Here is a 56,275-nt window from a genome sequence, read left to right as displayed (position 1 = left end):
ACGCCGACGGATCCGGGCCCCGACGGCACCTACGGGACCTCGGACGACCCGACGCCGCCGACGAGCACGAGTACGAGCCGGCGGCCTTCGGACAGTCCGAGTGGGACGAAGGGGACCTCCAGCGGTCCGTCCAAGTCGCCGTCCAAGTCGACTTCCAAGCCGCCGACGACCAAACCGTCGTCGCCGACCTCGAAGCCGAGCACCCCGGCGTCGCCGACGGATCCCACGACGCCTACGACGACACCGGCGTCGCCGGACCCGTCGCCGACCACCTCGACGACCCCGACCACCTCGAACTCCGCCAGCGGCCCCGCCTCCAGCCTCCCCGCGAGCACCACCGCCGGCGCGCCGCAGAGCAGTGCGGCGAGTGTTCCCGCGAGCAGCAGCGCCGCCGGGTCGCCGAACGGCTCGGTGATCTGAGCACCACGACAGAAGTGAGGGCCGGGTCCGACATCGGACCCGGCCCTCACTTCTGACCGGTGAACTACATGGCCGATTGAGTCAAAGTCGTTCGAATCAGAACAACCGCAGTTTGTCGTCCTCGATGCCCCGCAGCGCGTCGTAGTCCAGGACCGTGCAGCCGATGCCGCGGTCCGTGGCGAGGACGCGGGCCTGCGGCTTGATCTCCTGGGCGGCGAAGACGCCCCGGACCGGCGCGAGGTGCGGGTCGCGGTTGAGCAGCTCCAGGTAGCGGGTGAGCTGCTCCACGCCGTCGATCTCGCCGCGGCGCTTGATCTCGATCGCGACGGTCCGGCCCTCGCCGTCGCGGCACAGGATGTCGACGGGGCCGATGGCCGTCATGTACTCGCGGCGGATGAGCGTGTAGCCCTCGCCGAGCGTTTCGATGCGGTCGGCGAGGAGCTCCTGGAGGTGCGCTTCCACGCCGTCCTTGATCAGGCCGGGGTCCACGCCGAGTTCGTGCGAGGAGTCGTGGAGGACTTCCTCCATCGTGATGATGAGCTTCTCGCCCGCCTTGTTGATGACGGTCCAGACGCCCTCCTCGTCGCCGGAGCCCTCCTTCAGGGTGCAGGGCGGCGACATCCAGTTGAGGGGCTTGTAGGCCCGGTCGTCAGCGTGGATCGAGACGCTGCCGTCCGCCTTCACCAGGATGAGACGGGGGGCCGACGGGAGATGGGCGGTGAGCCGGCCCGCGTAGTCAACGGAGCAGCGGGCAATGACGAGACGCATGGTCCGCAACGCTACTCGACGGGCAGAGGTCCACGCGATTCGCCCTGGAAGACGCCTGTTCGGTCGTGGCTGATTGTGGGCCTACTGGGAGTTCACTATGTGCGCATTCTCCTGGTGCCGTCACCGTACGTTGCTTACCGTATAAACGGGAGGTCGCGATGCGTGTACTCAGAGTGTTCGACATCGCGAATGTCCCTATACCTGTCCGGCAACCCCCGAGGTCTGGGGGTGCGAGAGGAGAACCCATGTCGCTCGACGTCTCACCGGCCCTACTCGAGAAGGCCGAGCGAGGCGAGGTCGACGAAGCAGAATTCGTCGACTGCGTCCGGACCTCCCTGCCCTACGCATGGGAGATGATCAGCTCCCTGGTGGCTCAGCTGAAGGTGGACGGCGGCAACTTCGCCGACAACCAGACGCCTCCGCCGGACGAGCAGGCGCGTGGCCAGCTGCTGCGTGCGCTCGCGAGTGACGCGATACGCGGCGCGCTGCAGCGGCACTTCGGTGTGCGGCTGGCCTTCCAGAACTGCCATCGGGTGGCGGTGTTCCCACTGGACGCCTCAGTGGACGACACGCTGGCACGCTTCACCTCGGTGCGCAGTCAGCTGCTGAATCAGTCGCCGGAGTTCCGAGACTGCTGACGTGACGCCTTGATGCCGCATTGCTTGCCGCTCCGTACGCGGGAGGTGCATCTGTACGGGGCGGCAGGCTCCCCCGGGTCCCCGGGCCGACGGCGGGACGCGGATCGTGGGTGGGTGGGTGTGTGCGTCGGGTCAGGGAGACCGGGTTGTCCGGGCCGCGGGGCGGGACAAGCCGGTTGTGGGGCCCTGGAGACCCTTGGTGGGCCCAGGGCGCCCGCATCCTCTCCCGGGCCCACGCCGTCCGCGGTGACGTGTCTCAGCGGAGGTGGGGGAGTACCTCGGTGCCGAGCCGTTGGACGTTCTCCTCGGTCGCCGCCAGGTCGCCGGAGCCCTCGACAAGGAGGGCGAAGCGGGAGATGCCGGTGCGCTCCGAGGTGGCCGCGAGACGGTCGGCGCACAGGCGCGGCGTGCCCACCGGGTGCAGCCCGCACAGGAGTTCCGTGTACGCCAGCGGGTCCCGCATCGCGCGGGCGCGGCCGTCGACCGTCACATGCGCGTCCAGCCCCTGCTTCAGCCAGCCCGGCATCGCCTTGAGGAGTGTCTCGACGGCGTCCGTGCGACGGTCCGCGATCTGGCAGACGCCGGCCGACACATGGGCCGCGCCGAGGATCTCGTCCGTCGAACGGCCCGCCACACGCGCCAACTGCCGCCACAGGGACACCATTTCGGCCTTCTCCTCGTCACCGACATGCATACCGAGGAGCATCGGCAGCCCCCGCTCGGCGGCGAGCCGCACGCTCGCCGGCGAGGTGCAGGCGACGACGACCTCGGGGCCGGGGGAGCCGCTCAGCGCCTCCGACGGCCTGGGCACGACGGGCACTTCGCGGAACCTGAACCGCTCGCCCCGCCCTTCCACGGACGGCTCGCGCAGCCAGCGCACCAGCAGATCGAGTGATTCCGGGAACCCCTTCTCGTACGCCTCGAGGCCCGCGCCGAAGACCTCCAGGTCCACCCAGGGCCCGCCCCGCCCCACGCCCAGGGTGAAACGGCCGCCGGACGTCACGTGCAGCAGCGCGGCCTGCTCGCCGAGGGCGACGGGGTGGACGGTGGGTAGTACGCTGACCGCCGTACCGACGCGGATGCGGCTGGTGCGGCCCAGCAGCAGGGCGGCCAGGGTGACCGCCGACGGGCACGTCCCGTACGGCACGAAGTGGTGCTCGGCCAGCCACACCGCGTCGAGCCCGGCCTCTTCGGCGACCTCGGCCGTGCGCACCGCGCGGTGCAGGGCCTCCCCCTGGCCCTGGCCCGGGAACTGGGCCGCGAGTACAAAACTTCCAACGTGCATGGTGCGTTCCTGCTTCCTCGGCTCCGACGCGGAGCTCCCCCACCGGCATAACCGCCCGACACGTGCCGAGGACACGGCCTGTCGGAGAGATTTGCGGATTGTCTGCAGAATGCGCCGACGTGAGGGCGATCTGGGGGGGGTTGGTGGAGTACGACTACCCCTGTCCGCGCCGCGTAGGCTGGAGAAGGCCCTGCTCCCTGTATAGCTCCGTGAGGTGTCCTGTGTCCCCGCGTCGCAACCGTCCCAAGGGTTCCGACTCCTCCGGCCGGAGCGCGGAGGACGACCGCTCCGGGCGGTACGGCGGCTGGCAGTCCACGGAGAGCTGGCAGGGCGAGGAGTGGAGCGTGCGTCATGTGGCGGGCGCCAGCGCCGAGGGCAAGACCTATCGCTGCCCGGGCTGCGACCAGATGATCCCCTCCGGCGTCCCGCACGTGGTGGCCTGGCCGGAGCACTCGGGCGTCGACGAGCGCCGCCACTGGCACAAGGCCTGCTGGAACGCGAAGGACCGCCGCACCTCGAGGGTGCAGCGGTCCCGTAACGCGCCCAGGTTCTAGGCGACTTCAGATCGGAGCGGCCTCACACGTCCCGGCGCTCCAGCAGCACGAACGCGCCGGCGATCGCCGCCGCCGTCACCCCGGCGAGCAGGGCGAGCTGCGCGCCGCCGCTCGCGCTCTCGTTGTCCAGCGCGAAGACCCTGGCGAGGGCGTTGGGAGCGGCGTACTCCTGCATCTTCTCGCCGATCGTGCGCATGCTCTGCGACATCATCAGGAACGCGGGCAGGATCGCGGGCACCAGCACGAGGCCGAGCATCGTGGTGATCGCGCCCGCCGAGTGCCGCAGCATCGAGCCCACCGCGAGCGACAGGACGCCGAGCAGCGAGACGTACAGCGCGCCCTTGATGACCGTGCCGCCCCACGAGACGTGCGAGGAACCGCTGTGCAGGGCCGAGGTCATGAGGCCGACCAGGCCGATGGAGAACACCGAGACGGTGAACGCCACCGCGAAGAAGATGATCAGCTTGGCGGTGAGCACCCGGTGGCGCTGCGGCGAGGCCGTGAAGGTCGTGCGGATCATGCCCGTGCCGTACTCGGAGGAGACGACCAGGACGCCCAGCGTGATCAGGCAGATCTGGCCCAGGATCAGCCCGAAGAAGGCCGGGATCGTGTACGGCACGTCGCTGAAGTCGGAGTCCTGGGTCTGCGCGGCGACCAGGAAGCCGATGCCGACCACCAGGAGCAGGAAGATGCCGAGCGTCCAGAGCGTGGAGCGCACCGACTTGATCTTCGTCCACTCGGAGGTGAGCGCGTGGCCGAGGTGGGTGCGGGTGACCGGGATCGGCGAGCTGTACGAAGTGCCGGGCGCCGCCTGCCAGGTGGGGGCAGCGGCGGCCTGCTGCGGCATCGGGGGCGGGGGCGTGCTCATCGGGCGTCCTCGGGCTTGGTCAGGTCGGGGGCGGTGGGCGCGGCGGGCGCCGGCGGTGCGACGGGCGGCTGCGCGGGGGTCTGGGGAGCGGGCTGGGCGTACGGGTTGACGTCCGCGGCACCCGGCGCACCCGGGGTGCCCGGAGCACCGTAGGGCCCCGCCTGCGGGGCGCCCTGGGGCATCGCGAACGGCTGCCCGCCCTGCTGGGGCGGCGGCGGCGCGTACCAGCCCGGCTGGCCCTGGCCCGCGACCGGCAGCTGCGGCGGCGGCATGGCACCCGGCGGCAGCTCCTGCTGGAGCCCGGCCTTCTGGTCGATGGTCGAGCGGTAGTCGACGGCGCCCTGCGTCATCCGCATGTACGCCTCCTCCAGCGAGGCCTGGTGCGGAGAGAGCTCCCACAGGCGTACGTCGGCGGAGTGCGCGAGGTCGCTGATGCGGGGCAGCGGCAGGCCCATCACGCGCAGCGCGCCGTCCTGCTCGGGCAGCACCTGGCCGCCCGCCTCGGTGAGCGCGGCGGTCAGCTTCTCGCGCTGCTGCGGCTCGGTCTCCGGGGTGCGGACCCGGGCGAAGTCGGCCGAGTTGTGCGAGATGAAGTCCTTGATGTTCTGGTCGGCGAGCAGCTGACCGCGGCCGATCACGATGAGGTGGTCGGCGGTCAGTGCCATCTCGCTCATCAGGTGCGAGGAGACGAAGACCGTACGGCCCTCCGCGGCGAGCGCCTTCATCAGGTTGCGGACCCAGAGGATGCCCTCGGGGTCGAGGCCGTTGACCGGCTCGTCGAAGAGCAGCACCTGAGGGTCGCCGAGGAGCGCGGCGGCGATGCCGAGTCGCTGCCCCATGCCGAGCGAGAAGCCCTTGGAGCGTTTCTTGGCCACGTCCTGCAGTCCGACCACGCCGAGCACCTCGTCGACCCGGCGGGCCGGGATGCCCGACAGCTGGGCGAGGCAGAGCAGGTGGTTGCGGGCGTGCCGGCCACCGTGCACGGCCTTGGCGTCGAGGAGCGCGCCGACCTGGCGGGGCGCGTTGGGCAGCTTGCGGTAGGGGAAGCCGCCGATGGTGACCTGCCCCGAGGTGGGGTTGTCGAGGCCGAGGATCATCCGCATCGTCGTCGACTTGCCCGAGCCGTTGGGCCCGAGGAAGCCGGTGACGGCACCCGGCCGCACCTGGAAGGAAAGGTTGTACACGGCCGTCTTGGCGCCGTAGCGCTTCGTCAGGCCGACTGCCTCGATCATGCTCCGCACCCATCGAAAGGTTCAGGACGTCGGGGCGCACGCCCCCGTAAGGGTTAGGAGGATATCGGGGCGCTGACGGTTCCGCTCAAGAGAAAGTAAAAATGTGCAGGTCACGCAGGGGACGGTTGGGGTAAAGGTCTCACCTGGAGCCTCACCCGCACCCTACCTTTGTCAGGTACCCGTCCTGCCTGGTCAGGCCGGACGGCGCGGATCCCAGGCCCTGAGTGTCTGGGCGTCGTGTCTAGGCGTCCCGCCTCTTCAGCAGCAGATAGCCCCCGAGGAGCGCCGCGACCACCCACAGTGCCATGATCGCGAGGCCGCCCCAGGGTCCGTACGGGGTGTCGTCGCCGATGGGGGTCACCACCCGCATGATCTTGCTGCCGGCCTGGTCGGGCAGATAGCGGCCGATCTTCTTGGTCGCGGACACCGCGCCGAGGATGTTGGAGATCAGGAAGAAGAACGGCATGAGGATGCCGAGCGAGAGCATCGGGCTGCGCAACATCGTCGCGACGCCCATCGAGAAGACCGCGATCAGCGTCATGTAGAGGCCGCCGCCGATCACGGCGCGCAGCACTCCGGAGTCGCTGATCGACGCGCTGTGCGAGCCGAGCGCCGCCTGTCCCAGGAAGAAGGCGACGAAGCTGGTGATCATGCCGACGACGAGGGCGAGCCCCGTCGCCACCGCGATCTTGCTGAAGAGGAACGTGCCGCGCTGCGGGACCGCGGCCAGCGAGGTGCGGATCATGCCGGTGCTGTACTCGTTGCCGACCACGAGCACCCCGAACACGATCATCGCGAGCTGACCGAGGGTCATCCCCGCGAAGCTGATGAACGTCGGGTCGAAGGAGAGCCGGTCCTTCTCGCCCATCTTGTCGAACTCGTTGTTCGACAGCAGCGAGATCAGGATGCCCAGCGCGATCGTGACCACCGCGGCGAGACTGAGCGTCCAGACCGTGGACGCGACGGACCGGATCTTGGTCCACTCGGACTTGAGGACCTGGGTCGCCGCCATGCTCAGGTCTCCTTGTTCCAGCCGCCGCCCCACTGCTGGGGCGGGGCGTCGGTGTGCGCGTGGTACTCCACCGACTCCGCGGTCAGCTGCATGAACGCCTCCTCCAGGGAGGCCCGCTGGGGGCTCAGCTCGTGCAGCACGATCTGGTGCTGCGTGGCCAGTTCGCCGATCTGCTCGGACTTCGCGCCGTCCACCTCCAGCGCCCCGCTGCCGCTCTCGACGACCGTGATCCCCGCCCCGTGCAGGACGTCGAGCAGCCGCTCGCGCTGGGGGGAGCGGATACGCACGTACGACCGCGAGTTCTGCGCGATGAAGTCGGCCATGGAGGTGTCCGCGAGGAGGCGGCCCTGGCCGATGACGACGAGGTGCTCCGCGGTCAGCGCCATCTCGCTCATGAGGTGACTCGACACGAAGACCGTACGGCCCTGGCCGGCCAGCGACTTCATCAGGTTGCGGATCCAGTGGATGCCCTCGGGGTCGAGGCCGTTGACCGGCTCGTCGAACATCAGGATCCGCGGGTCGCCGAGCAGCGCGCCCGCGATGCCGAGTCGTTGGCCCATGCCGAGCGAGAAGCCCTTGGCCTTCTTCCTGGCCACCGAGGTGAGGCCCACGGTGTCCAGGACCTCGTCCACCCGTGCCTTGGGGATGCCGTTGCTCTGGGCGAGACAGAGAAGGTGGTTGAAGGCGCTGCGGCCGCCGTGCATGGCCTTGGCGTCCAGCAGGGCGCCGATGTACTTCAGCGGGTCCCTGAGGTGGTCGTAGTGCTTCCCGTCGATGCGTACGTCGCCCGCGGTGGGGCGGTCGAGGCCGAGCATCATCCGCATCGTCGTGGACTTGCCCGCGCCGTTCGGACCGAGGAACCCCGTGACGATACCGGGTCTGACGGTGAAGGTCAGATGGTTGACCGCCACCTTCTCGCCGTACCGCTTGGTCAGCCCCTCTAGCTCGATCATGCGGACACGGTAGGACGCGGTCCGGGGCTGTGCCACTTGTGCGGGAGTGTGTTCGCCGCCTGTTCACCGTCTCCGACCGCCGCGCCCTCGTGGCTTGTCGCGCCCACGCGGCGGAGCCGCGGAATGCCACAGTCCCGCGCCCCTTTCGGGGCACGGCTACGGCCCGCATCCCGAGGAGGGGTGCGGGCCGTAGCCGATACCAGGAACTGGGCCGGAACTACCGGGTCTGCTGGGCCGGAACCCCGCGGGAGATCGGCTCGTCCTCGGCCGGCGTGCTCGCGGCGGCCACCGCGGCGCCCGTGAGCGTCGCGAGCATCTCGCGGACGTTGGTGAGCTGAGCGTTGATCGAGTCGCGACGGTTCGTCAGCGCCGCCAGCTCGCGCTCGGATTCCGAGCGGATGCGGTCGGCCTTGGCGTTCGCGTCGGCCACGATGTCCTCGGCCTGGCGCTGAGCCGTCTCCACCGTCTGGCGGGCGCGGCGCTCGGCGTCCGTGCGCAGCTTCTCGGCCTCCAGGCGGAGCTGCTCCGCGCGGTGCTCGATCTCCGCGAGGCGCTTCTCGGCCTTGGCCTGACGCGACGCCAGGTCACGCTCGGACTGCTCGCGACGCTTGGCGAGGTTCGTCTCGAAGTCGGCGGCGGCCTGCGCGGCCTTGGCGCGGGTCTCCTCGAAGAGGGCGTCCGCCTCCTCGCGCTTGGACTGCGCGTCCTTCTGCGCCTCCTGGCGCAGCTGGGAGGCGTCGCTCTTGGCCTTCTCGACGATCCGGACGCCCTCGTCCTCGGCCTTGCTCTTGCGGTCCGCAGCGAACGATTCTGCGTCGTTGCGGACCTGCTGGGCGGCCGACTCGGCGAGCTCACGGTGCTGCTCGGACGCGCGACGGGCCTCCTCGCGCAGATCCTTCGCCTCCTCCTCGGCGAGGCGGAGGATCTTCTCGACGCGCGCGCCGAGACCCGCGTACGACGGCTCGGCGTCGGTGACCTGGGCCTGGGCGTTCTGCGTTTCGAGGTGGAGCTCCTCGATGCGCTTTTCGAGAGCAGTGATACGGGCCAGAGCGCTGTCACGGTCGGAGACGAGCTTCGAAATGCGTTCGTCCACCTGAGCGCGGTCGTACCCACGCCGCACAAGCTCGAAGCCGTAGGGGGAAGTGTCGCTCATGGGGTTCCTGTCGAATGAGACCGGTGAGGTGATAGGGGGAATCCTAGGGGCCAAAGCGGTGTGTCATCGAGCGGATGCGTGTTTGATCTGGAGAATGAGACTCCTTTTGGGTGGCTAACTGTCAGACGGCTTGCCAGAACCTGTGACAAAGGTCCGCGCAAAGCACGGATTGGGTGGTTATGGCTAGCCTTCTGACGACTTGCCACTCGATCGAGTCGCGCCGGCGGCAGCGCCCGCTTTGACCCCACCGTCCTTGCCCGCGGACGGGGCCTCAAAGGACTCCAACGCCTCCAGGACATCCTGGACACGGGAGATCTCGGCGTTGATGTCCTCGCGCCGGCGGACCAGCACCTCCAGCTCGCGCTTGCCCTCCTCGACCGCGGCCCGCGCCTCGCGGATGGCCTCGGCCTTGATCTCCGTCGCCTCCGCGATGAGCGAGCTCTTCTTCTGCTCGGCCTCCTTGAGGAGCCCCTCGGCCTTCTTGACCGCGGCGATACGGACCTTGCTCGCCTCGGAGTTGGCCTCCGACACCAGGTCCTTCGCCTTCGCCTCGGCCTCGGCGAGCTGGCCCTCGGCGGCTCGCACCAGCGCGTCGCAGCGCTCGCCGGCCGTCTTCATCGTCTCGGCCGACTCGCGCCTGGCCCGCTCGTGCAGTTCCTCGATCTCGGTGGTGATGCGGTCGCGCAGCTCCTCCGCCCGCTCCCTTATGGCGGTCGCGTCCCGGCGCGCGCCGACCAGCAGCTCGTCCGCGTCCGCACGGGACCGCTCCACCAGGGTGTTGCCCTCGACGGTCGCCTCGGAGACCAGCCGCTCGGCCTCGTTGCGTGCCGCGCCCACCATCGTGTCGGCCTGCGACTCGGCGTCCGCCGTGGTCTTCTGCGCGCTCTGCTGCGCCTCGGCGAGCAGCTTGTCCGCCTCGGACGCCGTCTCCGAGATGAGGGTGTCGACCTGCTCGGCCGCCTCGGAGCGCCGCTTGTTGGCCTCCCGGCGCGCCGCGTCCAGCGTCCGGTCGGCCTCCTCGCGGGCGCCGGACGTGAGCCGCTCGGCCTCGGCCGCCGCCTCGGCCATGACCCGCTCGGACTCGCTGCGGATCCGCTCGGCGTGCTGCTGCGCGGAACCGACCGTCTCGGCGGCCTCGGCGCGCAGCCGCTCCGCGTCCCCGGTCGCGTCCGAGACCAGCCGCTCGGCCTTGGCCACGGACTCCGCGCGTACGCGCTCGGCCTCGGCGTTCGTCTCGTTCGTCAGCCGCTCCGCCTCGGAGCGTGCCTCGTTGATGAGTGTGTCGACCTGCGTGGCCGCGTCCGAACGGATCCGGTTCGCGTCCTCCCGGGCCTCGGCACGGCTGCGCGAAGCGTCCTGCTCGGCGTTCGCGATGGTGTCGGAGGCCTCGGCGCGCACCCGCTGGGCGTGCTCGGCGGCTTCCGACCGCAGCCGCTCGGACTCGGCGATCGCCTCCGAAACCGTGCGCTCCGCCAGAGACTTGGCGGCGTCCGTCTCCTCGGCCGCCTCGCGCCGGATTCGGCTCGCGTCCTCGGAGGCCCGCTCCCGCTCCGCGTACGCGTCGGCGCGGACCCGGTCCGCCTCCTCCTGCGCCTCGGTCCTGGTCCGGTCCGCCGCGTGCTCGGCGGCACTGCGCAGGCCGGTGATCTCCTCCTGGGCCTGCTCGTGCAGCCCCGCCACGGCATCGCGGACCTGCTGCGCGGTCTGTTCGGCGCTGGAGACCATCTCGCTCGCGCGCCGGTCGGCCTCCTCGACCAGCCGTACGGCCTCGGCCTGGGCCTCGTCGACACGGTTGCGCGCGGAGGCGAGGAGCTCCTCGCTCTGCTCGCGGGCCCGCTCACGCTCCTGGTCGGCCTCCTGGCGCGCGGAACCGAGAAGCTCCTCGGCCTCGCGGCGGCGCCGGGCGGCCTCCTCCTGGGCGGCGGCCAGCGTCTCCGCGCCCTCGGTGGCCAGCCGCTCGGCCGCGGCCTGGGCCTCCGTGCGTACCCGGTCGGCGCTGTCCTGGGCCTCCGACTTCAGCCGCTCGGCTTCCGCCGCGGCCTCCGACCGCAGTCGTACGGCGATGTTCTCGCCCTCGGCGCGCGACGCGGAGGCGTCCGCGGCGGCCTCGTTGCGCAGCCGGTCCGCCTCCGCCTCGGCCTGCGCCTGGAGCGTACGGATCCGCTCGGCGGCCTCCGAACGCAGCCGGTCGCTCTCCTCGGCGGCCTCGCGGCGGATCCGCTCGGCGTCCGCCCGTGCGTCGCTCAGCGCCTGCTCGGCCGAGGCGAGGCGCTGCTCGGCCTCGGTGTGCAGCCGGGTCAGCTCCTCGGCGGCCTCCGTCCGACGGGCCGCTATGGCGCGCTCGGTCTCCTCGCGCAGCGTCTCGGCGGCCCGCTCGGCCTCCGCCTTGATCGTGTCGGAGAGCTCGACGGCCTCCTCGCGGTTGCGCTCGGCCTCCTTGCGCGTGCGCTCCAGGGTCTCCTCGGCCTGGCGGCGCAGCGTCGTGGCGCGCTCGATGGCCTCGGTGCGCACCCGCTCGCTGTCGCTGGTGGCCGTGTTCCGCAGCTCGTCCGCGTCCGCCTTGGCCTTCGCGAGCAGCTCTTCGGCGGTCTTGGCCGCCTCCTCGATCTGCTGGACGGCCTCGCGCCGGGCCTCGGAGCGGATCCGCTCGCCCTCGGCGTTGGCGTCGGAGCGCAGCTGCTCGGCCTCGCCGCGCAGCCGGCGCGCCTCCTCCTGCAGCTCGACCGTCTTGGCGCGGTACTCCTTGGTGTCGTCCTTCGCCGTGCCCTTGAGCTGCTCGGCGATGTCGTGCGCCTCGGCACGCAGCCGGTCCGCCTCGGACTCCGCCTCGGTGCGGATCCGCTCGGCCTCCTCGGCCGCCGCCTTCCTGGTCGCCTTGGCGTCCTCGGACGCCTTGTTCAGGACGTCCTCGGCGGTACGGGCCGCCTTGGAGAGCTGGGAGGCGGTCTCCTCGGCGGTGAGGCTGCGCGCGGTCTCCTCGGCCTCCGCGACGATCTTCTCGGCCTTGGCCTTGGCATCCGCGACCGCCTGCTCGGCGTCGGACTTGGTGGTCTCGGCCTCCTTGGTGGCCTCGCTGACCAGCCGGGCGACCTGTTCCTTCGCCGTCCGCGTGCGCTGCTCGTTCGCCGACTCGGCGCTCGCCAGGGCCTTGGCCGCGGCCTCCTTCGCCTCGGCGACGACCTTGTCCGCCTCGGTCCGCGCCTCGCGCAGCGCCGCCTCGGCCTCCGACATGCGCTGCTCGGCGGCCCGGCTCAGCTCGGTGGCCTGGCGACGGGCGGTGTCCGACTCGTTCGCCGTGGAGCTGCGCAGCTGCTCGGCGTGGTCGGTGGCCTCCTGGGCCTGCGTCGACGCGGCGTTCAGCAGCCGCTCGGCGTCGGTACGGGCCCGGCGCAGCAGCGCCTCGGCCTCCGCGCGGGCCGACTCGGCGTCGTTCGTCAGCCGCTGGCGGGCCTCGGCGGCGATCCGCTCGGCCTCCGCGCGGGCGGCACTCAGCGCTTGGTCCGCCTCCGCGCGCGACTCGTCCAGGAGCCGGCGGGCCTGCTGCTCGCTGCGGGCGCGCAGCTGCTCGGCCCACGCCACGTTCTCGTTGACGTGCGACTCGACGGTCTGACGGCGCTCGGCCAGCTCCTGATCGAGCTGCTGGCGGCGCGCGACCGCCTCCTGGTGCAGCTCCGCCTGCAACCGGGCGGCCTGCTCGGCGTGCTCCTGGAGGATGCGCTGCGTCTGAGCCCGGGCCTGGCTCATCTCGCGCTCGGCGTCGGCGCGCAGCTGATCGGCCTGGATCTGGGCATTACGGAGCAACTGCTCGGCCTGATAGCCGAGGTCGCCGCCGCTGTCGTAGGCAGGCCGGGTCGCCAGACTGCGGCGCGCCTCGTGCAGCTTGGCGCGCAGCACCTCGACCTGATAGCCGAGGTCCTCGGCGTGCTGGACGGCCTTCTCCCGCTCGGTCTTCAGCCGTTCCATCTCGGCCTCGAACCGAGAGAGGTGGTCGACGTCAGCCGCCGGCTCTCGCTCCTGGCGTTCGTAGCCCCGCACTGCGCGGTCCCATCCGTCCCCTGGTCGCAAGTCTCTCCAAACGAACCCCGTCCATCCGCCGAACGGGGCCCCCGGGGAATGGTGTCAGATCAACAGCGGAGCACGGGCTGTCGCCCCGACGCTCGTCCCCCGAAACCTGGACCCCGGCCCTTGACCACGCCGTCCTCAGAACGGCATGACCTCAGGGCCCGTCGCCGGACAGGCCCTGGGCCGCCCCGAAATGGCAGCGGCCGCCCCCAACCCTACCGGCCCAGATATACGGAGGTCAGTGCTCAGGTGACTCAACAGCCGCCGAAGTGACCAGTTCTGTCAGGACACCATGGCAATCCTTTGGGTGAAGGAACGTGATTCGTGACCCCATGGAGCCGCGTCGAGGCTCCTCGTAGAGGACTCGTACGCCTTTGTCCCGGATATCGGCGGCATCGGCGTCGACGTCCGCCGTGCCGAACGCGATGTGATGGACACCTTCGCCGTTCTTCGCCAACCACTTCCCGACGGCCGAGTCCTCGCGGGTCGGCTCCAGGAGCTGGAGGTAGGAGGCGCCGCCGTCGGACGTCTCATTGATCTTGAGCATGGCTTCGCGTACGCCCTGCTCCTCGTTGACCTCGGAGTGGAAGACCTCGAAGCCGTACGTCGCCCGGTAGAACTCGACAGTCGCGTCGAGGTCGAAGCAGGCGATACCGATGTGGTCGATTCGCGTCAGCATGGAGTCAGTGCAGCGCTCATACGGCGGTTACGCAACGTGCGCGCGATCACACTGACTGCCGGATGACGGGTGGCCTACCGCTCAGTACATTCAAGTAAACCCTCGTTCACTCCTCGGCTGTGCAGCCGGTAAGGGGATCGCACCTCATGTCTGGAACGAACAGCAGTACCTCGGTGATCGTCGCGGGCGCCCGAACGCCCATGGGACGGTTGCTGGGCTCGCTGAAGTCCTTCTCCGGGGCCGACCTCGGCGGCTTCGCGATCAAGGCCGCCCTCGACCGTGCGGGGATCGGCGGCGACCAGGTGCAGTACGTGATCATGGGCCAGGTGCTGCAGGCCGGGGCGGGGCAGATCCCGGCACGCCAGGCCGCGGTCAAGGCGGGCATCCCGATGAGCGTCCCGGCGCTCACGATCAACAAGGTGTGTCTGTCCGGTCTCGACGCCATCGCGCTCGCGGACCAGCTGATCCGCGCGGGTGAATTCGACATCGTGGTCGCGGGCGGCCAGGAGTCCATGACGAACGCGCCCCACCTGCTCCCCAAGTCCCGTGAGGGCTTCAAGTACGGCGCGATCGAGATGCTCGACGCGATGGCGTACGACGGTCTCACCGACGCCTTCGAGAACATCGCCATGGGCGAGTCGACGGAGAAGCACAACACACGCCTGGGCATCGCCCGCCCGGAGCAGGACGAGATCGCGGCCCTCTCGCACCAGCGCGCGGCCACCGCCCAGAAGAACGGCATCTTCGAGGCGGAGATCACGCCCGTGGAGATTCCGCAGCGCAAGGGCGAGCCCGTCGTCTTCAGCAAGGACGAGGGCATCCGCGCCGAGACCACGGTGGAGTCGCTGGCCAAGCTGCGCCCCGCCTTCACCCGGGACGGCACGATCACGGCGGGCACCTCCTCGCAGATCTCCGACGGCGCCGCGGCCGTGGTCGTGATGAGCAAGACCAAGGCGCAGGAGCTCGGCCTCCAGTGGATCGCCGAGATCGGGGCGCACGGGAACGTCGCGGGTCCGGACAACTCGCTCCAGTCCCAGCCCTCGAACGCGATCCTGCACGCCCTGAAGAAGGAGGGCCTCGACGTCTCCGACCTCGACCTGATCGAGATCAACGAGGCGTTCGCCGCGGTCGCGGTGCAGTCAATGAAGGACCTCGGCGTGTCCACGGAAAAGGTGAACGTCAACGGTGGTGCCATCGCCCTCGGTCACCCGATCGGGATGTCCGGCGCCCGCCTCGTGCTGCACCTCGCCCTGGAGCTCAAGCGGCGCGGCGGCGGGGTCGGCGCGGCGGCGCTCTGCGGTGGCGGTGGACAGGGTGACGCGCTGATCGTGCGGGTACCCAAGGCCTGAAGCCGTTGTCTCTTTCCGTACGACCCTGGTGTGCACGACTCTGAACGACCTCGGTGCGTACGACTCTGAACGGATCTGAACGGAGCTGTGATGCAGGACGTCTCCTCGCTGGTGGCCCAGGCCAGGGAAGGCAGGCCGCGGGCCGTGGCCCGGCTGATCTCCCTGGTGGAGGGGGCGTCCCCGCAGTTGCGCGAGGTCATGGCGGCGCTGGCCCCGCTGACCGGCAACGCGTACGTCGTCGGGCTCACCGGCTCTCCGGGCGTGGGCAAGTCGACCTCGACCTCGGCGCTGGTGACGGCGTACCGGCGGCAGGGCAAGCGGGTCGGTGTCCTGGCCGTCGACCCGTCCTCGCCGTTCTCCGGAGGCGCCCTGCTCGGCGACCGTGTCCGCATGTCCGAGCATGCCTCCGACCCCGGCGTCTACATCCGCTCGATGGCCACGCGAGGCCATCTGGGTGGTCTCGCCTGGGCGGCCCCCCAGGCCATCCGCGTCCTGGACGCGGCGGGCTGTGACGTGATCCTGGTGGAGACGGTCGGTGTGGGTCAGTCGGAGGTGGAGATCGCCTCCCAGGCGGACACCTCGGTGGTCCTGCTCGCCCCCGGCATGGGCGACGGCATCCAGGCGGCGAAGGCCGGAATCCTGGAGATCGGCGACGTGTACGTCGTGAACAAGGCCGACCGGGACGGCGCCGACGCGACCGCGCGCGAGCTGAACCACATGCTCGGGCTTGGCGAGTCCCGAAGTGCCGGGGACTGGCGGCCGCCGATCGTCAAGACGGTCGCGGCGCGGGGCGAGGGCATCGACGAGGTCGTCGAGGCCCTGGAGAAGCACCACGCCTGGATGGAGGAGCACGGTGTCCTCGCCGAGCGGCGCCTCGCGCGGGCGTCGCAGGAGGTCGAGACGATCGCCGTCACGGCGCTGCGCCAGCGCATCGGTGACCTTCATGGTGACCGGCGTCTCAGTGCGCTCGCGGAGCGGATCGTGGCGGGGGAGCTGGATCCCTACCGGGCGGCGGACTCGTTGGTGGAGGGCCTGACAGAGGCCTGAGCCGGGGGTTGCTCGCCCCCTCCGCCCCTACCCGTCCCATCCCTGGAGGCTCCGCCCCCAGCCCCCCGGGCGGGTTCCCCGCCTGCGGCCCGGCGGGAGCTGCTCGCGCAGTTCCCCGCGCCCCTTGAACGGGGCTTCGCCCCGAATCCCGCCTGCCCGTTTTCGTTTGGCTGCGGGCGGGTGGGGCTGGTCGCGCAGTTCCTCGCGCCCCCAGGGGTGGGGCTTCGCCCCGAATCCCGCCTGCCCGTTTTCGTTTGGCTGCGGGCCGGTGGGGGCTGGTCGCGCAGTTCCTCGCGCCCCCAGGGGTGGGGCTGCGCCCCGCATCCCTCGCCCACCCGAAGTTGTTCTGCTGCGGGCCGGTGGGGGTTGGTCGCGCAGTTCCCCGCGCCCCTTGAACGGGGCTTCGCCCCGAATCCCGCCTGCCCGTTTTCGTTTGGCTGCGGGCCGTTCCCCGCGCCCCTTCAGCCTGTCCGGCGTTTGAGGACGAGCCCCTTGGGCGATGTGGGGGTCCGGGGGCGGAGCCCCTGGGGATGGGACGGGTAGGGGCGGCGGGGGCGAGGACACGCGTACCTGTCAACTCCCGGCGCCTGCTGTTACGTTAAGGCGCATGTTCCTCCTCTTGGCATAGGGCCCGCCCAGGCCCGCGACGGCCCCCGGTGGCTGCACCGTCGCGGCACTCAGGCGACCCCTGCCCGCCTCCCAGTCGAGGAACCCCAACATGTCTGCGCCCGCGCCGCGGCCCTCGTACGCCGCGTTCTTCCGCATCCCCCACACCCGCCACACCTTCACCGCCGCCCTCATCGGCAGACTCTCGTACGGCATGGTCTCGCTGGCCATGATGCTCAGCGTGACCGAGGCCACCGGCTCGTACGCCGCCGCCGGCACGGCCATGGCACTGTTCGGCACGACGAGCGTGCTCCTGTCGCCCGCGAGGGCGGCCCTGATCGACCGCCACGGCCCCCGCCGCGCCCTCATCCCGATGGCCTCGCTCTACGCCACCCTGCTCGCGACCCTCGCGACAGCGGCCTGGCGGCCCGGAACACCCGCACCCGCCCTCGGCGCCCTCGCCGTCACCGCGGGCGCCTGCACGCCACCCCTCGGCCCCACGGTGCGCGCCCTGTGGGGCGAGGTCATCGAGGACAAACGGGTCCTGCAGCGGGCGTACAGCCTGGACGGCATCGCCGAGGAGATCCTCTTCGTCTCGGGTCCGCTGCTGGTCGGCGCGGTCGTCCAGTTCGCACCCCCGGCCGCCGCGCTCGCGCTCTGCGCCCTGCTGGTGTGGACCGGAACCCTCGCCCTCGTCCTGTCGCCGGCCGTGGCGGGCGTACGTCCGGCCGTCACAGAGCCCGCCGCACGCTCAGGGCACCGTTTCCGCGACGGGCGCGCGCTCCTGCAGCCCGTCGTCGTCGCGGCGGGTGTCGGCCTGTCCGTGGGAGCCGTCGACCTTCTGGTGATGGCCTACGCCACACGGCACCAGCACGGGAACGACGTGGTGGCCTGGGTGCTTGCCGCACTCTCGCTGGGCAGCGCCCTGGGCGGCATCTTGAACGGCGCCGTCGACTGGCGTACGCCCGCCCGGGTGCGGCTGCCGCTGCTGGCGGGCGGCCTGGGCCTCGCCCTGGCGGCCGCCGGCCTCGCTCCCGGCCTCGGCACCCTGACCGTCGCCGTGGCCTGCGCCGGTTTCTTCGTCGCCCCGGCCCTCACGACGTCGTACCTGATCGCCGACGAGGCGGCCCCGCCGGGCCGCCGTACCCAGGCCGGAGCCTGGGTCAACACCGCGGTGAACGCCGGAAGCGCGGCCGGCACCGCGGGAGCGGGCCTCCTGGTGGGCCACCTGCCCCTGGGCCTGTGCTTCGCCCTGTCGGGGACGGTGGCGGTGGCGGCGGGACTTCTCTTCGTGCGCCAGGCGGACCCGCGCCCCAGAGGGGCGCGGGGAACGGCGCGACCAGCCACGGACTACCCGCAGTGACAGGCAATCCGCGGCTACGGCCGGCCCGCACTCACCGAGCCGCTACGGCTTACCCCGCTGCCCCCGCAAATGCTCCGCGATCGGCCGCAGCGACTTGTGCAACTCCTCCAGGGCCTCCGGGGACAGCAGATCCATGAAGTGCTTGCGCACGGACGCCACGTGGTGCGGGGCGACCTTCTTCATCGTCTCCATGCCGTGTTCGGTGAGGACGGCGAACAGTCCCCGGCGGTCGGACTCGCAGTTCTCGCGCCGTACCAGGTCCGCGTTCTCCATGCGGGTGATCTGGTGCGAGAGCCGGCTCTTGGACTGGAGGGTGGCGGCCGCGAGGTCGCTCATCCGCAGCCGGAAGCCCTCCGACTCGGAGAGGTTCACCAGGATCTCGTAGTCGTTCATCGTCAGCCCGAATGGCTGCAGATCCCTTTCGAGCTGGTACGTCAACAGCCTGTTGACCTCCAGGTGGGTGCGCCAGGCGCACTGCTCCGCATCGGTCAGCCAGCGCGTGGCCGTCTCGGTCTCCATGAATCAAGTCTACCTAAAATGTTGAAAGGCGAACTAGTGAGGGTGGTGTGACTACGCGCACGCGTTCGACGTCACACTCCGCAGACTACCGCTCACAGACCGAAGCGACGCTGGAGGTCTCCGAGCTGTCCGGGAAGACGCGGTGTGCCGGCTTGCTGACCGTGCTGTCCCTGGTGACCGGGTACCCCGCCGCCGCCGGGTACGCCCGGCTCATGCGGAACGGCCCCCGTGGCCTGCTCGGCCATGAGGACCTCCGTGGACTGCAGCAGGACCGTGCCGGCCCCTACGAACTCGAACTGATGCTCCTCTCCGGAGGCCCCGCCGAGGCCTGTCAGTGCACGTAGACCGCCCATCAGGCCTGTCATGTACCCGTGGTCGTAGTGATGGCACGGGGACGGGCAGTCGGCCCAGCCGACAAGCGCTTGCGGATCCACCCGGATGGGAGGCTCCATGAACACCACCGGACCGTTAGAGGCCGCTACGAACTTGCCGGTTCCGATCAACGTCAAAAAGCCCGGCACGATCGATTGCTTGAGCGCGAGACTTGGCTGAAAAGCGAGCAGGTTGCCAGAGCGAATGGTCAGGTTGCCGTCGTCCAAGTCATACGAATTCACGTCGAAGGCCCGGTCGGCGAGGAGCATCTTGCCCGAGCCCTCCGCCACCACCCAGTCGCTTGCGTGCAGAGGCGAATGGAAAGATGTGCGCACGAGACGGTCCAGTCGGCCGTGCCCGATGCCGTTGAAATCCATCGACCCGTAGTAGGCGATCATCTTGCCCTTCTGCAGGAACCACTGGCTCCCCTTGAGCTCCACGCAGAAGGTGTACTTGTTCACGTTGTCGTCGACCGGCAGGGTCATCGGGTCGTAGATCACCGGGCCGCCCGGAGTTCCGTACGCGCTCACAGCTTCTCCTCCGAGGCCTGGACGTACACCGCACCACTGCCGCTCAGCTCCAGCTGGAACGCCTCGCCCGAGCCGCGGCCCACCATGTCGCGCCAGCCGAGCGCCGTGGACAGCTTGTTGCGTACGTCACCGTGGTGCGCCACGTACGCCTGGGGGTCGACATGGACGGGGCGCGGGGGCGAGATGGGGACCTCGATCACGCCCCCGTGGGCCATCACGGCCACCGCGCCGTGCCCCTTGAGGGTGGTCGTGAAGAGTCCCTGGCCCGTCACCTGGCCGCGGACCATGCCCATGACCCCGCCCTGCGAGCCGAGGAACATCGTGCCCTGCTGGAGGGTGCCGTCGAAGGCCAGCAGCCGGTCCGCCTCGACGTACAGGGTGTCGCCCGAGAGGTTGATCACCTGGATGTGATGGCCGCCGTGCCCGAAGAAGACCGTGCCGCTGCCCTCGACGGTCATCAGCGGGGTGGCCTCGTTGGCGACCCGGCGGCCGATCATCGACATGATCCCGCCCTGGCCGCCCTGGACGTTGGGCGTGAAGGAGACCTCGCCCTTGTAGGCGAGCATCGCGCCGCGCTGACTGAACAGGCGCTGGCCGGGCAGGACCGTCGCCTCGATCATCTTGGAGTTCACTTCGCGGAACGGCATGTCACAGGTCCCCCGCGATCGTGTTGCGCTCACTGGGCTGTACGTAGACCAGTCCGTCGCCCTCGAAGCGGATCTGGAAGGCCTCACCGCCGCCCTCGCCCATGAGCGTGCGGAATGTCACGCCGGCCTGGAAGGACTGCCGGACATTGCCCTGGTGCGCGATGTACGCCCCCGGGTCGACCGTCAGCGGGTACTGGGAGCTGACCCGCAGCACCACCGCCGGGCCGTCGGACGTGATGGCCGCCTGGCCGTGGCCCTCGACGGTGGTCGTGAACAGCCCGTTGCCCTGGGAGGCGCCTCTGAGGCCCGTGAAGGACGTGCCCGTCCGCAGGCCCGCGTCGGTCGCGAGCAGGTTGCTCGACTCGACGTACAGCTTGTCCCCCTGGAGGTTCACCAGGTTGATCTCGGAGGCCCGGTCCGCGAACCAGCAGGTCCCTTGCCCCTTCACCTCCATCACCGTCATCTGCTCACCGGTGATGCGCCGGGTCACCATCCCGCGGATCCCCTCCCCACCCCCGCTCAGCTTCTTGAACGCCATCTGACCGTCGTACGCGACCATCGAGCCGTTCTTCGCCTTCACGGCGTCCCCGGTCATGTCGACGGCCAGCACCTTGCTGCCTTGAAGTCGGAACATCGCCACGTGGTGAAGGTAGCGGCAGGTTGGGGAACGCGGACAGGGCCCACGGGTGGATCTCATCCCTGAGCGGACCCTTAGGGGCCAAGCGGACATCCCCGCCCCGCACCCCGGGGCGGTGGTGCCCCGGCTCGGGTGCCACAATGGTGGACGCTTGTGCTTACGTTCACAAAGCGGCTCCCCGCCGAAAGCGAATCTCCCACCGAAGGTGACCCGTGGACATAAAGACCGCCACCGCCCTCCGCCGCCTCCGCCTGGTCTCGGCCCCCGAGGCCGTCTCCTTCCTGCTGCTGCTTCTCTGCTCGGTGCTGAAGCGGACCACGGACTTCAACGGGGTGCCCGTCATGGGTTCCATCCACGGTGTCCTCTTCGTCCTGTACGTGATCTTCTGGGCGGACGCCTGGAGCCGCACCAAGTGGGGGAAGAAGACGGCGGCCCTCTACTTCGTCCTCTCCGTGCTGCCCACCGGCGGCTTCTTCGCCGAGCGCAAGCTCCGGCGCGAGACCGAGGACGCGGTCATCGCCTCCCGTGCCCGCCGCGAGGGAGTCGTGAAGTCCTCATGATCGTCGCCTTCTCCGTGACGCCCCTGGGTGTCGGCGAGGACGTGGGGGAGTACGTCGCCGACGCCGTCCGGGTCGTCCGTGAATCGGGGCTGCCGAACCGCACCGACGCCATGTTCACCTCCATCGAAGGGGAGTGGGACGAGGTGATGGACGTGGTCAAGCGCGCCGTCGCCGTCGTCGAGGCACGGGCGCCGCGCGTCTCCGTCGTCCTGAAGGCGGACATCCGTCCTGGGGTGACGGACGGCCTGACCTCCAAGGTGGAGACCGTGGAGCGGCACCTGTCCGCGTAGGCCTTCGGCGAGAAGACCCGAAACCCCGGTCCTGTGGGCCGGGGTTTTTCGCGCCCGACTGTTTGAGCGATCGCTCAAACCCCGGTAATCTCAGGCGTGTTCGATTGAGCGATCGCTCAAAAGTGGTCACTGATCTGGGGGTTCGGTAAATGGGGCTCTACGTAGAGACACATGTACGAGGCGATCTCGACGACTTGTGGGCACGGACGCAGGACCCCGCGCAGCACCAGCGCTGGGACCTGAGGTTCACCTCCATCGACTACCTCCCGCGCGTCGAGGGCGAGCCGCAGCGCTTCCGGTACGCCGCCCGGGTGCTGCCCTTCCTGACCGTCGCCGGGACGGGCAACTGCGCCGGGGAGAAGGAGCGCCCCGACGGCACCCGCACCTCCGCCCTGCGCTTCGCCTCCCCGCACCCGCTCTCCCTCCTCGCCGAGGGCAGCGGCTACTGGCGCTACGTCCCCGACGCCGACGGCGTCCGCTTCCTCACCGGGTACGACTACCGCCCGCGCTGGGGCCGCTTCGGGGCCGCGGCCGACCGGCTCCTCTTCCGCCCCCTCATCGGCTGGGCCACGGCCTGGTCCTTCGACCGGCTGCGGATCTGGCTGGAGCGGGGCATCGCGCCGGAGAGGGCACTGCGCCACTGGCTCGCCGAGTGCGCCGTGCGCGGCTTCGTCCTGCTGGCCGCCTGCTCGGGCACGGTGTACGGCGCACTCGTGGACGCGGCGGGCCCGCTGGCGCCGCTCGCCCTCTACTCGACCCCCGTACTGGCCGTCGTCGCCGCCCTCCTGGCCCTCTTCGCACCCCCGCTGCCCGGCACCCCGGCCGCCCGCCGCTGCCTGCGCACCCCGATCGCGCGGGTCAGCGCCCCGCGCGTCCTCGCCACCCTGGAGCAGCGGTGACACCTTCCATCTTCCGCACCGCGATGGGCGCCGACTTCGACCGCCTCCACCCCGAGCTGCGGCGGCGCTTCTCCGTGGGCCTGGCCGGCGGCGAGGCGTGCACCGGCCACGGCGCCATGGACCGCGTCTGGCACGGGAGGGGCTTCGTGAAGCCGTTCCTGGCCTTCGGCGGCACCCGCAACATCCTCGTCCCGCGTGCGGGCCGGAACGTCCCCTTCATGATCGAGAATGTGCCCTACGCCGACACCTTCGGCCGTGAGACGGTGAGTTTCGTGCGCACCTTCGACCTGCCCGGCCGTTCCCGCCGCTTCGACGCCCAGATGGTGCTGAGCCCCAAGGGCGACCGCGTCCTCGACTACCTCGGCACGCATCAGCACCTCGCCAGCGACCTGCACTTCCGTGCCGAGCCCGACGGTTCCCTGCTGATCCGCTCCGGCGAACACCGCTTCCGGGAGGGCCCGGTGGACGTCCGCGTCCCCGAACTCATCGGCGCCGACGCCGAGGTACGCGAGTCCTTCGACGACTCCACGGGCCGCTTCCACATCCGGGTCCGTGTCGTGAACCGCCGCTTCGGTCCGCTCTTCGGTTACGAGGGCAGCTTCCGGGCGACGTACACCGACGTCCGTACCCGCGGGGTCCGGCCCGGGCTGCGGCCCGTCCGCGAGGAGGCGCGCGCGTGAGCGAGGCGACCCGGGCGAAACTGCTGGAGGGCGCCCTGCGGACGCTCACCGAGCAGGGGATCGCGAAGACCTCGGCCCGTACGATCGCGGCGACCGCCGGGGTCAACCAGGCCCTCGTCTTCTACCACTTCGGATCCGTGGACGAGTTGCTGTCGGCCGCGGTCCGGTACGGGGCGAAGCAGCGGGTCGCGAACTACCGGGAACGGCTGGCCGAGGTCGGATCGCTGGCGGAACTCCTCGCGTTCGGGCGGGAGATGCACGAGGTGGAGCGGGCCGAAGGGCATGTCGCCGTCCTGGGGCAGCTCCTCGCCGGGGCGCAGACGGACGCGCGTCTCGCCCCCGCGACCTCGGCGGGGCTGGAACTGTGGATCACCGAGATCGAGCGGGTCCTGGTCCGGGTCCTCGCGCCGACCCCGCTCGGCGAGTTCGCCGATCCGGCCGGGCTGGCGCGTGCCGTCGCCGCGTCCTTCGTCGGCATCGAGCTGTACGAGGGGGTCGACCCGGAGGGTTCCCGGGCCGCCCTCGACGCCCTGGAACAACTGGCCGCCCTGGTCACCGCCCTCGACACCCTCGGCCCGGTCGCCCAACGAGCCATCCGCCACCACCTGCGCCGCACCACGCGCGGCTGACCGGGGCGACGCGGAGCGGCCTATGTCTCCGCACCCGACGCCAGCGCCGTCCCCAGGGGAGTGCGTTCGTACAGGACCTGGTGGCCGTACCGGCGTGAGGTGAGCAGGCCTCCGGCGCGCAGGACCGTGAGGTGGGCGGAGACGGACGACGGGGCGAGGCGGAGGCGGTGGGCGAGGGCTGTTGTGGTGGCGGGTTCGTCCAGGGCCGTGAGGACGGTGGCCCTGCCCCGTCCGAGGAGTCGCACGAGGGCGTCGGGCGGGCGCGGGGGCGCTCGGCACCGTCTGCTGCGTACTGCTGGCGGTGGAGGCGCGGCGTACGGAAGGGGCCGCGACCCCCGTCGCAGAGGGGGCCGGGACCGAAAGGCGAGACGGGGCTGACCAGCATATGACCGGCGGGTAAGGTCTTATGCCGTGCCGAAGCCGCTCAGCCTTGCCTTCGATCCCATCGCCCGCGCCGACGAACTCTGGAAGCAGCGCTGGGGATCCGTGCCGTCCATGGCCGCGATCACCTCGATCATGCGCGCGCACCAGATCCTGCTCGCCGAGGTCGACGCGGTCGTCAAGCCGTACGGACTCACCTTCGCGCGCTACGAGGCACTGGTCCTGCTCACCTTCTCCAAGGCCGGCGAGCTCCCGATGTCCAAGATCGGCGAGCGCCTCATGGTGCACCCGACCTCCGTCACGAACACCGTGGACCGGCTGGTGAAGTCCGGGCTCGTCGACAAGCGGCCCAACCCCAACGACGGGCGCGGCACGCTCGCCTCCATCACCGAGAAGGGCCGTGAGGTCTGCGACGCGGCGACCCGCGACCTGATGGCGATGGACTTCGGGCTCGGGGCCTACGACTCGGAGGAGTGCGCGGAGATCTTCGCGATGCTGCGGCCCCTGCGCATCGCCGCGAGCGACTTCGACGAGGAGTAGAGGAGGGGCAGGGGAACGGGGGAGCAGCAGAGGCGCGCCGGGGTGGGGGTGCTCGTAGATCGCGCAAATGGGGTCGTTACGCTCATCCCCATGAAGAAGAGCGTGCTGACCCGCTACCGCGTGATGGCCTACGTCACCGGTGTGCTGCTGGTCCTGCTGACCCTCGGTGTGATCGCCAAGTACGTGCTCGACATGAACGGTGCCGTGGACTTCACCCGCGTCGTCGCCATCGCGCACGGCTGGCTGTACGTCGTCTACCTGGTCTTCGCCTTCGACCTGGGCTCCAAGGCGAAGTGGCCGGTCGGCAAGCAGCTGTGGGTGCTGCTCGCGGGGACCATTCCGACGGCCGCGTTCTTCGTGGAGCGGAAGATCACCCAGGAGCTGGAGTCGAAGGTCGCGGAGGACTCTCCCGCGGTCGTCAAGGCGTAGCCCTTACCGTCACACTCTTACCGCCACGGGAGTGGTCCGTGGCGGTTTGCCATCGACATTTACTAGGACGTCCTAGTAAATTCGAAGCATGGACGCTGACGCCATCGAAGAGGGCCGCCAACGCTGGCAGGCCCGGTACGACACCTCGCGCAAGCGTGAGGCCGACTTCACCACGCTCTCCGGCGATCCCGTGGAGCCGGTGTACGGGCCACGGCCGGGGGACAGGTACGACGGCTTCGAGCGGATCGGCTGGCCCGGCGAGTACCCCTTCACCCGCGGGCTCTACCCGACCGGCTACCGAGGGCGTACGTGGACGATCCGCCAGTTCGCCGGGTTCGGGAACGCGGAGCAGACGAACGAGCGCTACAAGATGATCCTCGCCGCGGGCGGCGGCGGACTGTCGGTCGCCTTCGACATGCCGACGCTCATGGGGCGCGACTCCGACGACCCGCGCTCCCTCGGCGAGGTCGGGCACTGCGGGGTCGCGATCGACTCGGCGGCCGACATGGAGGTCCTGTTCAAGGACATCCCGCTGGGTGACGTCACGACGTCGATGACGATCAGCGGACCGGCCGTACCCGTTTTCTGCATGTACCTGGTCGCGGCGGAACGGCAGGGCATCGACCCGTCCGTCCTGAACGGCACCCTCCAGACCGACATCTTCAAGGAGTACATCGCCCAGAAGGAGTGGCTCTTCCAGCCCGAGCCGCACCTGCGCCTCATCGGCGACCTGATGGAGCACTGCGCCGCGAAGATCCCCGCGTACAAGCCGCTGTCCGTCTCCGGCTACCACATCCGGGAGGCCGGCTCCACGGCCGCGCAGGAGCTGGCGTACACGCTGGCGGACGGGTTCGGCTACGTCGAGCTGGGGCTCTCGCGCGGCCTGGACGTGGACGTCTTCGCCCCCGGTCTCTCCTTCTTCTTCGACGCGCACCTCGACTTCTTCGAGGAGATCGCCAAGTTCCGGGCGGCGCGGCGGATCTGGGCGCGGTGGATGCGGGACGTGTACGGGGCGAAGTCCGACAAGGCGCAGTGGCTGCGCTTCCACACGCAGACCGCGGGTGTCTCGCTGACGGCGCAGCAGCCGTACAACAACGTCGTCCGTACGGCTGTGGAGGCGCTCGCGGCCGTTCTCGGCGGTACGAACTCCCTCCACACCAACGCGCTGGACGAGACGCTCGCGCTGCCGTCCGAGCAGGCCGCGGAGATCGCCCTGCGGACGCAGCAGGTGCTGATGGAGGAGACCGGCGTCGCCAACGTCGCCGACCCGCTGGGCGGTTCCTGGTACGTCGAGCAGCTCACCGACCGGATCGAGGCCGACGCGGAGAAGATCTTCGAGCAGATCAGGGAACGGGGGCTGCGGGCGCATCCCGACGGGCAGCACCCGATCGGTCCCATCACCTCCGGCATCCTTCGGGGTATCGAGGACGGCTGGTTCACCGGGGAGATCGCCGAGTCGGCGTTCCAGTACCAGCGGGCCTTGGAGAAGGGTGACAAGCGGGTGGTGGGGGTCAATGTCCACCATGGGTCGGTCACCGGGGATCTGGAGATCCTGCGTGTCAGTCACGAGGTGGAGCGGGAGCAGGTACGGGAGTTGGGGGTGCGGCGGGACGGGCGCGACGACGCGCGCGTACGGGCCTCGCTGGACGCGATGCTTGCCGCTGCGCGGGACGGGTCGAACATGATCGTGCCCATGCTGGATGCGGTGCGGGCCGAGGCTACGCTCGGCGAGATCTGTGACGTGCTTCGGGACGAGTGGGGCGTGTACACGGAACCGGCGGGCTTCTGACCCCTCGGGGCTGCGCCCCGGATCCCCCGTCCGGTGGTGCTTTGGCTGCGGGTCGCCGGGGGCTGGTCGCGCAGTTCCCCGCGCCCCTTGGGTCGGGGCTGCGCCCCGGATCCCCCGTTCGGTGGTGCTTTGGCTGCGGGCTGGTGGGGGCTGGTCGCGCAGTTCCCCGCGTCCCTGAGGGGGCGGGGCTGTGCCCCGGATTTCCGTCTGGGTGGAGTCCTTTGGCTGCGGGGCGGGTCAGGGCGTGGGGGGCATGCCTGTCAGGCCCAGGAGGAGGACCTGGGTGAACGCGCGGACCCACTCCTCGTCCGCCGGCTCCGCGCTGACGAGAGTGCGATGCACCACCGCCCCCGCGACCACGTCGAAGATGAGGTCCGCCGTACGCGCGGCGACCTCGGGGTCGGACTCCGGAGGGAGCTCGCCGCGCGCGGTGGCCCGGGCCCGCCCCTCCACGACCAGCCGCTTCTGGCGGTCGACGATGGACGTGCGGATACGTTCGCGCAGCGGCTCGTCACGGGTCGACTCGGCCACGACCGCCATCAGGGCCGTCGCGGTCTCGGGACGGTTCAGGAGCGCCGCGAACTGAAGCACCACGCCCTCGATGTCGGCGGCGAGGCTCCCGCGGTCGGGGAGTTCCAGTTCGTCGAAGAGGACGGCCACCGCGTCGACCACGAGCTCGTTCTTGCCCGCCCAGCGACGATAGAGGGTCGTCTTGGCGACCCCGGCCCGGGTCGCCACGTCCCCCAACGTCAGCTTGGACCAGCCCAGTTCGACCAGCGCCGCCCGCGTAGCCGTCAGGATCGCGGCGTCCGCGGCAGCGCTGCGCGGGCGTCCCGTGCGGGAGGTGGTGGTGCGACTCTGCATGTCAGGACCATATCCGCCGTCCCGGGCGGTCAAATCAGGCGGTTGTGTGAAGTCGTGAGGGAGATCACCGGGGTATGGCGGACAGGGGAGCCGCGGGACAGTTACGCTACGAGCCGTAGCGAAAGCTCGTACACGGTGACTCGTGGACGGGTGACAACCACTGGCGCCGGGTGGGGACCCGGTGCCCGACAGCACGGATCGAGTCGGGTCGCGTCGTAAAGCGGCCCGGCTTTCACAACGCTTTTCACACGTGCGCGAGGAAGGGGGAGGATGTACTCATGCAGCCACGGAACATGTCCATGAGCGGAGTCGTCGACCTCGCCGCGGTGAAGGCGGCCCAGGAGGCCAAGGCGAAGGCGGAGCAGGCGCGCGCCGAAGCGGCCAGGCAGGGCGGCGGAGGCGGGGCCGTGTCTCCCGCCGGCCTCGTCATCGATGTCGACGAGGCGGGATTCGAGCGCGATGTCCTTCAGCGGTCCACCGAGGTCCCGGTCGTCATCGACTTCTGGGCCGAGTGGTGCGAGCCCTGCAAGCAACTGAGCCCGGTGCTCGAACGGCTGGCCGTCGAGTACAACGGGCGGTTCGTCCTTGCCAAGGTCGACGTCGACGCCAACCAGATGTTGATGCAGCAGTTCGGGATCCAGGGGATCCCGGCCGTGTTCGCCGTCGTGGCGGGGCAGGCGCTGCCGCTCTTCCAGGGTGCGGCCCCAGAGGCGCAGATCCGGGGGACCCTCGACCAGCTCGTCGAGGTCGCCGAGCAGCGCTTCGGCCTGACCGGCCTGACCGTCGACCCCGACGCCGAGCCCGACAGCGCCCCGGTGGCGCACGAGGTGCCGGCGGGGCCCTACGACGCGCTCCTGGAGGCCGCCGTGCAGGCCCTGGACGCGGGTGACTTCGGCGGTGCCGTACAGGCGTACAAGAACGTGCTGAGCGACGACCCGGGCAACACGGAGGCCAGGCTCGGCCTCGCGCAGGCCGAGTTGCTGCAGCGCGTGCAGGGCGCCGACCCGCTCCAGGTGCGCAAGGACGCCGCCGAGAAGCCCAAGGACGTACCGGCGCAGATCGCGGCCGCGGACCTCGACCTGGTGGGCGGGCACGTGGAAGACGCGTTCGGGCGGCTCATCGACACGGTGCGGCGCACGGCGGGCGACGACCGGGATGCCGTACGGCTGAGGCTGTTGGAGCTCTTCGAGGTCGTGGGTGGCGACGATCCGCGGGTGATCGCGGCGCGCCGTGCGCTGGCGAGGGCCCTGTTCTGATCGGCTCCCGGACCGGGTTCCTCCCGGTGTGCTGACCTGTTCCTAAACGCCGGGGCATGTGATGCCCAGGTGAAAGATTTGCCGAGAGAGCGGCAGGTGGCCGCGCTTTACCAAAACTTGGTAAACGCGGCCGCTGTTACTGGGAGTAAGTCGGGGGCGTTGATCTGTCGGATTCTGTCCATGGATCAACTGTTTTGACGTCCCCCTTGACGCCACCCAGAGTTGTCGACCGATACCGCCGGGTCGTTGTTCGGTTATCCGGCCGTTACTAGCCAGTAACGAACCCCCTTGTGCGGGCGGCGAGAATGCACCACGATCGGCGACGCTCGGTCCATTCCCCCTACCCCGACAACCAATCGGGTCAAGGGTTTTTCTGGGTCCCCACCGAGTAGGGGCGGCGGCAGTGGCGCCGGCCCTTGGACAGGGGGGTCTCTGCCGTTCGGCGGAGCCTGTCCAGCAGGTTGTGCGTGATGTGTGTCAGGCGCGACCAGTGGTTGTCGCTCGGGGGTGATCGCCGGTGATGTCGAGCGCACGTTCGACGAGTACGGGCGCTCTCCTTCCCGAGGACGTAGCACTTCTCCCATCCCTGCCCGGCTGAGCCGCCGACATGGGGCAGTCAGGGCCAGGAGATGTACGTCCGAGAAGGAGGAAATATGGAGTCCCAGGTGCGTGGCGGGACCAGATGGAAGCGGTTCGCGGTCGTGATGGTGCCCAGCGTGGCCGCCACGGCAGCTATAGGTGTCGCCCTCGCGCAGGGCGCTCTCGCCGCGTCGTTCAGTGTGTCGGGTCAGTCGTTCAAGGTGACGGCGGACGCGCTCCACGGAGAAGGCTTCTCGCAGTACGGAGCCATCGACTCGGGGTACACCCTCGACGGTCAGAAGACGGCTCACCCCGTCGCGGTCTCGGCGTTCAAGTCCGCGTCGATCACCAACATGTGCCAGTCCGTGGTCACCCCGAACATCCCGCTGCTCGGATCGGTCAGTCTGGTCCTGAAGGCGGGCGGCGGTGGCACGCCGGTCCAGGCCGAGAACCTGTACATCGACGTCGAGGACCTGCAGGCTGACGCGACGTTCCACAACATCGACATCGGTGTTGCGGCCAAGGACGCCAGCAAGGGTCCGGGCATCAGCAAGGGCGACCAGACGAACCCGTACGGATTCGCCCAGCAGGCCGACTCGGCCGACTTGACCGATGTGAAGCAGACGGCGTGGGCGACCACCGCCGGTACGTTCAAGCTCAGCGGCCTGAAGATGTCGCTGTCCAAGGGCGTCAAGGAGTGCTACTAGGCACTCCAGGGGCGGGCGGGGGAGCCGGCAGCTGCCCCGCCCGCCCCACCCTTTCCCGCAGTACGTGAACTTCTCAAGCGCGTACGTCTCACAGTAAAGCCGTTCCAGGGAGCCGTTTCCATGAGCGCCGAGTCACCCGGGCAGAGCGAGCACTATCTCCAAGTCTTCCGGCGGAACTTCCGTACCTGGAGGGGCGATCGCCCGTTCTGGGCCGGCTTGTTCATCCTGCTCGGCGGCTTCCCCATCGCCTACTTCCCGTACGCGAACCTCCAGATCGGCCATCTGACGCTGGCGATGTCCACCACCGCCGGCGCCGGCTCCCTGATCATCGGCGTGCTGCTCTGGGTCCTGGGCATCAGTCTCTGGTTCCAGAAGCACGTACGGACCTTCGCCGGGGTCGCGGCGATCCTGCTCGCGCTGGTCTCCATCCCGGTGTCCAACCTCGGTGGCTTTCTCATCGGCTTCCTCTTCGCCATGACCGGCGGCGCGATGGCGGTCTCCTGGGTTCCTGGTGAGCCCGGCGAGGAACAGGGTGTGCCGGCGCACAAGAGTGAGGGCGGCGCCCCGGACGCCCCCGACACCACCCCGAACACCCCGCACCTGCCGCAGAGCCCGGAGGCCCCGGGCATCCAGCACGGTGCCGACAGCGCGGGCCCCGCGGTCGCCGACGAGTCGGGCGAGCCGAGGGACCTGTCAGGAATGAGCTCCGCCTACGGGGCGAACGGGAGGCACAGTGCCGGCTGACGAGGTGATCCGCGGGACCGAGGTGGACGAGTCCCGGGTGAGAACCGGGCCGCGCCACGCGGCCCCGAGGAAGCCGCTGTTCACCAGGTTCCACGTGCCCGCGGGCAAGGCCGTCGCCATCGCGGCGATGCCGACCGCGGTCCTCATGGGGATGGGGTTCACGCCGACACTCGCGCAGGCCGACGACCACTCGCCCGCCAAGAGCCTGACGGCCGACGAGTACCAGAAGTGCGTCGAGGCCGTGGACGGCAAGGACACGTCGGCCGGCCCGACCCCCTCCGCCTCGGCGTCCTCCTCTTCCTCGGCGAGCGCCTCCGCGTCCGCCGACAAGCCGGAGTCGACCCCCTCGGCCAGCGCGTCCTCGTCGCCGGACAAGACCTCTTCGTCGGATTCAGGTTCCGACGACAAGGCCGGGTCCACGCCGGCGCCGTCCGCGAGCAAGTCGGCGCAGAGCAGCGGCGCCGGCAGCACGTCGACGGCGAGCCCGTCGGCGTCCGCGAGCAGCGGGGGCGACCTGCTGGGCACCATCGGCGACGCGGTCACCGGCATCCTCACCGGCGGCAGCGACTCCAAGTCGAGTGCCACCGCGAGCCCCACGCCGTCGGCCTCCGCGTCCGCCTCGGCGAGCGCGACCAAGGACACCGGCGACAAGACCACGTCCGACACGGTCAAGGACACCACCGGCAAGGTCGCCGACACGGTCAAGAACACCGTGAAGGACACGACCGACACCGCGACCAAGGCGGCCGAGGACACCACCAAGGCGCTCAAGGACGCGACCGACGCGGTCACCTCGTCCCCCAGCCCGTCCGCGAGCTCCACCACCAGCGCGGCGGACTGCCCGGTCGCCACCGACGCCGAGGGCGGCGTCGACAACCCGGTGACCCTGCCCGACGACCCCTGGTACCTGAACGCCAGTTCGCTGCTCCTCAAGGGCGCGGACTACCAGGGCATCGTGAAGGTGAAGACCGCCAACGGCACGGTCAAGAAGGTCCTGAAGTACGTCATCTCCGACGGCACCGACATCGGCGACCTGCACCAGACGGTGAACGACAAGCAGTCCGGCAAGACGTACCACGTGCAGGCGGGCAGCGGTACGACGTCCACCATCCGTGACGGCAAGACGGTGATGTACACCGAAAGCATCTCCGGCAACCTGCTCGGCCTGATCCCGATCACGTTCAGTCCGGACAACCCGCCGCCGCTGAACATACCGCTGATCTACTTCACCAAGGTGAAGGTCGTACAGGCCGGCCAGTTCGGCGGCACGCTGACCATACCCGGGCTGCACCAGTACGTGACCGGCTGACGGCCGGTCACGACCAAGACCCGTCCGGGAGCCGCACACAGGACTGTGGCCCGGTTCCTCCGCTCACGCGGAGAGCCGGGCCACAGTTCTGAACGGAGCGGAGCGGAACAGCCCGGCGGGGAAGCGTTCGCGGCGGCGGGGGAGATGTTCTGATGAGTGGCCTCTTCGACGACCTGGACCGGCTCGACCTGGACGCGCACGTGCGTCGTTGGTCGGCGGCGGGCACGGACGACGCCCAGGGGGACGTGAGCCAGTGGATGGCCGCGGCCCAGCAGTTCGCCGCCCGCATCCAGGCGGACCCGGCCGGGGTGACCGACGAGCAGTGGCGGGCGATCGCCGAGGCCTGGCCGGCCCTGTCGGCGGCCGCCGAGCGCGCGACCGGCACACAGCACAACGAATGGCTGTTGCGCGACCTGTGGCTCAGGTCCTGGCTGCTGGAGAAGGTGGGGCCGCGTGAGGACATCCCCTTGTTCGATCCCGGACCCGTGCTCGAACGAGCCCTGGACGCCATGCCGATGAGCCCGGAGGAGGCAGCCGCGCTCGCCCCGCGGTGGCGTGAGCTGGAGCGCTCGCAGATGCGGTCGCTCCGGATGATCCGGCAGCTGCTCGCGCCCCCGCGCGCCCTGGCCGCGCTCCTTGCGGATCACCCGCGGTGGAGCGAGTTCGAGGCGTATCTGCAGATGGCCGGCGAGCTGCCCTGACCGCCGCCGCCCGAATCGTCAGACACCGAGGGCGCCCCCTGTCGCAGGAGGCGCCCTCGGTGGCGTAGGGGCACGGGGGCCGCGGGTCAGGCGGTACGGCCGCTCTCGCCCAGGTGGTGCACCCGGACCATGTTGGTGGTGCCGGGGACGCCGGGGGGCGAGCCGGCGGTCATCACGACGATGTCGCCGTCGTTGAACCGCTTGAGCTTCTGGAGCTCGTGGTCGACGAGGTCGACCATCTCGTCGGTGCTCTTCACGAACGGCACGACGTGCGACTCGACGCCCCAGCTCAGCGCGAGCTGGTTGCGGGTGCCCTCGTCGGTGGTGAAGGCCAGGATCGGCTGGGCCGCGCGGTAGCGGGAGAGCCGGCGGGCGGTGTCACCGGACTTGGTGAAGGCGACCAGGCCCTTGCCGCCGAGGAAGTCGGCGATCTCGCAGGCGGCACGGGCGACCGAACCACCCTGCGTGCGCGGCTTCTTGCCGGGGACCAGAGGCTGCAGACCCTTGGAGAGGAGCTCTTCCTCCGCCGCCACGACGATCTTCGACATCGTCTTGACCGTCTCGATCGGGTACGCGCCCACGCTCGACTCGGCCGAGAGCATGACCGCGTCGGCGCCGTCGAGGATCGCGTTGGCGACGTCGGAGGCCTCGGCGCGGGTCGGGCGGGAGTTGGTGATCATCGACTCCATCATCTGGGTCGCGACGATCACCGGCTTGGCGTTGCGGCGGCACAGTTCCACGAGGCGCTTCTGCACCATCGGGACCTTCTCGAGCGGGTACTCGACGGCCAGGTCGCCACGGGCCACCATGACGGCGTCGAACGCCGCGACGACGGCCTCCATGTTCTCGACCGCCTGCGGCTTCTCGACCTTGGCGATGACGGGGACCCGGCGGCCCTCCTCGTCCATCACCTTGTGCACGTCGTTCACGTCGCCCGCGTCACGCACGAAGGACAGGGCGACCATGTCGCAGCCCATCCGCAGCGCGAAGCGCAGGTCCTCGACGTCCTTCTCGGACAGCGCCGGCACGTTCACGGCCGTGCCGGGCAGGTTGATGCCCTTGTGGTCCGAGATCACACCGCCCTCGATGACGACCGTCTTGACCCGGGTACCGTCGACCTCGACGACCTTCAGCTCGACGTTGCCGTCGTTGATGAGGATCGGGTCGCCCTTGGAGACGTCACCGGGCAGGCCCTTGTAGGTCGTGCCGCAGATGTGCTTGTCGCCGGGCACGTCCTCGGTGGTGATGGTGAACTCGTCACCGCGCACCAGCTCGACGGGTCCCTCGGCGAAGGTCTCCAGACGGATCTTCGGGCCCTGCAGGTCGGCGAGGACACCGATGGCCTTGCCGGTCTCGGCCGCGGCGGCCCGGACCCGGTCGTAGCGGCTCTGGTGCTCGGCCTGCGTGCCGTGGCTGAAGTTGAAGCGGGCCACGTTCATGCCGGCCTCGATCAGCGCGACGAGCTGCTCGTGGGAGTCGACCGCGGGGCCGAGAGTACAGACGATTTTCGAACGGCGCATAGGGCGATCCTATCGGTTTGTTTCGCTACGGAATATTCCGTCTGGCGGAAGATACAAAGGGGCGCGCTGCCGCTCAGGTGAGGTGGCGTGATGCCGCTCAGATGAGGTCGTGGGACGCGCCCACGAGTGCGTAGGTCTGCGTGGCGATCTCCAGTTCCTCGTCGGTCGGTACCACGGCGACCGCGACCCGTGCGCCCTCGGGGGAGACGAGTCTGGGCCCGTCCCCTCGAGCCGCGTTCAGGTCGGCGTCGACCGCCAGGCCGAGTTCCTCCAGGCCGGCCACCGCGGCCTCGCGCACCGGAGCGGCGTTCTCGCCCACGCCGGCGGTGAAGGCGATCGCGTCCACCCGGCCCAGTACCGCGTAGTAGGCGCCGATGTACTTCTTCAGGCGGTGGATGTAGATGTCGAAGGCGAGCCGTGCCTGCTCGTCACCCTCGTCGACACGGCGACGGATCTCCCGCATGTCGTTGTCGCCACACAGACCGATCAGGCCGCTCTTCTTGTTCAGCAAAGTGTCGATCTCGTCCGTGGACATCCCGCCAACACGCGTCAAATGGAAGATGACCGCGGGATCCACGTCGCCCGACCGCGTGCCCATGACCAGTCCCTCCAGCGGCGTGAGCCCCATGGAGGTGTCCACGCATCGGCCGCCCCGTACGGCGGAGGCGGACGCGCCGTTGCCGAGGTGCAGCACGATGACGTTCACGTCCTCGGGGGCCTTGCCCAGGAGCTCGGCCGTCGCCCGGGACACATACGCGTGCGAGGTGCCGTGGAAGCCGTAGCGCCGGATGCGGTACTCGTCGGCGGTCTTCACGTCGATCGCGTAGCGCGCCGCCGACTCCGGCATCGTCGTGTGGAAGGCGGTGTCGAAGACGGCGACCTGGGGCAGGTCGGGGCGCAACGCCTGGGCCGTACGGATACCGCTCAGGTTCGCCGGGTTGTGCAGCGGGGCGACCGGGATCAGCCGCTCGATCTCGGCGAGCACGGCCTCGTCTATGACCGTGGGCTCGGTGAAGTACTTCCCGCCGTGCACCACCCGGTGGCCGATCGCGGCCAGCTCGGGGGAGTCCAGGCCGAGGCCGTCCTTGGCCAGCTCCTCGGCGACGGCCTTGAGCGCGGCGGCGTGGTCGGCGATGGGGCCGGTCGTCTCGCGGCTCCCGCCCGTGGTGAGCGCCGTGTGCTTCAGCCGGGAGGTGCCCTCGCCGATCCGCTCGGCGAGACCCATGGCGAGACGGCTGCTGTCGCGCATGTCGAGCAGCTGGTACTTCACCGAGGAGGAGCCGGAGTTGAGGACGAGGACGCGGGTGGCGGTCACTGCGGGGGTGCCTTCTGGGTCGAGGATGGTGGTGGTCATGCCCTGCTCGAAGTCTGGGCCTGGATCGCCGTGATCACGACCGTGTTGACGATGTCCTGTACCAGCGCCCCGCGGGACAGGTCGTTGACGGGCTTGCGCAGGCCCTGCAGGACCGGGCCCACGGCGATCGCGCCGGCCGAGCGCTGTACGGCCTTGTAGGTGTTGTTGCCGGTGTTCAGATCGGGGAAGATCAGCACGGACGCCTGCCCGGCGACCTCCGAGTCCGGCAGCTTGGTCGCCGCGACGGTCGGCTCGACCGCGGCGTCGTACTGGATCGGCCCCTCGATCTTCAGGTCGTCGCGGCGCAGCCGCACCAGGTCGGTGGCCTCGCGCACCTTGTCGACGTCGGCGCCCGACCCGGACGTGCCCGTCGAGTACGACAGCATCGCGATCCGGGGCTCGACGCCGAACTGTTCGGCCGTGACGGCGGACTGGATGGCGATGTCGCAGAGCTGCTCGGCGTTCGGGTCGGGGTTCACGGCGCAGTCGCCGTAGACGAGGACCTTGTCGGCGAGGCACATGAAGAAGACGGACGAGACGATCTTGGTGTCCGGCTTGGTCTTGATGATCTCGAAGGCGGGCCGGATGGTCGCGGCGGTGGAGTGCACGGAGCCGGAGACCATGCCGTCGGCGAGCCCCTCCTGCACCATCAGCGTCCCGAAGTAGTTCACGTCGGCGACGACGTCGTAGGCCAGCTCGACACTGACGCCCTTGTGGGCGCGCAGAGCGGCGTACTTCTCGGCGAAGCGCTCGCGCAGCTCGGAGGTGACCGGGTCGATCAGCTGGCTGCCGCCCAGGTCGATGCCGAGGTCGGCGGCCTTCTTGCGGATCTGGTCGACCGGCCCGAGCAGCGTCAGGTCGCACACGCCCCGGCGCAGCAGCACCTCCGCGGCGTGCAGGACCCGGGCCTCGGTGCCCTCCGGGAGCACGACGCGGCGCTTGTCGGAGCGGGCCTGTTCGAGGAGCTTGTGCTCGAACATCATCGGGGTGAGGCGGTCACTGCTCGGCGCGGAGACGCGCCTGAGGAGGTCGCTGGTGTCGACGTACCGCTCGAAGAGGCCGAGGGCGGTCTCGGCCTTGCGGGGGGTGGCGGCGTTCAACTTCCCCTCCAGGGAGAAGAGTTCGGCCGCGGTGGGGAAGGAGTTCCCGGCCACCGAGATCACCGGGGTGCCGGGGGCGAGGCGGGCGGCGAGGGTGAGGACCTCGTCGCTGGGCCGCTCGTTCAGGGTGAGGAGCACGCCGGCTATGGGCGGGGTGCCGGCGCTGTGCGCGGCGAGCGAGCCGATGACCAGGTCGGCGCGGTCGCCCGGGGTGACGACGAGGCATCCCGGGGTCAGGGCGTTCAGGAAGTTCGGCAGCATGGCGCCGCCGAAGACGAAGTCGAGCGCGTCCCGGGCGAGGCCCGCGTCGTCGCCGAGGAGCACCTTGCCGTTGAGGGCGTGGGTGATCTGCGCGACGGTGGGCGCGGAGAGGGCGGGCTCGTCGGGCAGCACGTAACAGGGGATGGGCAGCCGGTGGTCGATCCGCTCGCTGATTTCGGCGCGGTCGGCCGGCGCCACCCGGTTCACGACCATGGCGAGGACGTCGCAGCCCAGACCGTCGTACGCGCGGTAGGCGTTGCGCGTCTCGGCGCGCACGGACTCGGCGGTCTGCCCGCGTCCGCCGACCACGGGGATCACGGAGGCGCCGAACTCGTTCGCGAGCCGCGCGTTCAGCGCCAGCTCGTCCGGGAACTGGGTGTCGGCGAAGTCGGTGCCCAGGACGAGGACGACGTCGTAGTCGCGGGCGACGAGGTGGAACCGGTCGACGAGGCTGGAGACCAGCTCGTCCGCGCCCTGCTCGGCCTGGAGCGTGGACGCCTCGTGGTAGTCCATGCCGTACACGCTCGCCGGGTCCTGGGTCAGCCGGTAGCGGGCGCGCAGCAGCTCGAAGAGCCGGTCCGGGCCGTCGTGGACGAGCGGACGGAAGACGCCCACCCGGTCGACCTGGCGAGTCAGGAGCTCCATGACCCCCAGCTCGACGACCTGGCGGCCGTCGCCGCGGTCGATCCCGGTCACGTAGACGCTGCGGGTCACGCGTGCTCTCCATCCGTTACGGCGCTGGGTGGTTTCGGGGCTCGGAAAAATGGCCCACTGGGGTGAGCGGAACCCTCTTGACAATACCTCTGAGGGTAGCTAAGGCGCCCGCCAGGACAAACGTCCTGGTGGGGAGGACGGAATCGTCGGTGCCCTTCGTCTCATGAAACAATCGGACCGGCTCACACGTACCAGCAGCGAGCAGGAGACACAGCACGATGCGTATCGGAGTTCTCACCGCAGGCGGCGACTGCCCGGGCCTGAACGCCGTGATCCGGTCGGTCGTGCACCGAGCGGTCACCAATTTCGGGGACGAGGTCATCGGCTTCGAGGACGGCTACGCGGGCTTGCTCGACGGCCGCTACCGCACCCTCGACCTCAACGCGGTCAGCGGCATCCTGGCCCGTGGCGGCACGATTCTCGGCTCCTCGCGACTTCAGCGCGACCGGCTCCGCGAGGCCTGCGAGAACGCGCAGGACATGGCTCGCGAGTTCGGCATCGACGTGCTGATCCCGATCGGCGGCGAGGGCACGCTGACGGCCGCCCGGATGCTGTCGGACGCGGGGCTTCCGGTGGTCGGTGTCCCGAAGACGATCGACAACGACATCTCGTCGACGGACCGGACCTTCGGATTCGACACCGCGGTGGGTGTGGCCACGGAGGCCATGGACCGCCTCAAGACCACCGCCGAGTCCCACCAGCGCGTGATGGTCGTCGAGGTCATGGGCCGGCACGCGGGCTGGATCGCCCTGGAGTCCGGCATGGCGGCCGGCGCCCACGGCATCTGCCTGCCCGAGCGCCCCTTCGACCCGTCCGACGTGATGGCGATGGTCGAGGAGCGCTTCGCCCGCGGCAAGAAGTTCGCGGTCATCTGCGTCGCCGAGGGCGCCCACCCCGTCGAGGGCACCATGGACTACGGCCACGGCGCCATCGACCAGTTCGGCCACGAGCGCTTCCAGGGCATCGGTACGGCGCTGGCGTACGAGCTGGAGCGGCGCCTCGGCAAGGAGGCCAAGCCGGTCATCCTCGGCCATGTACAGCGGGGCGGCACCCCGACCGCGTACGACCGGGTGCTCGCCACGCGGTTCGGGTGGCACGCGGTGGAGGCGGCGCACCGGGGTGACTTCGGGCGGATGACGGCACTGCGGGGGACGGATGTGCTGATGGTGCCGCTGGCGGAGGCGGTCACGGAGCTGAAGACGGTGCCGAAGGACCGGATGGACGAGGCGGAGTCGGTGTTCTAGGTCGTACGGGTTCGCGTCGTACGGCCTCGCTCGTACGGGCTCGCGTCGTACGGGCCTGGGTCCTGCGAGCCCGCGTCGAGCGGGCTCAGTACGTATTTCTCTGGACCATCGCCCAGAAGTGATCGACGATCCGGTCGAGGAAGTCGCGGCCGGAGTCGTCGGCGTCGGCGGCGGCCGCTCCGCCGTTCCAGCTGAGCGTGACGACCATCTGCCCCTGGTACTCCGTGTGCATCTTCTGGAGGGCATCCTCCAGGAGGCGCCGGTCCAGCGGGATCATCTTCCCGACCGGACGGACGTACGCCTGCCATCGCGTCGTCACCGCGCTGCGCAGCAGCTCGGCCAGCTTGCCGTCGCGACCCGTGACGGTGATGAAGTCCCGCAGCGACAGTTCGAGGGTGTCGGCGAGGGCGACCGACTGCCGGTCGGTGCCGCGCCACTCGTCGGCCTCCTCCATCCGCTGGTAGGCGAGGAGTTCGAGGCCGACGGTGCGGGCGATGTCCTCCTGGGCCAGTCCGCGTGACACGCGGTGCTCGCGCAACGTCCGTGGCGCGCCGATGAGTTCACCCGGCGAGCACCACAACACGCCCGCGAGCGCGGTGAGTTCGGGCCCACTGGGGGTGGTCGTCCCTCTCTCCCAGGCCGCGACGAGATCGGGGGTGACGTACGGCAGCCCGTACGAGGCTCGCATTCCGTACGCGACGTGCTCGGGGCCCATGCCGAGAGCAGCCCGCAGTCTGCGGGCTGCCGGAGCGTTGAAGGGCGGGGTGGGCTGATGGGCCTGCGGTCGCTGCACGCGCACAAAATATGGGGCCGGGGCGGTGGTGACTACGGTCTGTTCGGCCACAATCACGGATCGTACGAACATACGGTTATGCCCCCGCCGCCTCTTCCCGTCCGATCCTCCCAGGGCTCCGGGGCGGGACTTTTGGTCCATGGGTGGACGACAACGGGAACGTCGCCATCGGCAGTGGACGGCAGGGGCCATGCCCCGATGATGAGAAAGCATGGCCCGACAGGCTCTGACCGCGTGACGGCTCTTATCCCTTGACCGCGCCGCCCAACGCGAACCCCCCGCCCAGCCGCCTTGCCACCAGTACGTACAGCAGGATCACCGGCGTCGAGTAGATGACCGAGAACGCGGCCAGCTGCCCGTAGACCACCGTCCCCCGATTCCCGAAGAAGTCGTTGATGCTCACGGACGCCGGCATCTGGTCCGGTGTCAGCAGGAGCATGAACGGGACGAAGAAGTTCCCCCACATCATCACGAACGAGAAGACCGTCACCACCGCCACCCCCGGCCCCATCAGCGGCAGCACGATCCGTACCAGGGACTGGAGCGACGACGCACCGTCCGTCCACGCCGCCTCCTCCAGTTCCTTCGGTACGCCGTCCATGAAGTTCTTCATCAGCCAGATGGCGAAGGGGAGTTGCGACGCGGCGAAGAAGAAGATGGTGCCCTGCACGGTGTCGATGAGGTTCACCCGTACGAACAACGCGTACACCGGGACCATGATCGCCGTGATCGGCAGGCACGTCGCGAAGAGGATCGTCAGGAGGAAGGGGCGGTTCAGGCGCGAGCGGAACCGCGACAGCGGATACGCGGCCAGCGCCGCGCACACCACCGTGAGCAGCGTCCCGCCCCCGCACAGGATCAGGCTGTTGAGCAGCGGTGTGTAGGTGATGTCCGGTTTCAGGACCGCGTCGAAGTTGTCCAGCGTGAGACCGTCCGGGACCCGCACCCTGAGGCCCGCGTGCGGGTCGAGGGCGGACAGGACCACCCAGGCGAGCGGGAGGACGAAGGCGGCGGCCACCACCAGCAGGCCCGCGTCGGCGGCCAGCCGGCGGCCGGTGCGGCGGGACCTCAGTGTCGTACGGACCGGCATGTCACACCTCCGTCCGCAGCAGCCGCATGTACAGCAGCGAGAACAGCGAGCCGACCACCAGCAGGAGCAGCGCCACCGCGGTGCCGTATCCGATCATGCTCTTCTGGAAGGCCTGCTCGTACATGAAGAGCGGCAGTGTCTGGCTCCTGTTCCCCGGGCCGCCCCTCGTCATCACCCAGATCAGCCCGAACACCGACAGCGTCTGAAGGGTGTTGAGCATCAGGTTCGTGCCGATCGAGCGGCGGATCATCGGCAGCGTGATGTGCCACATACGGCGCCAGCCACCCGCCCCGTCCACCTCCGCCGCCTCGGTGATCTCCTTCGGTATCTCGTTCAGGGCCGCCGAGTACACCAGCATGGAGAAGGCCGTCCCCCGCCAGACGTTCGCGAACGACACCGCCAGGATCGGCAGCGTGAACAGCCAGTTCTGGGTGGGGAGGTGGAGCCAGTCCAGGATCGCGTTCAGCGTGCCTTCCCGTCGGAAGAACGCGTACAGCAGGAACCCCGCCACCACCTCCGGCAGCACCCACGCCGTGATCACGATCCCGCCCACGACCGTCCGCACCGGCTTCGACGCCCGCTGCATCAGCGAAGCCAGCGCCAGGCCCAGCGTGTTCTGGCCGACCAGTGACGACAGGACCGTGAACACCAGCGTCAGCCAGACCGCGTTCAGGAACGCGTCGTCCTTGAACGCCGCCCGGAAGTTGTCGAAGCCGACGAAGGACGAGTGCGCCTGGCCGGTGAGCTGGAGGTCGGTGAAGGCGATGTACGCGCAGTACGCGATCGGGCCCGCCAGGAAGAGGAGCAGGAGGGCGACGGCGGGGGTGACGGGCAGGGCGCGGGTCAGGGTACGGCGCAGCCTCACTTCCTGATCACCTGGTTGTCGGTGGCCGTCTTCAGCTCCTCGTCGTACCCGCTCGCCGCCTTGTCGACCGAGCTGTCACCCGTCGTCACGCCCTCCATGGCCTCCTGGATGGCCGTCGAGACCTTGGGATAGGCCGGGTACGCGGGGCGGTAGTGCGTGCTCGCGACCAGGTCCGTGAAGAACTTGATGCCGGGCTGCGCCTTCACGTATCCGGGGTCGGAGGCCACGTCCTTGCGCACCGCGATGCCGGAGTTGGCGATGTACCACTTCCGCGCGTTCGCCTTGGTCTGCATCGTCTCGATGAACTTGAAGGCGAGGTCCGGGTTGGAGGCCTTGGCGGGGATCGACCAGGTCCAGCCGCCGGACATGCTCACCTTGCCGGGGGCCTGGCCGGTCTGCGTCGGCATGTACGCGAGGCCGAGTTTCCGTGACCACTCGGGCCACTCGTGCCCCGCGCCCTTCAGCCAGTCCTGCGGGAGCCAGCTGCCGTCCAGGTTGATGCCGAGCTTGCCCTTGGGCATGAGTTCGCCGCGGACGTTCGTGGGGAAGTTCGGGTCCAGGGCGTCCGAGACATCGGGGCCCAGCTTCTCCTTGTAGACCGTGTGCACGAAGCTGAGCGCGTCCTTGAAGGCCCGACTGCCCGCGATCCACTTCTTCGACGCCGTGTCGTACAGGGGGTCCGACGTTCCGTCACCCGTCCCGTACAGCAGCATCTCGAAGCCCTGCATGGTGGCCGCCTCGCCCGCCGGCTTGCCCGTGTAGACGTTGAGCGGGGTGACGCCGGGGACCTTCGCCTTGATGGTGCGTGCGGCGGCCAGCACCTCGTCCCACGTCTTCGGCTGCCAGTCGGCGGGCAGGCCCGCCTTCTTGAAGATGCCCTTGTCGAACCAGAGGCCCCGGGTGTCCGTGCCGTCCGGGACGCCGTACGTCTTCCCGTCCTGCGCCTTCGCGGCCGACTGCGCCGTGTCGATGAACTGGTTCCAGTCCGGCCACTTGTCGAGGTAGGGGTCGAGGGGCTTCAAGTACCCGCTCGTGATGTCCGAGTTGATGAGGAAGGTGTCCTCGTAGACCAGGTCGGGGGCCGTCTTGGGGGATCTCAGCATCTGCTGGAGCTTGGTGTAGTACTCGGAGTCCGGGGCCTTGATCGGGACGAGTTCGACCTTCTTGCCGGGGTTGGCCTTCTCGAACTCCTTCTTCATCTCTCCCAGGTAGGTGTCCATGACGCGGATCGAGTTGTCCGTGGACTGCTTGAAGGAGACCTTCACGGTGTCCGGGTCGCTTCCGGAGCCCGATCCGCACGCGCTGAGCGCGGTCGCGGTGAGCAGAGTGGCGAGGAGAAGAGGAGCGGCGGTGGGGCGCACGGGCACGACCTCCTACTGGCCGACGTCATTGGTGGCCGAGTTGTCTGCCCGGTGAACGTAAGAGCGTGGACTAGTCCACGTCAATGACCTTGCAGCGGCTCGTGACCTTGCGGCCGCTCACGGAGACGGGGCCGCGTGTGATGTCCCGGTGGGACATAAGTCTCACCGGGTCTCATGTCCCACCGGGGCATCGGCCCTGTTCGTCGACGACGCCCGGCACCCCGGGTGAACGGCCGCGCCGTGATCCTGCCGGACGGCTGACGCCCCGCGCGATCAGCCCTTGACCCACCGGTACTGCAACTCCGGCCGCCCCACCTGCCCGTACTGCGGAGCCCGCGCCGCCCGTCCCGCGTCCACCAGGTGCTCCAGATAGCGCCGGGCCGTGATCCGGGAGATGCCGACCGACTCCGCGACCCCGGCCGCCGTCAGGCCCTCGGCGCTGTCCCGCAGCACCCGGGTGACCCGCTCCAGCGTCGGCGCGCTGAGGCCCTTGGGGAGTGCGGCCGGGCCCGGGGCGCGCAGGGTGGCCAGGGCGCGGTCCACCTCGTCCTGGCCGCTCGCCTCGCCCACCGCCGCGTGGAACTCGGCGTACCGGACGAGGCGGTCGCGCAGGGTGGCGAAGGTGAAGGGCTTCAGGACGTACTGGACGACCCCGAGAGAGACCCCTTCCCTTACGACCGCGAGGTCCCGCGCGGACGTCACCGCGATCACGTCCGCGTGATAGCCGGCGGCGCGCAGGGAGCGGGCGAGCTGCAGTCCGTGCACGTCCGGCAGGTGCAGGTCGAGCAGCAGCAGGTCCACCGGCGTACGGTCCAGCGCACGCCGCGCCTCCGCGCCCGTGTGCGCCTTGCCGACCGCCGTGAAGCCGGGCACCCGGCCCACGTACATGACGTGCGCGTCGGCGGCGACCGGGTCGTCCTCGACGACGAGTACGCGGATGGGGTCGGCGGTCATACGTCGCCTCCAGGCAGGGCGTGCTGGGCGGACTCGGGCTCGGCGGCGGCCCCTTCGGTGGTGGCCCCTTCGGCGGTGGCCGGGGCCGGTTCCTCGGCGGCTCCCGGCACGGGTCCGGCAGGGGCGCACGGGGCAACCGTAGGCAACGGCAGCCGCGCCTCGAACTCCGCCCCGCCCCCGCGCGCCTGCGCCACCGTCAGCGTGCCGTCGTGACGGCTCACGGCCTGGCGTACGAGGGCCAGCCCGAGGCCCCGGCCGCCGGGCCCCGCCGGTTTGGTGGACCAGCCGCGCTGGAAGACCGCCTCCGCGTGGGCGGGGTCGACTCCCGCGCCCGTGTCGGCGACCCGCAGGACCAGGCCGGAGTCGTCCGTGAAGGCCGTGACGGTCACCCGTGCCCCCACCGTCCCCTGCGCCGCGTCCATCGCGTTGTCGATCAGATTGCCCAGCACGGTGACCAGGTCACGGGCCGGCAGGCCGGTCTGGAGCAGCCCGTCGTCGATACCGCTCTCCTCCGACACCACCAGCTCCACGCCCCGCTCGTTCGCCTGGGCCGCCTTGCCCAGCAGCAGGGCGGCGAGGACCGGCTCGCTGACCGCCGAGATCACCTCGTCGGTGAGCGTCTGGGCGAGTTCGAGCTCGGCGGTGGCGAACTCGACGGCCTCCTCGGCGCGCCCCAGCTCGATCAGCGAGACCACCGTGTGCAGCCGGTTCGCGGCCTCGTGCGCCTGTGAGCGCAGCGCCTGGGTGAAGCCGCGCTCGGAGTCCAACTCGCCCATCAGGGACTGGAGTTCGGTCACATCGCGCAGGGTGACCACCGTGCCGCGCCGCTCGCCGCCGGACACCGGGGAGGTGTTCACGACCAGCACGCGGGACGCTGTCAGATGCACCTCGTCCACCCGCGGCTCCGCCGACAGCAGGGCGCCGGTGAGCGGTGCGGGCAGCCCGAGCTCGGCCACGGAGTGTCCGACGACCTCGTCCGTCACCCCCAGCAGCTCCCGCCCGCCGTCGTTCATCAGCGCCACCCTGTACTGCCCGTCCAGCATCAGCAGCCCCTCGCGCACGGCGTGCAGCGCGGCCTGGTGGTAGTCGTGCATCCGGCTCAGCTCGGCCGCGTTCATGCCGTGCGTGGAGAGGCGCAGCCGGGCGTTGATGACGTACGTGCCGATGCCGCCGAGCGCGAGCGCGCTGCCCGCGGCGCCGACGAGGGCGGTCACCTGGTCCTGCACGCGCTGGGTGATCGCCTCGACCTTGATGCCCGCGCTGACCAGGCCGACGATGTGGCCGTTGTCCAGGACCGGGGTGACGGCGCGGACGGACGCCCCGAGGCTGCCCGTGTACGTCTCCGTGAAGGACTTGCCGTGCAGGGCGGGCCCGATGTGCCCGAGGAAGTGCTTGCCTATCAGCGTCTCGTCGGGGTGGGTCCAGCGGATGCCCCGCGGGTTCATGATCGTCACGAAGTCCACGCCGGTGTCCCGCTGTACCTGAAGCGCGTACGGCTGGAGATCCCGGGTGGGGTTCGTGGTGCGGATGGCATCGCGGACGGAGGGCGCGTCGGCGATCGAACGGGCCACGGCCATGGCCTGGCGGCCCGCCGCGTCCTCGGCCTGGCTGCGGTCGCTGACGTAACTGAACAGCGCGTAACCGGCGACGAGCACCGCGATGAGCACGGCCTGCATGGCGAAGAGCTGGCCGGCCAGGCTGCGGGGTCGCGGGACGTGGGGGAAGCGCATGTCGTTCAGTCTGCCTCTCCTTATAAATATGAACTAAATGAACGGAAGGGTGACCGCCCTCACAGGGCGGGAGATAGTCACCGCATCCCCCGGAGTGAGCCGCACCCCGGGATCCCCCCGAGTGAGCCGCACCCCGGGACCCCCCGGAGCGGGCCGCACACCGGGTTCCGCCGGACGTGAGCCGCACGCCGGATGATGCCGATGACGTCGTCAAGGAGGGCAGCCGTGGCCAGCACCCAAACGGCACCTGCCGCACCCGCCGCCAAGCGGGACCGCACCCACTATCTGTACATCGCGGTGATCATCGCGGTTGTGCTCGGCATCGCCGTCGGGTTCGCCGCACCGGACTTCGCCAAGGAGCTCAAGCCGATCGGCACGGGCTTCGTGAACCTGATCAAGATGATGATCTCCCCGATCATCTTCTGCACGATCGTGCTCGGCGTCGGCTCGGTACGCAAGGCCGCCAAGGTCGGCAAGGTCGGCGGTCTCGCGCTCGGCTACTTCATCTGTATGTCCTTCGTGGCGCTGGCCATCGGCCTGGTCGTCGGCAACATCATCCACCCGGGCAGCGGGATGCACCTGACCGAGGCCGTGAAGGGCGTCGGGCACACGCAGGCCCAGGCCGCCGCCGAGGGCCCCGTCGACTTCATCCTCGGGATCATCCCGACCACCTTCGTCTCGGCCTTCACCGAGGGCCAGGTGCTCCAGACCCTGCTGATCGCCCTCCTCGTGGGCTTCGCGCTGCAGGCCATGGGCCGTGCCGGGCAGCCGGTGCTCAAGGGTGTCGAGCACATCCAGAAGCTGGTCTTCCGCATCCTCGGGATGATCATGTGGGCCGCGCCCGTCGGTGCCTTCGGCGCCATGGCGGCCGTCATCGGTGAGACCGGCATGGACGCGCTGAAGGCGCTGGGCACGATCATGCTCGGCTTCTACATCACCTGTGCGCTCTTCATCGTCATCGTGCTCGGCACGCTGACGAAGCTCGTCGCCAAGGTCAGCCTCTTCCAGCTGCTGAAGTACCTCGGCCGGGAGTTCCTGCTGATCGTCTCCACCTCGTCGTCCGAGTCCGCGCTGCCGCGGCTCATCGCCAAGATGGAGCACCTGGGCGTCAGCCGCCCGGTTGTCGGCATCACCGTGCCGACCGGCTACTCCTTCAACCTCGACGGCACGATGATCTACCTGACCATGGCCTCGCTGTTCATCGCCGACGCGATGGACCAGCCGATGAGCGTCGGCCAGCAGATCGGCCTGCTGCTCTTCATGATGGTCGCCTCGAAGGGCGCGGCGGGTGTCTCCGGCTCCGGTATCGCCGTCCTGGCCAGTGGTCTGCAGTCGCACAAGCCCGCGCTGGTGGACGGTGTCGGTCTGATCATCGGTATCGACCGGTTCATGAGCGAGGCGCGTGCGGTCACCAACTTCGCGGGGAACGCCGTCGCCACGCTGCTCATCGGTACGTGGACCGGTGAGGTCGACAAGGAGCGGGTGAACCGGGTTCTCGCCGGGGAGCTGCCGTTCGACGAGAAGACTCTGCTGGACAACGACGAGGACGACGCCTCGGACGTCGCCGCGGAGGTGCCCGAACGGGGCGGCGAGAAGGAGCTGGCGAAGGCGTGAACGCTCCGCTGGAAGAGGGGCTGCGGGTCGTTCGCAGGCCGCGCGTGGATCGTGGCTTGTCGCGCCCACGCGGCGGAGTCGCAAGATGACACCGCCTCGCGCCCCTGACGGGGCGCCCCGCTTACGGGGCTCATAAGCCCCCCCAAGCCGCCGGGCGGCCAGGTTCTCCCCCCGTAGACCTGGCCGCTCGGTGTTCTGCGAAGAAGTTCTTTTGCCGAAGAAGATCGAAGAAGAACCCCGACAGCTCAATCGCTCAGCTTGGTCACCAGTTCGGTGGCTCTGGAGGCGGGTACGCCCGCCGTGGTCAGCATGGTGATCGCGGCGGAGCGGCCCGCCTCTTCCGGTGCCAGCAGGCCGTCGTTCACCGCCTCCATGAGGGCGAACAGCATCTGCTCGTGTACGTACGCCAGTGCGGGCGCCGGTAGCGCGGACTCGAACACGCCCTGGTCGAGGCCGCGCCGCAGGAGCTCCGCGCAGGCCTCGCGCACCGGGGTGAGCCGCTCGCGGATGCCCTGCACCGTGATGCTGCGCTGGGCGAGCGCGACCAGCAGCCGGTAGCGGTCGGCGACCTCCCAGATCGCGAGCGTCGAGCGGATCAGTGATTCCGCGGGATCCTGGCCGCTCTCCCGGCCCGCCGCGTGCGCCGCGGCCACCGCCTCCACCGCGCCGTCGGTCAACGTGCTGATCAGCACCTCGCGGCTCGGGAAGTGCCCGTACACCGTGCGCCGTACGACGCCCGCGGCCCGTGCGATCTGGTCCATGGACGCGTCGGGGTCGCGCAGCAGCTCGGCGAGCGCGACGTCGAGGATGCGGCGGCGGTTCGCATCCGCGCGGCTGGCACTACCCGTGGTCATGGCTGCCATTGTGCACGCCCCCGGATCCGCGCGAGGTGATCACTCGCGCCCTCCACAAGGGCTCCACCTCCCCTATTTGCACAGCGCTGTGCATCGACGTACATTGCACATGGTTGAGCAATTGCGCATCAGTGTGCAAGAGGATCGAGAGAGAGGGCGACCGTAGTCATGCGTCTCGTCATGAACGAACCGGTCGAGGGGATGGACCGGCCCTACGCCCGGCGCTGGTGGGCGCTGCTGGTGCTCTGCCTGAGCCTGCTGATCATCGTGATGGCGAACACCGCCCTCACGGTCGCCGCCCCCGACATGACCCAGGACCTGGGCCTGTCCAGCGCGGACCTGCAGTGGGTCATCGACGGCTACACCGTCCCGTACGCCGCGCTGATGCTGCTGCTCGGCGCGATCGGCGACAAGTACAGCCGGCGCGGCGCGCTCATCCTGGGGCTCGTCGTCTTCGGCGGGGGCGCGGTCGCGGGCTCACTCGTCGACAGCTCCACCGGGGTCATCGCGGCCCGTGCCGTGATGGGCGTCGGCGCCGCCCTGATCATGCCCGCGACGCTCTCCCTGCTCGCCGCGACCTTCCCGCGCGAGGAGCGGGCGAAGGCGATCACCCTGTGGACCGCCACCGCCGGACTCGCCATCGCGGCCGGGCCGCTGGTCGCCGGTGCCCTGCTGGAGCACCACGGCTGGTCGTCCACGTTCCTGATCAACGTGCCCGTCGCCGCGCTCGCGATCGTCGGCGCCCTCGTCCTCGTACCGCCGTCCAGGGCCGCGCACCACCACCGCATCGACCACGTCGGCGGTCTGCTGTCCGTGGTCTGGATCGGCTCGCTGGTCTACATGATCATCGAGGGGCCGCACTTCGGATGGGGCGTCAAGGCCGTGACCGCCGCGGTCGTCGCGGGTGCCGGCCTCGTGGCCTTCGTGGTGTGGGAACTGCGCCACCCGCGCCCGGTCGTCGACGTACGCCGCTTCGCCCACCGCCGGTTCGCCGGCTCCAACCTCGCCGTCGCCCTCTTCTTCCTGGCCGTCTTCGGCGCCTTCTACTACCTCACCCAGCACCTCCAGTTCGTCCTCGGCTACGACGCGCTGGACACCGGGGTGCGGATGCTGCCGCTCGCCGGGGCCGTGTTCGTCGGCTCGGCGCTCACCGGCTACCTCACCCCGCGCATCGGCATGAAGATCACGGTGACCGCGGGCATGGTCGGCGGCACCGCGGCACTCGCGCTGCTCACCCGGGTCGACGCGGCATCCTCGTACGGCGATCTCGTGCTGCCCCTCACCATCCTGGGCCTCGCGATCGGGCTCGCGCTCTCGCCCTGCACGGACGCCATCATGGGCGCGTTCCCCGAGGCCGAACTCGGTGTCGGCGGCGCCGTCAACGACACCTCGCTGGAGCTCGGCGGCTCGCTCGGCATCGCGATCCTCGGTTCCGTGCTGGCGAGTTCGTACTCCTCGCACCTCTCGGACGCCACCGCGGGCAGCAAGCTCCCGGCGGGCACCCTGTCCACGGCACAGGACTCGGTCGGCGCGGGCTACGCGGTCGCCCAGGGCATCGGTGACAAGGCCCGGCAGCTCGGTGAGCAGGCCGCGCGGGCGGGGCACGCCGGGAACACCGAGAAGGCCGCGCAGCTGAAGACGCAGGCCGACCAACTCGCCCACGGGGCACAGCGGATGGCGGACGCCGTCGGTTCGTCCTTCTCGGACGCGGTGGCGCACACCAGCCTGATCGGCGCGGTGATCCTGGGAGTGGGGACCGTGCTGGTCGCCGTCCTGCTGCCCCGGAGGGGCGGCGCGCACCCGGGGGAGGCCCCGGAGCGGGTGGCGGAGGGACAACCGGAGCTCACCGGCGCGACGACGCGCTGAGCGTACCCTCACCCGCCTCGGAACCGTGACCCTCGGGCCGCCGTCTCGTAGAACATGCACTACCGTGCCGTGCCGGACTGACCAGCACGGCGCGGCATGTTCTGCGGAGGACACGGAGTATGAAGATCGACTGGGACCGGCGGACGTGCGCGCGCAAAGGCCATGTGACGTACGCGCCCGACGAGCCGGAACTGCGCCGGCGGCTGCGCGCCGAGACGAGCCTCGGCGAGGCCTGGCGCTGTCTGCGCTGCGGCGACTTCGTGCTGGCCGAACCACATGGCTCGGGCCCCGCGCAGGAAGCTCCCCTGGTGCCGCGCGGCAAGGTGCTGCGCGATCTGTTCATCCTGCGCTTCCTGGCGATCGAACGGGCCGTGCGCGGGGTGTTCATCGTGCTGGTCGCGGCCGCGGTGTGGAAGTTCAGCAACAGCCAGGACTCGGTGCGCCGGCTCTTCGACGAGAACCTCGACGTCTTCCGGCCGGTCTTCAGGCACTTCCACTACGACCTCGACCACTCGCCGGTCGTCGGCACCATCCAGAAGTCCTTCGGCTACAAGCACTCCACGCTGGCCCTGGTGGCCGCGCTGCTGCTGGCGTACGCGCTGATCGAACTCGTCGAGGCGGGCGGCCTCTGGTACGCCAAGCGCTGGGCGGAGTATCTGACGGTGGTCGCCACCGCCGCCTTCCTGCCCCTGGAGATCTACGAACTCACCGAACACGTCAGCTACTTGAAGATCGCCACCCTGGTCCTCAACATCCTCGCCGTCCTCTACATCGCCCTCGCCAAACGCCTCTTCGGGCTGCGCGGCGGGCGCAAGGCGTTCGAGGAGGAGCGGCACAGCGCGTCGCTGCTGGAGGTCGAGGAGTCGGCGGGCGTGTCCGCGCACGCCTGACACCCCCGCACCACACGGCGCCGGCGAGGATCGCCTACAGGCGGTCGCAGCCCAGGGTCTCGGACACCGCGCGTGGCAGCCACGCCCGTGCGTCGCCGAAGGCGAACCCGAGCCGGCCGGCCCGGGAGTTGTCCATGCCGTAGGAACGGCTGAAGGAGAAGGGGGAGACCTCGCCCACCTCGACGGGCCGCAGGAGGGTCTTGCCGTCCGGGAGGCGCGCGGCGATCGCCTCGCACAGCTCCTCGGTGGTCAGCGGCCCGTGGGAGGCCGCGTTGACCGGGCCCGCGAAGTCCTCGCCCGCCGCCCAGAACAGGAAGTCGGCGATCTCCTCGACGTGGATGTACGTCGCCGGGCGGTTCACGGGCGGTACGGCGATCGGCTCGCCCGTGCGGATGCGCTCCGCGTAGTGCTGGAGGCGGCCGGTGAAGTCGTCGTCCCCGCCCAGGACGTGAGCCACCCGGACGGCCGTGTACGGGAACGCGGGGTCGGCCGCGAACACCGCCTCGGCCTGGCGCTTGCCCTCCCCGTAGTGGCCCTCGAGGAACTCCGACTCGCCCCAGGGGAGTTCGAGGTCGATGGAGACCGTACGGGGATCCACGGCGTCCTCCCTGACGAGATCCGCCGAGTCCTCGTACTCGTACACCTCGACGGTGGAGGTCATGACGTACCGCCGGGTGCGTCCCGCGAAGACCCGTCGGGCGATCTCCGCCTGCCGCGGTGTGTAGCAGACCTGGTCGACCACGGCATCGAAGGTGCGTGAACCCAGCGCCTTCTCCAGGGAATTCCCGTCATTGCGGTCCGCGACGAGATGGACCGCCCCGGCGGGCGGTGCGGAGGAACCGCGATTGATGACGGTGACATGGTCTCCGGCGTCCAGCAACCGGGCGATCAGCCGCTTTCCGAAATAGCGGTTTCCGCCAATGACACCTATCTCGCGCACGGCGTTCCTCCCCCTCGCACTTCCCACACCCACCGGGCTTCTGTGGTCATAATTCTCCCGGCGTACGCGCCACGTCTGAAGGGGGAGACATGGGAGATCCGGCCGCCGCACCGAAGGAACCACGGCAACCGCGCGCCGCCGCCAGGGAAACGTCGGTGGCCTTCGACGAGGTGGACCGGCAGATCCTGGAACTGCTGCAGAGCGACGGCCGGATCAGGCTCAGCGAGCTGGGCCGGCGCGTCCGGCTGAGCCCGGCGGCGGTCGCCGAACGCGTGCGCCGGCTGGAGTCCACGGGAGCCGTCACCGGCTACGGCGCCCAGGTCTCACCGCCCCTCCTCGGCTACGGCATCCAGGCCTTCGTCCGCGTCAACCCGCACGGCGGGTACACCCTGCGCCACCCCAGGACCCTGGAGCTGATCTCCCGCCCGGAGATCACCGAGGTCCACCACGTCGTCGGCGAGGACTGCTGGATCCTCAAGGTCGCCGTGGCGGACACACTCCACCTGGAGGACGTCCTGGAACAGACCTCCGCGCTGGGGCGCACGACGACCTCGATCGTCCTGTCCTCACCGGTGCCGCGAAAGCCACTGCTGCCCTTGCGTTGACGTCGGCGTCAAGGAATACCGTCGGGGCATGCGAATCGGCGAGCTGGCGGCGCGGGCCGGGACCACCACGCGGACTCTTCGGTACTACGAGTCGCGGGGGCTGCTGCCCGCGCGGCGGGGCGAGAACGGGTACCGGACGTACGACGAGCACGACCTGCGGCTGCTGCGGCAGATCAGGACGCTGCAGGACTTCGGGTTCGACCTGGAGGAGACCCGGCCCTTCGTGGAGTGTCTGCGGGCGGGACACCCGGAGGGCGACTCCTGCCCGGCCTCGCTCGCGGTCTACCGGCGCAAGCTGGGCGAGCTGGACGCGCTGATCGACGAGCTGCGGGTCGTACGGGCCGAGGTCGGCGCGCAGCTGGCGCGGGCCGAGCGGGCGCGTGACGAGCTGGCGGCCGAGGCGGAGGTTCCGGGCGGCCCGGAACCCGTATGCGAACTGGAAGGGCGGACACGGTGATCAAGGTGGCAGGCGTGGCTTCGGTGACGGACGCGGACTTCGAGACGGAGGTGATCGGCGCCGAGCTCCCGGTACTGGTGGAGTTCACGGCCGACTGGTGCCCGCCGTGCCGGCAGATGGGGCCGGTGCTCAGCGCCCTGGCGGCCGAGGAGGGCGAGCGGCTCAAGGTGGTCCAGCTGGACGTGGACACCAACCCGCTGACGACGAACGCCTACCGGGTGCTGTCGATGCCCACGTTCATGGTGTTCCGCGGGGGCGAGCCGGTGAAGTCGATGGTGGGCGCCCGGCCGAAGCGCCGGCTGCTGGAGGAGCTGTCCGACGTGCTCTGACCGCCGGACGTGCGCTGACCTCGCCGATATACAGGAGAACCACAAGAAATCCCCCGAGCAATTGCGCTCGGGGGATTTCTTTGCGTATATTGAATGATTCGCGACTTCAGAAGAATTAGGTCGCGAAGAAGTTCACTGGGCACAGTATATCCGGCCGGGAGCGGAATTGTCAAACAGGGGCGCAAACGCAGAGGGCACCACAGGATTTCCCGACGATGAATTGCAGCACGAGCAGGAATTCATCGACGGGTTGTACGCACGCGTGGACGCGCTGCGGGGCGACACCGAGGCCTCCGTCGGCGACGCGCTCGCGCAGGGCAACACACCCATGCAGGCCAGGCTCGAACGGGACGTGCTCGTCGCCGAGCGCTCGGGCCTGCTCGCCGCGCTGAACGCCGTGGACGGCTCGCTCTGCTTCGGCCGCATCGACCTCACCTCCGGCGTCACCCATCACATCGGCCGTATCGGCATCCGCGCCGACGACACCGAGCACACACCCATCCTCATCGACTGGCGGGCCCCGGTCGCCCGCCCCTTCTACCTCGCCACCGGCCACACGCCGATGGACCTGCGCCGCCGCCGGCACATCACCACCGACGGCCGCCGGGTGACCGACCTGCACGACGAGATCCTCGACCTCGGCGACCACGAGCGCACCGGCCACGAGGACCCGACCGGCGACGCCGTACTGCTGGCGGCGCTGAACTCGGCGCGCACCGGCCGCATGAGCGACATCGTGCAGACCATCCAGGCCGAACAGGACCGGATCATCCGCGCCCCGCACAAGGGCGTGCTGGTCGTCGAGGGCGGCCCCGGCACCGGAAAGACGGCCGTGGCGCTGCACAGGGCCGCGTACCTGTTGTACGAGTACCGGGAACTGCTGGCGAAGCGCGCCGTCCTGATCGTCGGACCGAACCCCGCCTTCCTGGGTTACATCGGTGAGGTACTGCCCTCGCTCGGCGAGACGGGGGTGCTGCTCGCGACCGTCGGCGAACTGTTCCCCGGCGTCAGGGCGACCGCCGCCGACGACCCGCGGGCCGCCGCGGTGAAGGGCCGCGCCGACATGGCCGAGGTGCTCGCCGCCGTGGTCCAGGGCCGCCAGGCGCTGCCCGACCCGGTCATCGCGATCGAGCACGACCGGGACATCCTGATGCTCGACGCCGGGCTCGTCCAGGTCGCCCGCGAGCGCACCCGCGAGGCGAAGCTGCCGCACAACGTGGCCCGCGAGTACTTCGAGGGCCACATCCTCAACACGCTCACCGACATGCTGGCCGAGCGCATCGGCACCGACCCCTTCGACGGTTCGAACCTGCTCGACCCGAGCGACATCACCCAGATCCGCGACGACCTCGCCGAGAACCCCGAGGTCTGGTCGGCCATCGACCAGCTGTGGCCGCGGCTGACCCCGCAGAGCCTGGTCGCCGACTTCCTCGCGGACCCCGAGGGATACGTCCCGGACGAGGACGCGGCCGCGATCCGCCGCCCGGTCACCGGGGCCTGGACCACCGCCGACGTCCCCCTCCTCGACGAGGCCGCCGAACTGCTCGGCGAGGACGACCGCGTGGCCCGCGCCCTCGCCGACCAGGAGCGCCGCGCCCAGGTGGCGTACGCGCAGGGCGTGCTGGACGTGTCCTACGCCTCCCGTACCTACGAGTTCGAGGACAAGGACGAGGAGGACTCCGAGATCCTGTCCGCGCACAACATCATCGACGCCGAGCGGATGGCCCAGCGGCACGAGGAGGAGGACCACCGCAGCGCCGCCGAACGCGCGGCGGCCGACCGGACCTGGGCGTTCGGCCACATCATCGTCGACGAGGCGCAGGAGCTCTCGCCGATGGCCTGGCGCCTGCTGATGCGGCGCAGCCCGACCCGCTCGATGACCCTGGTCGGCGACCCCGCGCAGACCGCGGAGGCGGCCGGAGTGGGATCCTGGTCGGAGATCCTCGCCCCCTATGTCGAGGACCGCTGGGAGCACAAGCGCCTGGCCGTCAACTACCGCACCCCGTCCGAGATCATGGACGTGGCGGCGGGCGTACTGCGCGCGCGGCACCCGGACTTCGAGCCGCCGCGGTCGGTGCGTTCGACGGGCGTACGGCCGTGGGCGCGTGCCGCCGGGGACGACCTGCCCGGCACCGTCGCGAAGGCCGTCGCCGAACTGACCCCCGCCGAGGGACGGCTCGCGGTGATCGCGCCCCGCGACCTGCACACCTCGCTCGCGGCCCGGCTGGAGGACGTGACGGCGGGGGAGGAGCCCGACCTGACCCGGACGGTCGTGCTCCTCGACCCCCGCCAGGCCAAGGGGCTGGAATTCGACTCCGTCCTCGTGGTCGAACCGGCGCGGTACGGCACGAGCGACCTGTACGTGGCGCTGACGCGGGCGACGCAGGCGCTCGGGATCGTGTACGAGGGTGAACTGCCCGAGGCGCTGCGGGCGGCGACGGTCTGACCACCGGGCGGGGCGAGGCGCTCACCGTCCTCGCCCCGCCCCTCGCGTCAGGCGGGGCGCAGCCAGATCGTGGCCAGGGGAGGCAGGGTCAGGCGAAGGCTGGTGGGGTGGGCGTGGGCGGCGTGGGACTCGGGTTTGACGGGGTGGGGGTTGTGGACGTCGCTGCCGCCGTAGCGGGCGGCGTCGGTGTTGAGGACTTCGTGCCAGGCGGGGATGGACTCGGGGATGCCGAGGCGG

At 70.1% G+C, this 56,275-nt stretch carries 53 protein-coding genes and 1 pseudogene (1 of these 54 cut by a window edge); 27 read left to right on the top strand and 27 right to left on the bottom strand.

The genetic code is table 11. The features are described 5' to 3' along the window. Positions 1-420: the 3' portion of an ATP-binding protein gene (locus tag ACIQTP_RS40860; protein WP_403409660.1), read on the top strand. It extends 2,154 nt beyond the left edge of the window; only the last 420 of its 2,574 coding nucleotides appear in the window; the start codon falls outside the window, past its left edge; it ends in the stop codon at positions 418-420. 96 nt (positions 421-516) lie between these two features. On the opposite strand, the gene nucS is transcribed toward ACIQTP_RS40860, so the two are convergent. Next, the gene (nucS, locus tag ACIQTP_RS40855; protein WP_168511249.1) at positions 517-1,188 is read right to left on the bottom strand and encodes an endonuclease NucS; all 672 of its coding nucleotides are present in this window, start codon (positions 1,186-1,188) and stop codon (positions 517-519) included. A gap of 245 nt (positions 1,189-1,433) precedes the next feature. Here nucS and ACIQTP_RS40850 point away from each other — a divergent pair, with 245 nt between their 5' ends. Then, positions 1,434-1,826, top strand: coding sequence for an SCO5389 family protein (locus ACIQTP_RS40850; RefSeq protein WP_101400700.1), 393 nt, complete (start codon positions 1,434-1,436; stop codon positions 1,824-1,826). Between the two features lie 256 nt (positions 1,827-2,082). Here the strand turns inward: ACIQTP_RS40850 and ACIQTP_RS40845 are convergent, their stop codons facing one another. Then, complete coding sequence (locus ACIQTP_RS40845) at positions 2,083-3,111, bottom strand: LLM class flavin-dependent oxidoreductase (RefSeq protein ID WP_402035853.1); 1,029 nt, start codon at positions 3,109-3,111, stop codon at positions 2,083-2,085. Positions 3,112-3,332: 221 nt separating this feature from the next. On the opposite strand from ACIQTP_RS40845, the gene ACIQTP_RS40840 reads away from it, so the two are divergent. Then, the gene (locus tag ACIQTP_RS40840; protein WP_402035855.1) at positions 3,333-3,665 is read left to right on the top strand and encodes an ATP/GTP-binding protein; all 333 of its coding nucleotides are present in this window, start codon (positions 3,333-3,335) and stop codon (positions 3,663-3,665) included. Between the two features lie 22 nt (positions 3,666-3,687). Here the strand turns inward: ACIQTP_RS40840 and ACIQTP_RS40835 are convergent, their stop codons facing one another. The 7 genes from ACIQTP_RS40835 to mce all read right to left on the bottom strand — a co-directional run bounded on the left by ACIQTP_RS40835 (position 3,688) and on the right by mce (position 13,624). Beyond that, positions 3,688-4,533: an ABC transporter permease gene (locus ACIQTP_RS40835; RefSeq protein ID WP_403409655.1), complete on the bottom strand. Its 846-nt coding sequence runs from the start codon at positions 4,531-4,533 to the stop codon at positions 3,688-3,690. Then, on the bottom strand, positions 4,530-5,765 hold the full coding sequence (locus tag ACIQTP_RS40830) for an ABC transporter ATP-binding protein (RefSeq protein ID WP_384917018.1): 1,236 nt from the start codon (positions 5,763-5,765) through the stop codon (positions 4,530-4,532). Before ACIQTP_RS40830 ends, ACIQTP_RS40835 begins: the two co-directional genes overlap by 4 nt. Positions 5,766-6,006: 241 nt before the next feature. Then, positions 6,007-6,777 carry an ABC transporter permease gene (locus ACIQTP_RS40825; RefSeq protein WP_403409652.1) on the bottom strand — a complete coding sequence of 257 codons (771 nt, stop codon included), beginning with the start codon at positions 6,775-6,777 and terminating at the stop codon, positions 6,007-6,009. 2 nt (positions 6,778-6,779) lie between these two features. Next, on the bottom strand, positions 6,780-7,730 hold the full coding sequence (locus ACIQTP_RS40820) for an ABC transporter ATP-binding protein (protein WP_403409649.1): 951 nt from the start codon (positions 7,728-7,730) through the stop codon (positions 6,780-6,782). Between the two features lie 217 nt (positions 7,731-7,947). Further along, on the bottom strand, positions 7,948-8,883 hold the full coding sequence (locus ACIQTP_RS40815) for a cellulose-binding protein (RefSeq protein ID WP_402035867.1): 936 nt from the start codon (positions 8,881-8,883) through the stop codon (positions 7,948-7,950). A 183-nt stretch (positions 8,884-9,066) separates the two neighbouring features. Then, a complete protein-coding gene (scy, locus tag ACIQTP_RS40810) occupies positions 9,067-12,918 on the bottom strand; it encodes a polarized growth protein Scy (protein ID WP_403409646.1) in 3,852 nt (1,283 codons plus the stop codon). 265 nt (positions 12,919-13,183) lie between these two features. Beyond that, entirely contained in the window at positions 13,184-13,624 is a 441-nt protein-coding gene (gene mce / locus ACIQTP_RS40805; RefSeq protein WP_402035871.1) for a methylmalonyl-CoA epimerase, read from the bottom strand. 146 nt (positions 13,625-13,770) lie between these two features. On the opposite strand from mce, the gene ACIQTP_RS40800 reads away from it, so the two are divergent. The 3 genes from ACIQTP_RS40800 to ACIQTP_RS40790 all read left to right on the top strand — a co-directional run bounded on the left by ACIQTP_RS40800 (position 13,771) and on the right by ACIQTP_RS40790 (position 17,989). Beyond that, complete coding sequence (locus tag ACIQTP_RS40800; RefSeq protein WP_099920628.1) at positions 13,771-14,973, top strand: acetyl-CoA C-acetyltransferase; 1,203 nt, start codon at positions 13,771-13,773, stop codon at positions 14,971-14,973. Between the two features lie 90 nt (positions 14,974-15,063). Then, positions 15,064-16,020: a methylmalonyl Co-A mutase-associated GTPase MeaB gene (gene meaB, locus ACIQTP_RS40795; RefSeq protein WP_402035875.1), complete on the top strand. Its 957-nt coding sequence runs from the start codon at positions 15,064-15,066 to the stop codon at positions 16,018-16,020. A gap of 718 nt (positions 16,021-16,738) precedes the next feature. Beyond that, positions 16,739-17,989, top strand: a complete 1,251-nt coding sequence (locus tag ACIQTP_RS40790) for an MFS transporter (RefSeq protein ID WP_403409641.1) — start codon at positions 16,739-16,741, stop codon at positions 17,987-17,989. 42 nt (positions 17,990-18,031) lie between these two features. Here ACIQTP_RS40790 and ACIQTP_RS40785 read toward each other — a convergent pair whose 3' ends face one another. From ACIQTP_RS40785 to ACIQTP_RS40770, 4 genes are all read right to left on the bottom strand, one after another. After that, positions 18,032-18,508: a MarR family winged helix-turn-helix transcriptional regulator gene (locus tag ACIQTP_RS40785; protein WP_402035881.1), complete on the bottom strand. Its 477-nt coding sequence runs from the start codon at positions 18,506-18,508 to the stop codon at positions 18,032-18,034. A gap of 92 nt (positions 18,509-18,600) precedes the next feature. Continuing rightward, positions 18,601-19,410, bottom strand: a complete 810-nt coding sequence (locus ACIQTP_RS40780) for an AIM24 family protein (protein ID WP_403409637.1) — start codon at positions 19,408-19,410, stop codon at positions 18,601-18,603. Continuing rightward, positions 19,407-20,057 (bottom strand): AIM24 family protein, encoded by a 651-nt coding sequence (locus tag ACIQTP_RS40775; protein ID WP_403409634.1) that lies wholly within the window; start codon positions 20,055-20,057, stop codon positions 19,407-19,409. The genes ACIQTP_RS40780 and ACIQTP_RS40775 overlap by 4 nt, the downstream gene beginning before the upstream one ends. A gap of 1 nt (position 20,058) precedes the next feature. Further along, positions 20,059-20,691: an AIM24 family protein gene (locus tag ACIQTP_RS40770; RefSeq protein WP_402035885.1), complete on the bottom strand. Its 633-nt coding sequence runs from the start codon at positions 20,689-20,691 to the stop codon at positions 20,059-20,061. 215 nt (positions 20,692-20,906) lie between these two features. Here ACIQTP_RS40770 and ACIQTP_RS40765 point away from each other — a divergent pair, with 215 nt between their 5' ends. From ACIQTP_RS40765 to ACIQTP_RS40745, 5 genes are all read left to right on the top strand, one after another. Further along, positions 20,907-21,254, top strand: a complete 348-nt coding sequence (locus tag ACIQTP_RS40765) for a DUF3817 domain-containing protein (RefSeq protein WP_403409631.1) — start codon at positions 20,907-20,909, stop codon at positions 21,252-21,254. Further along, entirely contained in the window at positions 21,251-21,544 is a 294-nt protein-coding gene (locus ACIQTP_RS40760) for an MTH1187 family thiamine-binding protein (RefSeq protein WP_030823850.1), read from the top strand. The genes ACIQTP_RS40765 and ACIQTP_RS40760 overlap by 4 nt, the downstream gene beginning before the upstream one ends. A 149-nt stretch (positions 21,545-21,693) precedes the next feature. Continuing rightward, positions 21,694-22,443: a hypothetical protein gene (locus tag ACIQTP_RS40755; protein ID WP_403409628.1), complete on the top strand. Its 750-nt coding sequence runs from the start codon at positions 21,694-21,696 to the stop codon at positions 22,441-22,443. A gap of 23 nt (positions 22,444-22,466) precedes the next feature. Next, complete coding sequence (locus tag ACIQTP_RS40750; RefSeq protein ID WP_403409822.1) at positions 22,467-23,123, top strand: DUF4166 domain-containing protein; 657 nt, start codon at positions 22,467-22,469, stop codon at positions 23,121-23,123. Beyond that, positions 23,120-23,752 (top strand): TetR/AcrR family transcriptional regulator, encoded by a 633-nt coding sequence (locus ACIQTP_RS40745; protein WP_403409625.1) that lies wholly within the window; start codon positions 23,120-23,122, stop codon positions 23,750-23,752. Before ACIQTP_RS40750 ends, ACIQTP_RS40745 begins: the two co-directional genes overlap by 4 nt. 20 nt (positions 23,753-23,772) lie before the next feature. Here ACIQTP_RS40745 and ACIQTP_RS40740 read toward each other — a convergent pair. Further along, positions 23,773-24,009: pseudogene (locus ACIQTP_RS40740) on the bottom strand (ArsR/SmtB family transcription factor); the annotation flags it as partial. Between the two features lie 154 nt (positions 24,010-24,163). Here ACIQTP_RS40740 and ACIQTP_RS40735 point away from each other — a divergent pair. The 3 genes from ACIQTP_RS40735 (at position 24,164) to ACIQTP_RS40725 (ending at position 26,891) form a co-directional block, all read left to right on the top strand. Beyond that, on the top strand, positions 24,164-24,673 hold the full coding sequence (locus ACIQTP_RS40735) for a MarR family winged helix-turn-helix transcriptional regulator (protein WP_095852549.1): 510 nt from the start codon (positions 24,164-24,166) through the stop codon (positions 24,671-24,673). A gap of 90 nt (positions 24,674-24,763) precedes the next feature. Further along, on the top strand, positions 24,764-25,102 hold the full coding sequence (locus ACIQTP_RS40730) for a DUF3817 domain-containing protein (RefSeq protein ID WP_067369146.1): 339 nt from the start codon (positions 24,764-24,766) through the stop codon (positions 25,100-25,102). An 88-nt stretch (positions 25,103-25,190) separates the two neighbouring features. After that, a complete protein-coding gene (locus ACIQTP_RS40725; protein ID WP_403409621.1) occupies positions 25,191-26,891 on the top strand; it encodes a methylmalonyl-CoA mutase in 1,701 nt (566 codons plus the stop codon). 237 nt (positions 26,892-27,128) lie between these two features. Here ACIQTP_RS40725 and ACIQTP_RS40720 read toward each other — a convergent pair whose 3' ends face one another. Next, a complete protein-coding gene (locus ACIQTP_RS40720) occupies positions 27,129-27,755 on the bottom strand; it encodes a TetR/AcrR family transcriptional regulator (protein WP_403409618.1) in 627 nt (208 codons plus the stop codon). A gap of 278 nt (positions 27,756-28,033) precedes the next feature. Between ACIQTP_RS40720 and ACIQTP_RS40715 the strand changes: the two genes are divergently transcribed. The 5 genes from ACIQTP_RS40715 (at position 28,034) to ACIQTP_RS40695 (ending at position 33,051) form a co-directional block, all read left to right on the top strand. Next, entirely contained in the window at positions 28,034-29,011 is a 978-nt protein-coding gene (locus ACIQTP_RS40715; protein WP_403409615.1) for a tetratricopeptide repeat protein, read from the top strand. Between the two features lie 653 nt (positions 29,012-29,664). Continuing rightward, on the top strand, positions 29,665-30,297 hold the full coding sequence (locus ACIQTP_RS40710; RefSeq protein ID WP_402035907.1) for a DUF6230 family protein: 633 nt from the start codon (positions 29,665-29,667) through the stop codon (positions 30,295-30,297). A gap of 120 nt (positions 30,298-30,417) precedes the next feature. Then, the gene (locus ACIQTP_RS40705; protein WP_403409611.1) at positions 30,418-31,041 is read left to right on the top strand and encodes a DUF6114 domain-containing protein; all 624 of its coding nucleotides are present in this window, start codon (positions 30,418-30,420) and stop codon (positions 31,039-31,041) included. After that, positions 31,031-32,350 carry a hypothetical protein gene (locus ACIQTP_RS40700; RefSeq protein ID WP_403409608.1) on the top strand — a complete coding sequence of 440 codons (1,320 nt, stop codon included), beginning with the start codon at positions 31,031-31,033 and terminating at the stop codon, positions 32,348-32,350. The genes ACIQTP_RS40705 and ACIQTP_RS40700 overlap by 11 nt, the downstream gene beginning before the upstream one ends. Before the next feature lie 152 nt (positions 32,351-32,502). Next, positions 32,503-33,051, top strand: a complete 549-nt coding sequence (locus tag ACIQTP_RS40695) for a hypothetical protein (protein WP_403409606.1) — start codon at positions 32,503-32,505, stop codon at positions 33,049-33,051. A gap of 86 nt (positions 33,052-33,137) precedes the next feature. Here ACIQTP_RS40695 and pyk read toward each other — a convergent pair whose 3' ends face one another. From pyk to pta, 3 genes are all read right to left on the bottom strand, one after another. Continuing rightward, positions 33,138-34,571, bottom strand: coding sequence for a pyruvate kinase (pyk, locus tag ACIQTP_RS40690; RefSeq protein WP_403409604.1), 1,434 nt, complete (start codon positions 34,569-34,571; stop codon positions 33,138-33,140). A gap of 97 nt (positions 34,572-34,668) precedes the next feature. Next, the gene (locus ACIQTP_RS40685) at positions 34,669-35,886 is read right to left on the bottom strand and encodes an acetate kinase (RefSeq protein WP_403409819.1); all 1,218 of its coding nucleotides are present in this window, start codon (positions 35,884-35,886) and stop codon (positions 34,669-34,671) included. Between the two features lie 35 nt (positions 35,887-35,921). Then, complete coding sequence (gene pta, locus ACIQTP_RS40680) at positions 35,922-38,000, bottom strand: phosphate acetyltransferase (protein WP_403409601.1); 2,079 nt, start codon at positions 37,998-38,000, stop codon at positions 35,922-35,924. A gap of 218 nt (positions 38,001-38,218) precedes the next feature. Between pta and ACIQTP_RS40675 the strand changes: the two genes are divergently transcribed. Continuing rightward, positions 38,219-39,244, top strand: coding sequence for an ATP-dependent 6-phosphofructokinase (locus tag ACIQTP_RS40675; RefSeq protein ID WP_054233176.1), 1,026 nt, complete (start codon positions 38,219-38,221; stop codon positions 39,242-39,244). A gap of 85 nt (positions 39,245-39,329) precedes the next feature. Here ACIQTP_RS40675 and ACIQTP_RS40670 read toward each other — a convergent pair whose 3' ends face one another. From ACIQTP_RS40670 to ACIQTP_RS40645, 6 genes are all read right to left on the bottom strand, one after another. Then, positions 39,330-39,959, bottom strand: a complete 630-nt coding sequence (locus ACIQTP_RS40670; RefSeq protein ID WP_403409816.1) for an XRE family transcriptional regulator — start codon at positions 39,957-39,959, stop codon at positions 39,330-39,332. Positions 39,960-40,281: 322 nt separating this feature from the next. After that, positions 40,282-41,127 carry a carbohydrate ABC transporter permease gene (locus ACIQTP_RS40665; protein ID WP_351431716.1) on the bottom strand — a complete coding sequence of 282 codons (846 nt, stop codon included), beginning with the start codon at positions 41,125-41,127 and terminating at the stop codon, positions 40,282-40,284. Position 41,128: 1 nt separating this feature from the next. Continuing rightward, entirely contained in the window at positions 41,129-41,992 is an 864-nt protein-coding gene (locus tag ACIQTP_RS40660; protein WP_403409596.1) for a carbohydrate ABC transporter permease, read from the bottom strand. Beyond that, a complete protein-coding gene (locus ACIQTP_RS40655) occupies positions 41,989-43,359 on the bottom strand; it encodes an extracellular solute-binding protein (RefSeq protein WP_403409594.1) in 1,371 nt (456 codons plus the stop codon). The genes ACIQTP_RS40660 and ACIQTP_RS40655 overlap by 4 nt, the downstream gene beginning before the upstream one ends. 267 nt (positions 43,360-43,626) lie before the next feature. Further along, entirely contained in the window at positions 43,627-44,307 is a 681-nt protein-coding gene (locus ACIQTP_RS40650; protein WP_402035930.1) for a response regulator, read from the bottom strand. After that, the gene (locus tag ACIQTP_RS40645) at positions 44,304-46,037 is read right to left on the bottom strand and encodes an ATP-binding protein (RefSeq protein ID WP_403409591.1); all 1,734 of its coding nucleotides are present in this window, start codon (positions 46,035-46,037) and stop codon (positions 44,304-44,306) included. The genes ACIQTP_RS40650 and ACIQTP_RS40645 overlap by 4 nt, the downstream gene beginning before the upstream one ends. A 192-nt stretch (positions 46,038-46,229) precedes the next feature. Between ACIQTP_RS40645 and ACIQTP_RS40640 the strand changes: the two genes are divergently transcribed. Next, positions 46,230-47,651 carry a cation:dicarboxylate symporter family transporter gene (locus tag ACIQTP_RS40640; protein WP_403409588.1) on the top strand — a complete coding sequence of 474 codons (1,422 nt, stop codon included), beginning with the start codon at positions 46,230-46,232 and terminating at the stop codon, positions 47,649-47,651. Between the two features lie 245 nt (positions 47,652-47,896). Here ACIQTP_RS40640 and ACIQTP_RS40635 read toward each other — a convergent pair whose 3' ends face one another. Beyond that, entirely contained in the window at positions 47,897-48,514 is a 618-nt protein-coding gene (locus ACIQTP_RS40635; RefSeq protein ID WP_402035936.1) for a TetR/AcrR family transcriptional regulator, read from the bottom strand. 159 nt (positions 48,515-48,673) lie between these two features. Between ACIQTP_RS40635 and ACIQTP_RS40630 the strand changes: the two genes are divergently transcribed. Both ACIQTP_RS40630 and ACIQTP_RS40625 read left to right on the top strand, forming a co-directional pair. Continuing rightward, positions 48,674-50,371, top strand: coding sequence for an MFS transporter (locus ACIQTP_RS40630; RefSeq protein ID WP_403409585.1), 1,698 nt, complete (start codon positions 48,674-48,676; stop codon positions 50,369-50,371). A gap of 119 nt (positions 50,372-50,490) precedes the next feature. After that, on the top strand, positions 50,491-51,261 hold the full coding sequence (locus ACIQTP_RS40625; RefSeq protein WP_402035942.1) for a DUF2127 domain-containing protein: 771 nt from the start codon (positions 50,491-50,493) through the stop codon (positions 51,259-51,261). 34 nt (positions 51,262-51,295) lie between these two features. On the opposite strand, the gene ACIQTP_RS40620 is transcribed toward ACIQTP_RS40625, so the two are convergent. Further along, on the bottom strand, positions 51,296-52,201 hold the full coding sequence (locus tag ACIQTP_RS40620) for an NAD-dependent epimerase/dehydratase family protein (RefSeq protein ID WP_403409582.1): 906 nt from the start codon (positions 52,199-52,201) through the stop codon (positions 51,296-51,298). A gap of 89 nt (positions 52,202-52,290) precedes the next feature. Between ACIQTP_RS40620 and ACIQTP_RS40615 the strand changes: the two genes are divergently transcribed. The 4 genes from ACIQTP_RS40615 (at position 52,291) to ACIQTP_RS40600 (ending at position 56,038) form a co-directional block, all read left to right on the top strand. Continuing rightward, positions 52,291-52,806, top strand: coding sequence for an Lrp/AsnC family transcriptional regulator (locus ACIQTP_RS40615; RefSeq protein ID WP_403409579.1), 516 nt, complete (start codon positions 52,291-52,293; stop codon positions 52,804-52,806). Positions 52,807-52,834: 28 nt separating this feature from the next. Then, complete coding sequence (locus ACIQTP_RS40610) at positions 52,835-53,263, top strand: MerR family transcriptional regulator (protein ID WP_402035948.1); 429 nt, start codon at positions 52,835-52,837, stop codon at positions 53,261-53,263. Between the two features lie 14 nt (positions 53,264-53,277). Then, the gene (locus tag ACIQTP_RS40605; RefSeq protein ID WP_095857766.1) at positions 53,278-53,592 is read left to right on the top strand and encodes a co-chaperone YbbN; all 315 of its coding nucleotides are present in this window, start codon (positions 53,278-53,280) and stop codon (positions 53,590-53,592) included. Positions 53,593-53,758: 166 nt separating this feature from the next. Next, positions 53,759-56,038, top strand: a complete 2,280-nt coding sequence (locus tag ACIQTP_RS40600) for a HelD family protein (RefSeq protein ID WP_403409575.1) — start codon at positions 53,759-53,761, stop codon at positions 56,036-56,038. Between the two features lie 47 nt (positions 56,039-56,085). Here ACIQTP_RS40600 and ACIQTP_RS40595 read toward each other — a convergent pair. Beyond that, positions 56,086-56,275: alpha amylase C-terminal domain-containing protein (locus ACIQTP_RS40595; protein ID WP_403409572.1), on the bottom strand; the 190-nt coding region annotated here is incomplete at its 5' end.

The sequence above is a fragment of the Streptomyces sp. NPDC090798 genome (assembly GCF_044768965.1).
Lineage (GTDB): Bacteria > Actinomycetota > Actinomycetes > Streptomycetales > Streptomycetaceae > Streptomyces.
Note: the sequence above shows the minus strand (reverse complement) of the source record. Positions and strands in the feature narration are given on the sequence as shown.

Coding starts and splice junctions, on each gene's coding strand:
- nucS (WP_168511249.1), bottom strand. CDS start 1,188: ATGCGTCTCGTCATTGCCCGCTGCTCCGTTGACTACGCGGGCCGGCTC.
- ACIQTP_RS40850 (WP_101400700.1), top strand. CDS start 1,434: ATGTCGCTCGACGTCTCACCGGCCCTACTCGAGAAGGCCGAGCGAGGC.
- ACIQTP_RS40845 (WP_402035853.1), bottom strand. CDS start 3,111: ATGCACGTTGGAAGTTTTGTACTCGCGGCCCAGTTCCCGGGCCAGGGC.
- ACIQTP_RS40835 (WP_403409655.1), bottom strand. CDS start 4,533: ATGAGCACGCCCCCGCCCCCGATGCCGCAGCAGGCCGCCGCTGCCCCC.
- ACIQTP_RS40830 (WP_384917018.1), bottom strand. CDS start 5,765: ATGATCGAGGCAGTCGGCCTGACGAAGCGCTACGGCGCCAAGACGGCC.
- ACIQTP_RS40825 (WP_403409652.1), bottom strand. CDS start 6,777: ATGGCGGCGACCCAGGTCCTCAAGTCCGAGTGGACCAAGATCCGGTCC.
- ACIQTP_RS40820 (WP_403409649.1), bottom strand. CDS start 7,730: ATGATCGAGCTAGAGGGGCTGACCAAGCGGTACGGCGAGAAGGTGGCG.
- ACIQTP_RS40815 (WP_402035867.1), bottom strand. CDS start 8,883: ATGAGCGACACTTCCCCCTACGGCTTCGAGCTTGTGCGGCGTGGGTAC.
- mce (WP_402035871.1), bottom strand. CDS start 13,624: ATGCTGACGCGAATCGACCACATCGGTATCGCCTGCTTCGACCTCGAC.
- ACIQTP_RS40800 (WP_099920628.1), top strand. CDS start 13,771: ATGTCTGGAACGAACAGCAGTACCTCGGTGATCGTCGCGGGCGCCCGA.
- meaB (WP_402035875.1), top strand. CDS start 15,064: ATGCAGGACGTCTCCTCGCTGGTGGCCCAGGCCAGGGAAGGCAGGCCG.
- ACIQTP_RS40790 (WP_403409641.1), top strand. CDS start 16,739: ATGTCTGCGCCCGCGCCGCGGCCCTCGTACGCCGCGTTCTTCCGCATC.
- ACIQTP_RS40785 (WP_402035881.1), bottom strand. CDS start 18,508: ATGGAGACCGAGACGGCCACGCGCTGGCTGACCGATGCGGAGCAGTGC.
- ACIQTP_RS40775 (WP_403409634.1), bottom strand. CDS start 20,057: ATGCCGTTCCGCGAAGTGAACTCCAAGATGATCGAGGCGACGGTCCTG.
- ACIQTP_RS40770 (WP_402035885.1), bottom strand. CDS start 20,691: ATGTTCCGACTTCAAGGCAGCAAGGTGCTGGCCGTCGACATGACCGGG.
- ACIQTP_RS40760 (WP_030823850.1), top strand. CDS start 21,251: ATGATCGTCGCCTTCTCCGTGACGCCCCTGGGTGTCGGCGAGGACGTG.
- ACIQTP_RS40755 (WP_403409628.1), top strand. CDS start 21,694: ATGGGGCTCTACGTAGAGACACATGTACGAGGCGATCTCGACGACTTG.
- ACIQTP_RS40750 (WP_403409822.1), top strand. CDS start 22,467: ATGGGCGCCGACTTCGACCGCCTCCACCCCGAGCTGCGGCGGCGCTTC.
- ACIQTP_RS40730 (WP_067369146.1), top strand. CDS start 24,764: ATGAAGAAGAGCGTGCTGACCCGCTACCGCGTGATGGCCTACGTCACC.
- ACIQTP_RS40725 (WP_403409621.1), top strand. CDS start 25,191: ATGGACGCTGACGCCATCGAAGAGGGCCGCCAACGCTGGCAGGCCCGG.
- ACIQTP_RS40720 (WP_403409618.1), bottom strand. CDS start 27,755: ATGCAGAGTCGCACCACCACCTCCCGCACGGGACGCCCGCGCAGCGCT.
- ACIQTP_RS40715 (WP_403409615.1), top strand. CDS start 28,034: ATGCAGCCACGGAACATGTCCATGAGCGGAGTCGTCGACCTCGCCGCG.
- ACIQTP_RS40710 (WP_402035907.1), top strand. CDS start 29,665: ATGGAGTCCCAGGTGCGTGGCGGGACCAGATGGAAGCGGTTCGCGGTC.
- ACIQTP_RS40705 (WP_403409611.1), top strand. CDS start 30,418: ATGAGCGCCGAGTCACCCGGGCAGAGCGAGCACTATCTCCAAGTCTTC.
- ACIQTP_RS40695 (WP_403409606.1), top strand. CDS start 32,503: ATGAGTGGCCTCTTCGACGACCTGGACCGGCTCGACCTGGACGCGCAC.
- pyk (WP_403409604.1), bottom strand. CDS start 34,571: ATGCGCCGTTCGAAAATCGTCTGTACTCTCGGCCCCGCGGTCGACTCC.
- ACIQTP_RS40675 (WP_054233176.1), top strand. CDS start 38,219: ATGCGTATCGGAGTTCTCACCGCAGGCGGCGACTGCCCGGGCCTGAAC.
- ACIQTP_RS40670 (WP_403409816.1), bottom strand. CDS start 39,959: ATGGGCCCCGAGCACGTCGCGTACGGAATGCGAGCCTCGTACGGGCTG.
- ACIQTP_RS40665 (WP_351431716.1), bottom strand. CDS start 41,127: ATGCCGGTCCGTACGACACTGAGGTCCCGCCGCACCGGCCGCCGGCTG.
- ACIQTP_RS40650 (WP_402035930.1), bottom strand. CDS start 44,307: ATGACCGCCGACCCCATCCGCGTACTCGTCGTCGAGGACGACCCGGTC.
- ACIQTP_RS40645 (WP_403409591.1), bottom strand. CDS start 46,037: ATGCGCTTCCCCCACGTCCCGCGACCCCGCAGCCTGGCCGGCCAGCTC.
- ACIQTP_RS40640 (WP_403409588.1), top strand. CDS start 46,230: ATGATGCCGATGACGTCGTCAAGGAGGGCAGCCGTGGCCAGCACCCAA.
- ACIQTP_RS40635 (WP_402035936.1), bottom strand. CDS start 48,514: ATGGCAGCCATGACCACGGGTAGTGCCAGCCGCGCGGATGCGAACCGC.
- ACIQTP_RS40630 (WP_403409585.1), top strand. CDS start 48,674: ATGCGTCTCGTCATGAACGAACCGGTCGAGGGGATGGACCGGCCCTAC.
- ACIQTP_RS40625 (WP_402035942.1), top strand. CDS start 50,491: ATGAAGATCGACTGGGACCGGCGGACGTGCGCGCGCAAAGGCCATGTG.
- ACIQTP_RS40615 (WP_403409579.1), top strand. CDS start 52,291: ATGGGAGATCCGGCCGCCGCACCGAAGGAACCACGGCAACCGCGCGCC.
- ACIQTP_RS40610 (WP_402035948.1), top strand. CDS start 52,835: ATGCGAATCGGCGAGCTGGCGGCGCGGGCCGGGACCACCACGCGGACT.